This is a genomic window from Solwaraspora sp. WMMD1047 (genome assembly GCF_029626155.1).
Taxonomy (GTDB): Bacteria; Actinomycetota; Actinomycetes; order Mycobacteriales; family Micromonosporaceae; genus WMMD1047.
In genome coordinates this window covers 4743985-4801056 of record NZ_JARUBL010000001.1, presented here as the reverse complement: position 1 = coordinate 4801056, position 57072 = coordinate 4743985, and the positions used below count along the sequence as shown (strand labels likewise).

The window sequence follows — 57072 nt, the reverse complement described above, 5'->3', positions numbered from 1 at the left end:
CGATGCTCACCGGCCCCGACGACGGCACACCCGGTCTCTACCGGCCGGAGCGGATCACCGCGCGCACCCCGGAACTGGAGCAGGTGGCCGTCGCCCGGCGGGCGCTCGCGGCCGTGCCCGGCGGCCCCGACCGGCTGCTCTACGCCCGGGTCGACCTGATCCCCGGGTCGGACGGGCTACCGCTGGTCAGTGAGCTGGAGCTGACCGAGCCGTCCCTCTTCCTGGGGTACGCCCCCGGCGCGCCGCAGCGGTTCGCCGAGGCCATCGCCGCACGCCTGCGGACCCACGCCGGCTGACCACCGGCGCCGTCCCGGGCGCTGCCCCCGGCCGCCGCGCCGCGGACCGGCTGCGTCGCCCGGTCCGTGCCGCCAGTCAGCCGAGGACGGCGACGGGCGGGTGGCCGGCCTGGCCGGTCTCGCCGGCGGGCGCCGGTGCGCTCCCGGCATCGGGAGCGACTCCGGCATCCGGGTCGCGGTGCCGCGGGGTGCGGACCCGGGTGGCGTAGAGGGCGTGCAGGACGGCCAGCAGGACCAGGCAGGAGCCGACCATGTGCGCGCCCACGGCGAGCACCGGCAGCCCGGTCAGGGCCTGGACGAACCCGATCAGCCCCTGCGCCAGCTCGACGACGATCAGCACCCCGGCGGCCCGGACGGCGGCCGGCGGGGCACCCACCGCGCGCAGCGCGTACCAGAGGCCGACCGAGAGCCCCACCAGCAGGAAGACCGAGTCGGCGTGCAGCTGGGAGATGGTCTCCGGATCCAGCCCGTTGCGGGCCGCGCCGTGGTCCCCGGCGTGCGGGCCGCTGCCGGTGACGAAGGTGCCGAGCACCAGCACCACGGCGCTGACCGCCGTGATCAGCCAGGCCAGGGCGCGGGCCGGGCCGGGCACCACCAGCCGGACCGGCCCGTCCGGCTCCCCGGTGCGGCGCCAGAACGCGTACGCCGCCGCGATGACCACCATCGAGGCCAGGAAGTGCAGGCCGACCACCCACGGGTTGAGGTTGGTCAGCACGGTGATCCCGCCGATGATCGCCTGCAGCGGGATGCCGAACAGCACGGCGCCGGCGAGCAGCACCAGCGGCCGTCGGCGCGGCCGCTGCAGCAGCGCGGCGACCAGCCCGGCCAGCGCGATCGCGCCGACCGCGAAGGTGAGCAGCCGGTTGCCGAACTCGATCGCCCCGTAGATGCCCATCTCCGGGGTGTTCCGGTACGACTCCTCGGTGCACCGGGGCCAGGTGGGGCAGCCCAGCCCGGAGCCGGTCAACCGGACCGCCCCGCCGGTGCCGACGATGAGCACGTTCGCCACCACGGAGGCGAGCGCCACCCGGCGTAGGACGGTTTCACTCGAAAATCGGCCGAATCGGCTCACGGCCGTCATGGTACGGGTAGACACGATCACAACGGTCGGTCCGGTCGCTGACCGGTGGTCCGGATCACCAGGGCGGCGGTTTGCGGGCGGCCCGGGAAATACGTAACGTGGGCGTAGTGAAAAACATGGCAGTGCTCTCCGAGCCTGACCCGGTGACCGGTCCGGTCGCCGGTGTCGCCATGTCCGCGCCGGCTCACGACGGGCGGACCCGGGACCGGGTCACCCAACTGCTGCTGGCCCACGGCTCGGCGACCGCCGCCGAGCTCGGCGCGGCGCTGGGCCTGAGCCCGGCCGCGATCCGCCGGCACCTCGACGCGATGCTCGCCGACGGCGACGTGGTCTCCCGGGAGCGCTCGGCCCGCGGGCACCGCGGCCGCGGCCGGCCGGCCCGGGTCTTCCTGCTCACCGACTCGGCCCGCGGCCGGTGCGGTACCCACACCTACGACGGGATGGCCACCGCCGCGCTGCGCTGGATTCACCGGCGGGGCGGCGAGCACGAGGTCGCCGAGTTCGCGGCCGAGCAGGTGGCCGCCCTGGAGGCCCGGTGCCGCGAGGCGATGGAGGGCGCCGGCGACGAGCCGATGGCCCGCGCCGAGGCTCTTGCCGGCGCGCTCACCGCCGAAGGCTACGCTGCCAACGCGTCCACGATCGCCTCCGGCGGGCAGCTCTGCCAGCACCACTGCCCGGTGGCGCACGTGGCCGCCGAGTTTCCCCAGCTGTGCGAGGCCGAGACCGCGGTCATCTCCCGCCTGATCGGCACCCACGTGCAGCGCCTGGCCACCATCGCGCACGGCGACGGGGTGTGCACCACGCACATCCCGGCGCAGGCCGCGCGTTCCGGTAAGACAGTCACCACTGTGAGGACAGATAGATGACCGAGCAGATCGTCCAGCCCGTCACCCAGGAGGAGCACCTCGCCGCCCTGGGGCGCTACGAGTACGGCTGGGCCGACCGCGACGTTGCCGGTGCGGCCGCCCAGCGCGGCCTCAACGAGGCGGTGGTCCGCGACATCTCGGCCAAGAAGAACGAGCCGGCCTGGATGCTCGACCTGCGGCTGAAGGGCCTGCGGCTGTTCGGGCGCAAGCCGATGCCGGCCTGGGGTGCCGACCTCACCGGGATCGACTTCGACAACATCAAGTACTTCGTCCGCTCCACCGAGAAGCAGGCCGCCAGCTGGGAGGACCTGCCCGAGGAGATCAGGAACACCTACGACCGGCTGGGCATCCCGGAGGCCGAGAAGCAGCGCCTGATCGCCGGCGTGGCCGCGCAGTACGAGTCCGAGGTCGTCTACCACAAGATCCGCGAGGATCTTGAGGAGCAGGGCGTGCTCTTCCTGGACACGGACACCGCGCTCAAGGAGCACGAGGAGATCTTCAAGGAGTACTTCGGCACGGTGATCCCGGTCGGCGACAACAAGTTCGCCGCCCTGAACACCTCCGTCTGGTCCGGCGGCTCGTTCATCTACGTGCCGAAGGGCGTGCACGTGGAGATCCCGCTGCAGGCGTACTTCCGGATCAACACCGAGAACATGGGCCAGTTCGAGCGGACGTTGATCATCGTCGACGAGGGCGCCTACGTGCACTACGTCGAGGGCTGCACCGCGCCGATCTACTCCTCCGACTCGCTGCACAGCGCGGTCGTGGAGATCGTCGTCAAGAAGAACGCCCGGTGCCGGTACACCACCATCCAGAACTGGTCGAACAACGTCTACAACCTGGTCACCAAGCGGGCGGTCTGCCACGAGGGCGGGACCATGGAGTGGATCGACGGCAACATCGGCTCCAAGGTGACCATGAAGTACCCGGCGGTCTACATGACCGGCGAGCACGCCAAGGGCGAGGTGCTCTCGGTGGCGATGGCCGGCGAGGGGCAGCACCAGGACGCCGGCGCCAAGATGGTGCACGCCGCGCCGCACACCTCCAGCACGATCGTGTCGAAGTCGATCGCCCGGGGCGGCGGTCGCACCTCGTACCGGGGTCTGATCCAGGTCCTGGAGGGTTCGCACCACAGCCGCTCCACGGTCAAGTGCGACGCGCTGCTGGTCGACACCATCTCCCGGTCGGACACCTACCCGTACGTCGACATCCGCGAGGACGACGTGTCGATGGGGCACGAGGCGACCGTCTCCAAGGTCAGCGACGACCAGCTCTTCTACCTGATGAGCCGGGGCCTGAGCGAGGACGAGGCGATGGCGATGATCGTGCGGGGCTTCATCGAGCCGATCGCCAAGGAACTGCCGATGGAGTACGCCCTGGAGCTGAACCGGCTGATCGAGCTGCAGATGGAGGGCGCGGTCGGCTGACCGCCGACCTGCCCCGGTTGCCGCCCCGCGAGACGAAGACCAAGGAAGAGATGACCACACAGGCTTTCGCGCCGCCCACGACCAAGTCCCAGGCGCTGCGCTCGTACCACGTCGCCGACTTCCCGGCCCTCACCGGCCTGGAGGAGGAGTGGCGGTTCACCCCGCTCAAGCGGTTGCGGGAGCTGACCGCCGACACCCCGGTCGGGGACGGCCCGGGGGTACGGCACGACGTCGACGCGCTGCCCGACGGGGTCAGCCTGACCCGGATCGGCCGCGACGACCCGCGGCTCGGCGGCGTGCTCACGCCGTTCGACCGGATCAGCGCGCTGGCCCACGGGGCGGCGGCCGACGCGACGCTTCTCGCGGTGGCGCCGGAGACCCGCCCGGAGCACCCGGTCTCCGTGCGGGTGGTCGGGCTCGGCGCCGGGGCGCCGTCGTACGGGCACACCTACCTCGAGGTGGGCCGGTTCGCCGAGGTCACCCTGGTGCTGGAGCAGACCGGTCCGGTCACCCTCGCCGACAACGTCGAGGTGGCGGTTGCCGACGGCGCGCGGCTCACCCTGGTCACGGTCGCCGACTGGGCGCCCGACGCGGTCCAGGCCCAGCACCTGAAGATCCGGCTCGGCCGGGACGCGAAGGTCAGCCACGTCCAGGTGACCCTCGGCGGGGACCTGGTCCGGCAGTACACGAGCGTCGAGTACACCGGCCGCGGTGGCGAGGCCGAGCTGTACGGGCTCTACTTCGCCGACGCCGGCCAGCACCTGGAGCACCGCCAGCTGGTGGACCACTCGGTGCCGGACTGCCGCAGCTACGTCGGCTACCGGGGCGCCCTGCAGGGCGACAACGCGCACACCGTCTGGGTCGGCGACGTGGTGATCCGGGCCGAGGCGACCGGCACCGACACCTACGAGATCAATCGGAACCTGCTGCTGACCGACGGCGCGCGGGCCGACTCGGTGCCGAACCTGGAGATCGAGACCGGCGAGGTGGCCGGCGCCGGCCACGCCAGCGCGACCGGTCGCTTCGACGACGAGCAGCTCTTCTACCTGATGGCCCGGGGCATCCCGGAGTCCGAGGCGCGCCGGCTGGTGGTCCGCGGCTTCTTCGCCGAAATGATCAACAAGATCCCGGTCGAGGAGCTGCGCGAGCGGCTCGGCTCGGCGATCGAGGCGCGACTCGCGGCCAGCGAGGCGGGCGCGGCCGGCACCGGGAAGGCGGCGGCCTGATGGTCCGGATCTGCGGCACCGACGACGTGCCGAAGGGCGGCGTGGTGCGGGCCGAGGTCGCCGGCGTCGAGATCGCCGTCGTGCACGCCGACGACGGCGCCTTCTACGCCATCCGCGACGAGTGTTCACACGCCGCGATCGCGCTCTCCGAGGGCGAGGTGGACGGCTGCACCATCGAGTGCTGGCTGCACGGCTCCCGCTTCGACCTGCGGACCGGCGAGCCCACCGGGCTGCCCGCCACCGAGCCCGTACCGGTCTATCCCGTCGAGGTCCGCGACGGCGACATCCATCTTTCCGTTGACACCGACGGCCGCCCGATGCCGAGTAATGGAGTAACCGCACCATGAGCGTTCTGGAGATTCGTGACCTGCAGGTGTCGGTCAGGCTGCCCGAGGGGGAGCTCAAGCCGATCCTGGCCGGGGTCGACCTGACCGTGCGGGCGGGCGAGACGCACGCCATCATGGGGCCGAACGGCTCGGGCAAGTCGACGCTTGCCTACTCGGTCGCCGGCCACCCGAAGTACGAGATCACCGGCGGCTCGGTGACCCTGGACGACCAGGACGTGCTGGCGATGACCGTGGACGAGCGGGCTCGCGCCGGCCTCTTCCTGGCCATGCAGTACCCGGTCGAGGTGCCCGGCGTCTCGGTGGCCAACTTCCTGCGGACCGCCAAGACCGCGGTCGACGGCGCGGCGCCGAAGCTGCGTACCTGGGCCGGTGAGCTGCGCGGGGCGATGGAGCGGCTGCAGATGGACCCGGCGTTCGCGCAGCGCAACGTCAACGAGGGCTTCTCCGGCGGCGAGAAGAAGCGGCACGAGATCGTGCAGCTGGAGCTGCTCAAGCCGAAGGTGGCGATCCTCGACGAGACCGACTCCGGGCTGGACATCGACGCCCTGCGGGTGGTCAGCGAGGGCGTCAACCGGGTCCGCGCCACCGGCGAGACCGGCCTGCTGCTGATCACCCACTACACCCGGATCCTGCGCTACATCAAGCCGGACTTCGTGCACGTCTTCGTCGGCGGCCGGATCGTCGAGGAGGGCGGCCCGGAGCTGGCCGACAAGCTGGAGGCCGAGGGGTACGAGCGGTACGCCGCCGGGGCCCGGGCCTGAGACCGGGAGCACCGATGACGACCATCGCGATCCCGCAGGGCATGCCGCAGTACGACGACGTGCCCCGGTTCGACGTGCAGCGGGTGCGCGCCGACTTCCCGATCCTGGACCGCGAGGTCAACGGTCACCCGATGGTCTACCTGGACAGCGCCGCCACCTCGCAGAAGCCGCGCCAGGTGCTCGACGCGCTGCGCGAACACTACGAGCGGCACAACGGCAACGTGTCCCGCTCGGTGCACACCGTCGGCACCGAGGCGACCGAGGCGTACGAGGGGGCGCGGGCGAAGGTGGCGGCCTTCATCAACGCGCCCAGCCCGGACGGGGTCGTCTTCACGAAGAACTCCACCGAGGCGATAAACCTGGTCGCGTACGGCTTCTCGAACGCCTCGGCGGGCGCGGCGGCCGACCCCCGGTTCCGGCTCGGCCCCGGTGACGAGGTGGTGATCTCCGAGATGGAGCACCACTCGAACATCGTGCCGTGGCAGTTGCTCTGCGAGCGGACCGGCGCCACGCTGCGCTGGTTCGGCCTGACCGAGGCCGGCCGGCTCGACGAGTCCAACCTCGACGAGCTGGTGAACGAGCGGACGAAGCTGGTCTCGCTCGTGCACATGTCCAACATCCTCGGCACCGTGAACGCCACCGCCCGGATCACCGCCCGGGTCCGCGAGGTGGGGGCGCTGCTGCTGCTGGACTGCTCGCAGTCGGTGCCGCACCTGCCGGTCGACGTGGTCGATCTGGACGCGGACTTCGTCGTCTTCACCGGGCACAAGATGTGCGGCCCGACCGGCATCGGCGTGCTCTGGGGACGGACCGAGCTGCTGGCCGGGATGCCGCCGGTGCTCGGCGGCGGTTCGATGATCGAGACGGTCACCATGGCCGGGTCGACGTTCGCCCCGGTGCCGGCCCGGTTCGAGGCGGGCACCCCGCCGATCGCCGAGGCGGTCGGGCTCGGCGCGGCCGTGGACTACCTCACCGGCCTGGACATGCGGGCGGTGCAGTGGCACGAGAAGGAGCTGACCGCGTACGCGTTGGACGCGCTGGCGACCGTGCCGGGGTTGCGGATCTTCGGGCCGACCACCCCGGTCGGCCGGGGCGGCACGATCTCCTTCGCGCTCGGTGACATCCATCCGCACGACGTCGGCCAGGTGCTCGACTCGGTGGGGGTCCAGGTCCGGGTCGGTCACCACTGCGCCCGACCGGTCTGCGTCCGGTACGGCGTACCGGCGACCACCCGCGCCTCGTTCTACCTGTACACCACCACCGGTGAGGTCGACGCGCTGGTGCGCGGCCTGGAACAGGCGCGGAAGGTGTTCAGCTGATGGAGATCGAATCCCTCTACCAGGAGATCATCCTGGATCACTACAAGCATCCACACGGGCGCGGCCTGCGCGAGCCGGCCGGCGCCGGGTGCAAGGTCGCCGAGGCGCACCACGTCAACCCGACCTGCGGGGACGAGGTGACGGTCCGGGTGGCCGTCGACGCCGGCCGGCTGGCCGACGTCTCGTACGACGGGCTGGGCTGCTCGATCAGCCAGGCGTCGGCGAGCGTGCTGCACGAACTGCTGACGGGCCGGCGGGCCGGTGACGCGGCCCGGGTGCACGCCGCGTTCGTCGAGTTGATGTCCGGGCGTGGTCAGGTGACGCCGGACGAGGATCTGCTGGGTGACGGGGTGGCGTTCGCGGGGGTGGCCCGCTACCCGGCCCGGGTCAAGTGTGCGCTGCTGCCGTGGATGGCGTTCAAGGACGCCGCGGCACGCGCCGGGGTGGACGTGAGTCCGGAGGTGAAGGCATGAGTTCCGAGGAGACCGCAACCGCTTCGACCGGTGGCCGGGCCGCGGTGGCCGACATCGAGGAGGCGATGAAGGACGTCGTCGACCCCGAGCTGGGCATCAACGTGGTGGACCTGGGCCTGGTGTACGGCGTGCATGTCGATGACGCCAACGTGGCGACGCTCGACATGACGCTCACCTCGGCGGCCTGTCCGCTGACCGACGTGATCGAGGACCAGGCCCGGCAGGCGCTGACCACCGGACCCGGTGGCGGGCTGGTCGACGACATCCGGATCAACTGGGTCTGGCTGCCGCCGTGGGGCCCGGACAAGATCACCGACGAGGGCCGGGACCAGCTCCGCGCCCTCGGTTTCAACGTCTGACGCCGGCGTCACCACCTGCCCGCCGCTGGCGGGCTCGGCCGGTTCGGCCGGCGTGGCGGCGGTCCCGGTGTACGGCCGGTCCGGCCGGCGCGGGGTCCACCCGCGCCGACCGGTCCGAGGGACGCAGTGTTCAGAGGCTGAGGGTCCAGCTGTTCAGGTATCCGGTGTCCAGGGACGCGGCGTCCTGGACGCGCAGCTTCCAGGTGCCGTTGGCCACCTCGCTGGAGAGGTTGACGGGGTAGGTCTGGTCGATGTTGTCCTGGCTGCTGCCGGTCCGGTTGTGCAGGGTGTAGACGGAGCCGTCCGGTGCCACCAGCGACACCACCAGGTCACCGATCCAGGTGTGCACGATGTGCACCTCCACGGTGCTGGCCGCCCTGGCGTTCCCGGCGCAGCCGGAGATGGTCAGGCTGCTCTCCACCGTGGTCAGGTCGACGATCGGCAGGTCGGTGCCGTTGGTCTGCTGGCAGCCGGGTGGACCGTTGACGGTCAGTGCGTACGAGGTGGTCTGGGTGGTCACCGTGCCGGTTCCGGTGATCGTCAGTGGGTAGCTGCCGGGCGCCGCGGTGGCGGTGCTGGTCAGGGTGAGGGTGGCCGAGCCGCCGGAGGTGACGGTGGCCGGGCTGAAGCTCGCCGAGACGCCCGCCGGTAGGCCGCTCACCGAGAGGGTGACCGGCTGCGCCGCACCGACCGTCGTGCTGGTGCTCACCGTGGCGGTGAGTGTGCCGCCGGGGTCGACGGAGCCGCTGGCCGGGGTGACCGCCATGGCGAAGTCCTGGGTGGGTGGCACGATGTCGCCGGTGTAGAGCAGCCGGTTCGGCGACCCGGTACCGGGGTTGCCGACCGCGTTCGCGGTGGCCTGGTTGACGAGCAGGTCGCGGATCTGCTGCGGGGTGTAGCCCGGGTTGGCGGCCAGTGCCAGGGCGGCCGCGCCGGTGACGTGCGGGGCGGCCATCGAGGTGCCGTTGATGGTGTTGGTGGCGCTGTCCCCGCCGATCCAGGCCGAGGTGATGCCGCTGCCCGGGGCGAAGATGTCCAGGCAGGTGCCGACGTTGGAGTAGCTGGCCCGGGCGTCGGTCGAGGTGGTGGCGCCGACGGTGATCGCCGCCGGCAGGCTGGCCGGGGAGTAGTTGCAGGCGTTGGCGCCGTAGTTGCCGGCGGCGATGCCGTAGGTGATGCCGTCCGCGATGGAGCGGGCGACGGCGTCGTTGACGGCCTGGTCGAAGCCGCCCCCGAGGCTCATGTTCGCCACCGCCAACTCACCCGGATCGTGGTCGGCGGTCACCCAGTCGATCCCGGCGATGACCTGCGCGTACGTGCCGTTGCCGCTGTTGTTGAGGACCCGGACGCCGACCAGGGTGACGTTCTTGGCCACGCCGTACGCGGTGCCGCCGACCGTGCCGGCGACGTGGGTGCCGTGCCCGTTGCCGTCGTCGGCGCTGCCGCCGTCGATGGCGTCGAAGCCGCTCACCGCGCGGCCGCCGAAGTCGTTGTGCGAGAACCGGATGCCGGTGTCGATGATGTACGCCCGCACCCCGGTGGCGGTGTTCGGGTAGTTGAAGGTGTTGTTCAGCGGCAGGGCCCGCTGGTCGATCCGGTCCAGGCCCCAGGAGGGGGTGGGGGTCTGGGTGCCGGCGATCGAGACCGTGTGGTTCTGCTGCACGTACTTGACGGCGGGTTCGGCGGCGAGCCGTTTGGCGGCCTTCTCGGTCAGCCGGGCCTCGAAGCCGCGTAGCGCGTCCCGGTAGGTCCGGGCGACGGTGCCGCCGTGCCTGCTGGCCAGCCTGCGGGCGCTGCCGGCGACCGCGTCGCGGGTCACCTTGGCGTCGGAGAAGACCACGATGTACGAGCCGCTTACCGCTGTCGCGCCGCCGGCGCGCAGGATCTGCCCGGTCGGCGGTTCGGCGTTCGCCGGGGCGGCGAACGCCACGGCGGTGACCGCCGCGGTGGCCACGAGTCCGAAGCGCCAGGGGCGCCGGGTGGGCCGGAGGTGTGTCATCGCTCCAGCCTCCTTTCGGGGGTTTCGGTCGCGTGCTTGTGACACGACGGCCGAGGGTGGGGGAGCTGAATGACACAGATGCTAGGCCCAAATCAGATAGATGTTGAGAGATATGATTATCGCTCACGTTCCCGTATTCTGTTTCTTTTGGGCGGCTCTATGAAATTGTGCCCAGCCCTTTTGTTGCCGGATTGTTTCGCTGCACCCCCGCGGCTGGGCGGCTAAACCGGTGGCGGTCGGCCCGCAGCCGGCGGCACGATGCGCCAATGACCGAGCCGTCCGCCGCCTTCCTCGCCGGCCTGCTCGCCGGTTACGGTGTCGCCATTCCGGTGGGCGCGATCGCCATCCTCATCATGGGCCTGGCGGCCCGTACGTCATTTCGGGTCGGCGCCGCCGCGGCCCTCGGGGTGGCCACCGCGGACGGCCTCTACGCGGTGCTCGCGGTCGCCGGCGGCGCCGCGCTGGCCGGCGTCGTCGAACCGGCGGCCGGCCCACTGCGGCGGATCGCCGCGGTGGTACTGCTCGGGCTGGCCGTCTGGACCGTCGTCGGTGCCTGGCGGCGGCACCGCGACCCGGCCACCCCGGCCCGCTCCGCCGCCGGCCTGGACCGGCCGGGCCGGGCGTTCGCCGGGCTCACCGCGCTCACCCTGCTCAACCCGATGACAATCGTCTACTTCGCGGCCCTCGTCATCGGGCGCCAGTCCGCGGGCCGACCCGGCCCGGCGGGCGCGGCCCTCTTCGCGGCCGGCGCCTTTCTCGCCTCGGCGAGCTGGCAACTGCTGATCGCCGGCGGCGGCCGGCTGGTCGGCCGGCTGCTCGCCGGTCCCCGCGGCCGGCTCGGCACCGCGCTGGCGTCCAGCGCGCTGATCGCGGTCCTCGCGGTACACCTGCTGCTGGGCTGAGCCCCTCAGTGGGCGTACACCCGCAGCTCCCACAACGAGAAGCCGTACGACGTGGCCCGGGTCAGGCCCTGCATCCGCAGGTAGCGGGCCGGGGTGGCCGGGAACGTGACGTTGTCGGTGCCGCCGTCGCCGGCGGTGGTGGACCAGACCGGCCGCCAGCCGACCCCGTCGGTGGAGACCTCCACCCGGTAGGACCGGGCGTACGCCGCCTCCCAGGTCAGCACCGCCCGACCGACCGGCCGGACCGTGCCGAGATCGACGGTGAGTGACTGGTTGTCCGACCAGGAACTCGCCCACCGCGTGCCGAGGTCACCGTCCACCGCCCGGGCGGCGCCGTTGCCGAGCTGGCTGCTGGAGGCGGTGACCGGCCGGCCGGCGGCCAGGTTGGTCAGGTCGTCGCCGCGGGCCGCCGGGAACGAGACCACCTGCTGGTAGGTGGGGCGGTTCTGCCAGGCGATGGTGGCGTGCCGGATACCGCCGAGCGGGGACTGCACGATGGCGTCGGCGCACCACTGGTCGCCGGCCGCGCAGGTGTCGTCGCCCGGATAGACCTGGCTCGCCGGCGTCGCCACCGCCGCGCGCAGCGTGTCGAGCAGAACCTGCCGGCAGCCGGCCAGCTCGCCGCCGCCGCAGAACGTCCGGCCGAGGCCGCCCCGGACCGGGTCGCCGAGCACCGCGCGCAGATCCTTGTCCACGTACCCCCACCAGCCGTACTGGAACGACGATCCCTTGTGCGCCTGCGCCTCGTTCGCCGAACTCGGCAGGTTCGACACGTCGCCGCGCTGGTGCCCGGACGGCGACTCGTTGATCTGCAGGGCGTTCACCAGCGCCTGGTACAGGTCGGCACCGAGCGGCGCCTTGAACATCCCCGCGACCAGCAGCGGCCACCAGGCGTCGAACACCCGGATCGCCTCGGAGTGCTGGTAGACCTTCGAACCCCGGGCGGTCTCCACCCGCAGCGCGCCGGCCTGCCGCCACGCCGTCAGCCGGGCCACCGTGGCGGCCAGCTCGGCGTCGCCGACCGGCTGGCTCGCCAGCACCCGGATCAGCTCGTCGAGCACCTCGACGCCGCGCAGATCGGTCAGGCCGGCCCGCTGCACCAGCGCGGTCAGCGAGGCCCGGTCGAACTTCTGCCCGGCCGCCAGCGCGGTCCGCAGCGGCCGGTCCAGCAGGTCGCCGCGGTGCACCGCGCCGAAGCTGAAGTTGCCGTCGGCCGCCCCGAAGTCCCGGGCCGCCTTGTTGTTCCAGCTCACGTAGTAGTCCTGGTCCACCGACCGGGGGTGGCTGGCCAGCGGGGCGTAACTCGCGGTGTTCGTCGCCGGGTCAAAACCCTGCCACTCGTACGCCGGCTCGGCCCGCATCGGCAGGTTCGGATCCGCGCCCGCGGCCCGGACCGGGTTGAGCCCGGAGTTGAAGTACGCCGACTCGGTCGAGTTGACGTAGAACCAGTTGAACGCGTACTCGACGTTCGCCGCCGAGGCGACGAAGTCCGCCGCCGAGCCCATCGCCGCCGGGTCGTTGAACAGCTGGAAGCCGATCGCCGAGTCGGCCTCGTGCCGGTAGGTGGACCGGAGCTGGGTGAAGGCGTGCGGGCGGCCGGCCACCGTCGCCCGCCAGCCGACCAGACCGAGGTTGGTCCGCCAGGCCACCATCCGGTACGACCCGGCGGCGGTGCCGTCGGCCACCGTCGGCCGCCAGCGGTTGACGTGCGACAGCTCCTCCATCGCCAGGCACTGGCCCCGGTACAGGTACCGGTTGCTGGCCAGCGTCGGGGCGCTGCCGTCGGTGGTGCAGAGCGGCACGGCGTAGGTGTCGGTGATGTCGTGGATGGACGAGGTCGCGCTCCACGCGTAGTCCTGGCCGCGACCGAGCAGCACGTAGAGGTTGAGCCCGGCGAACGCGGCGCCCCGGGCGCTGATCCCCGGCCCCTGCAGCTCCTGGACCATCAGCAGCTGCGGGGAGAAGTACCCGGTCTGCGGTCCGAAGACCGCGATCGGGTGGCCGGTCGCGGAGTGCGCGGCCGAGACGACCGCCGCGTTCGACATGCCCCGGCTGGCCGGGGTGACGGTGAGCCCGGACAACGCCGCGGCCAGCTCCGAGGGTCCACCGGCGGCGCTGGTGGCCGAGCCGGTCTGGTCGGTGACCACCGGTTCCACCCGGGCCGTTCCGGCGTCCGGCAGCACCACGCTCGCCGCGTCCGGCGGGGCCGCGCCGTACGGGAAACTCTGCCCGTCGTGCAGGGTGAGCACCGCCTCCGGGTCGTTCTCGGCGCGGAACCCGGCCCAGACCCGGTCGCCCTCGGCGGTGCCGTACTTCGCCCGGGCGGCGATCCGCACCAGCGCGGACTGCATCTCGGTGCCGCCCCCGCCGCCGAACAGGCCACCGACCACGCCGGCGATGGCGATCAGGTCGGTCAGCTGGAACTCCTCCGGCCCGCCGGCGTTCGTGATCGCGTCCAGGTGACCGGTCAGCACGTACTCGCCGGGGCAGTTCCGGTTCGCCATGCAGGTGCGGATGTAGGCGTTGACGCCGGCGATGTACTCCTGCACGTCGGCGTAGAGCTGCTGGCCGCGCGCCCCCTGGTCGCGCAGCGCCGCCACCTGGGCCTGCAGGTCGGCCTCGGTGTACGGCGAGGTCCGCCAGACGCTCTGCTCCAGCGCCCGGTTGCCGGGCGCTCCGCCGGCGAACGGGGTGAGCGTGCCCCGGCCGACGTGCCGCAGCAGGTCCATCGTGAACAGCCGGTCCTCGGCGCCGGCGTAGCCGGCCCCGTACATGGTGCCGGCCCGGGTGGTGCCGGTGATGTGCGGTGTCCCGGTGGCCCGGTCCCGCACGATCCGCACGTCCGACCGGGGCGAGTAGTCGCGCTCGGCCTGGCCGGGCAACACCCCGAAGGAGGCGTCGTTGAAGAACGTGTCGAGCTGGTCGGGGCGCAGGCCGGCGTAGCCGTAGACGAGGTCGGCGTAGCGGCCGAGCTGGTCGCCGGAGTGCCGGGGCAGGGTGCCGAACGCCTGGTTGGCGAGGACCTCGACCAGGGTGGCGTTGCCGTTCTGGCCGGGCGGCAGGATGTCCGAGCACTCGCCCAGGCAGTAGTCGTTCGCGGCGAAGGCACTCGGGGTGAGGGCGTTCACGGCCGGTGCCGCCGCCGGGCCGGCCGGGGTCGCCGGCTGCGGCGCGGCGGCGGCTGGTCCGGCGACGACGGCGGGGGAGCCGATCAGGAGGGCGGCCACGCAGAGGCCGGCGATGCGGGGGTGGGCCATGGCGATCCTCCGGGGGCGGTGGAGATCGGCGGGCATCCGATTACATGAGGAGTATTCGGATACTGGATGGTAACCGCCGGCCACCGGACATGGAAAGACTCAGCTGTCTCGATCCGCCGGCGGCCCTGCGGCCAACGGATAGCGGCGACCCGGCTCCGGCTGGGCCGGAACCGGGTCGCTGAGCCGCTGCTGGGGTGCTGAGGTGCCGGGGTGCTGCGCTGCCGCCGTCAGAGCGCGGAGCCGAAGGTGTCGCAGGCGGTCGGGTCGCCGCCGTCGTAACCCCGCTTGAACCACTCCTGCCGCTGCTCGGCGCTGCCGTGGGTGAACTTCGATTCGTCGATCTGGCCACCCGAGCGTTCCTGGATGGTGTCGTCGCCGATCGCGGCGGCGGTGTCCAGCCCCTCCCGGATGTCCTGCTCGGTGATGCTGGTGAAGATCTTCTGGCCGGCCTCGTCGGCGGTGCCGGTGGCGTTCTTCGCCCACGCGCCCGCGTAGCAGTCGGCCTGCAGCTCCATCATCACCGACAGCTCGTTGGCGGCGCCCGGGTCGCGCTCCTGCTGCCGGCGGACCTGCGCCTCGGTGCCGAGCAGGGTCTGCACGTGGTGGCCGTACTCGTGGGCCAGCACGTACGGCTGGGCGAATTCCCCGCTGGCGCCGAGCTGGTCAGCCAGCACCTGGTAGAAGGAGAGGTCGATGTAGACCTGCCGGTCGGCCGGGCAGTAGAACGGACCGACGCCGGAGTCGGCCTGCCCGCAGCCGGTGCTGACCGCCTGCTCGAAGAAGACCGTATCGGTCTGCTGGTACTGCTCGCCGAAGTGCTCCGGCAGCGCGGTCCGCCACCAGGCCTGGATGGAGTTGACGTAGAGCGTGTTGCGGCAGTCGAGCTGGCTGAGCGCGTCGTCGGCCGCGCAGCGCTGCTCCAGCGCCGCGTTGTCACCCTGCTCCGACCCGCCGCCGGTCATCGCGTTGAGACCGAACCCACCGCCGACCAGCAGCGCCAGCAGCGTGACGATGATCCCCGCCAGGCCGCCGCCACCGCCCGGGATCGGCAGCCCGCCCAGGCCGCCACCGCCCGAGCCGCGACGGTCGGAAATCTGACTGGTGTCGATGCGCGCGTTCTCGTTGAGCTCCATCACGACCCCGATCGGTCAGCGGGCCGGTTCTCCGGCGGCCAGTTCCTGTCTGGTGACGGCCAGTCGATACCCGATGATCTTGATTGGTAATCCGTGCCGGCCGGTCCCGCCCCGCCCGGTACACTTGTCGGCGTGCTGCGCTGCGAAGGCTGAACCGCCCCGCGCCGACGGGCCCCGAGCCCGCCGGCCGTTCCGTGTGCCCTGAGTCAGCCTTCGACCCCGAGAGCGAGTCCCACGAGATGATCACCGCAACCGGCCTGGAACTGCGCGCCGGCGCCCGGATCCTGCTGTCCGACACCACCCTGCGGGTGCAGCCCGGCGACCGGATCGGGCTGGTCGGTCGCAACGGGGCCGGCAAGACCACCACGCTCAAGGTGCTGGCCGGCGAGGGCCAGCCCTACGCGGGGCAGATCGAGCGCCGCAGCGCCGTGGGCTACCTGCCGCAGGACCCCCGGACCGGAGACCTGGGCACCACCGCCCGGGACCGGGTGCTCTCGGCCCGCGGCCTGGACCGGCTGATGGCGCAGATGAAGGAGATCGAGGAGCGGCTGGCCAGCGAGAGCGGCGACGACCGGCTGGTCCGCCGCTACGGCGCCCTGGAGGACCAGTTCGCCTCGCTGGGCGGCTACGCGGCCGAGGCCGAGGCGGCCCGGATCTGCGCCAACCTCGGGCTGCCGGACCGGGTGCTCACCCAGACCATCGGCACCCTCTCCGGCGGCCAGCGCCGCCGGATCGAGCTGGCCCGGATCCTGTTCCGGGACGCCGCCGAGGGCGGCGGCGGGACGCTGCTGCTGGACGAGCCGACGAACCACCTGGACGCCGACTCGATCACCTGGCTACGCGGGTTCCTCGCCGGGCACAAGGGCGGGCTCATCGTGATCAGCCACGACGCGGCCCTGCTGGAGGCCGTGGTCAACAAGGTCTGGTTCCTGGACGCCACCCGGTCGGTGGTCGACGTCTACAACGTCGGCTGGAAGGCGTACCAGGAGCAGCGGGAGACCGACGAGCGGCGGCGGCGCCGGGAACGGGCCAACGCCGAGAAGAAGGCCGGCGCGCTGCTAACCCAGGCGGACAAGATGCGGGCCAAGGCGACCAAGACGGTCGCGGCGCAGAACATGGCCCGCCGGGCCGAGCGGCTGCTGTCCGGGTTGGACGAGACCCGGGTCGCGGACAAGGTCGCCAAGGTGCGGTTCCCGAGCCCGGCACCGTGCGGCAAGACCCCGCTGACCGCCGACGGGCTCTCCAAGTCGTACGGGTCGCTGGAGATCTTCACCGACGTCAACGTCGCGGTGGATCGCGGCTCCCGAGTGGCGATTCTCGGCCTCAACGGGGCCGGCAAGACCACGTTGCTGCGCATTCTCGGTGGTCTACTACCGCCGGACACCGGCGAGGTCCGTCCGGGCCATGGGCTGCGGCTGGGTTACTACGCGCAGGAGCACGAGACGCTGGATGTGGATCGTAGCGTCCTCGACCACATGCGCAGCGCCGCAATTGAGCAGTCGGATACTGAACTGCGCCGAATTCTGGGCGCCTTTCTGTTCTCCGGTGACGATGTCGACAAGCCGGCCGGGGTGCTCTCCGGTGGCGAGAAGACCCGACTGGCACTTGCCACCCTGGTCTGTTCCGGTGCCAACGTCCTGCTGCTCGACGAGCCGACCAACAACCTGGATCCGGTCAGTCGTGAGCAGGTCCTGGACGCGATCGCCCGGTACCCCGGCGCGATCGTCCTGGTCACCCACGATCCCGGCGCGGTGCTGGCCCTCAAGCCGGATCGCGCCATATTGCTGCCCGACGGCGACGAGGACGCGTGGAGTGATGATCTGCTGGAACTCGTGGAGCTCGCCTGATTCTCCGCAATCACTCGATCGGGAAGTCGACAGCGCTGTGCGTGTCGGTTGGCGATGAGTTGATATCTAGCGCATGATCGTTCGAGGCGGTCTAATAGGTGGGACCGTATCGAACCGCACAGTCTGGGACGTGAGGAATCAACATGGCAGCCACCGGCACAGCCACCAGCACTGAGAAGGGTCGCCGGATCGTCGGAGCCGAGCGCCAGACGCTCGCCAAGGACCTGGTCAAGCGGTACACCTCCGGCGAGAGCATCCGTGCCCTGGCGGCCTCGACCGGCCGTTCGTACGGGTTCATCCACCGGGTGCTCACCGAGTCCGGCGTCCAGTTGCGTCAACGCGGTGGCGCCCGCCGCCGCAAGAAGGCGTGACCCGCTCATCAGGTCGCTCCGCCCTCACCCGCCGCCGGAACCTGTGGTGACCGAACCCGTCGGCGTGCGGTTGGATCGCGACGGGCCGGTCGCGACAGTGACGTTGTGCCGGCCCGACGTGCTCAACGCGCAGACCCCCCAGATGTGGTTGGCGATGCGCGACTTCGCCCGCGACCTCCCCGGCGACGTGCGGGTCGTGGTCGTCCGCGGCGAGGGCCGGGCCTTCTCCGCCGGGCTCGACCGAGCCGTGGCGGCCGGCACCGGCCCGGGCTCGGTCGCCGAGCTGACCCGGTTGCCGCCGGCCGAGTGCGCCGACCGGATCGCCGAGTTCCAGGCGGCCTTCACCTGGCTGCACCGGCCGGACCTGATCTCGGTCGCCGCCGTGCAGGGCCATGCCATCGGCGCCGGGTTCCAGTTGGCGCTCGCCTGTGACCTGCGGGTCCTGGCCGACTCCGCCACCCTGTCGATGGCCGAGGTGACGCTGGGCCTGGTGCCCGACCTGGCCGGCACCGGTCGGCTCGTGGAGCTGGTCGGCTACGCCCGGGCGCTGGAGATCTGCGTCACCGGCCGGCGGCTGGACGCCGCCGAGGCGTACCGGCTCGGGCTGGCCACCGCGGTGGTCGCGCCGGGCGAACTGGACGCCGCCGTGGCCGATCTGGTCGCGGCCGTCCTCGCCGGTAACCGCGACGCGGTGGTGGAGATCAAGGCACTGCTGGCCGGCGCCGCCGGCCGATCGAGTGCCGAGCAGCAGCGGGCCGAGCGGGAGGCGCAGACCCGCCGGCTGCGCGATCTGGCGGGTCTCGGCGAGTAGCCCGGCCGCCCCCGGTAAGGACCGCGGGGAAGATCTGGGCTTTCCCGGTGGTTGTGCCGGGTGTCTTTCCGGTCGTGCCCGCCGAGGGCCTCTCCCGGCGCTCCGCGCCCGTTCGATTCGGCTGCCCAGCGGCTGGTTGTCACAGGCGTCCGGAGAATGAACAGGTGACGGTCCGGCGACGCGATGGAGGTGGCGGGTGACCAACCCGATGGGCGGCGGCGGAATGGCCAGCTGGAGCATGCTGCGCGCCATGCGCAACCAGGACGAGCTCGGCTCGCACCGGGTCCGCAGCGGCACCAGCCGGCGCATCCTGGGTTTCGCCCGCCCGTACCGGCGCGACATCGCGGTCTTCCTGCTCACCGTGGTGCTGGCCGCGGTGATCGGCGTGGCGACGCCGGTCCTCGCCGGCGACGTGATCAACGCGATCACCCGGGGCGGCCCGGGAGCGGGCGGCACGGTGGTCCGGATCGCCTGGTTCATCGCCGCCCTGGCCGTCGCCGACGCGCTGCTCTCCCTGGTCCAGCGCTGGTACTCGGCCCGGATCGGGGAGGGGATCATCCTCGACCTGCGGACCCGGGTCTACGACCACGTGCAGCGGATGCCGGTCCAGTTCTTCACCCGTACCCAGACCGGTGCGCTGGTCAGCCGGTTGAACAACGACGTGCAGGGCGCCCAGCGGGCCTTCACCTCGACCCTGTCCGGGGTGGTCAGCAACGTCATCCAGCTGGTGCTCACCGCGGCGGTGATGTTCACCCTCTCCTGGCAGATCACGGCGCTCTCCCTGGTTCTCCTGCCGATCTTCATCATTCCGGCCCGGCGGGTCGGCAAACGGTTGGCGGAGATCACCCGCGAGTCGTACGACCTGGACGCCAAGATGAACGCCACCATGACCGAGCGGTTCGGGGTGGCCGGCGCGCTGCTGGTCAAGCTCTTCGGCCGGCCCGACGCCGAGGCGCGGCGGTTCGAGCAGCGGGCCGAGCGGGTCCGCGACATCGGCATCCAGTCGGCGATGTACTCCCGGACCTTCTTCGTGGCGATGCTGCTGGTCGCCTCCCTGGCCCAGGCCCTCACCTACGGCCTCGGCGGCTGGCTGGCGGTGACCGGGCAGGTCAGCGCCGGCACCGTGGTCACCCTGGCGCTGCTGCTGACCCGGCTCTACGGACCGCTCACCGCGCTGTCGAACGTGCGGGTCGACGTGATGAGCGCGCTGGTCTCCTTCGACCGGGTCTTCGAGGTGCTCGACCTGCGTCCCTCCATCGAGGAGCCGGCCGCGCCGGTCGCCGTGCCGCGCGGCGCCGGCCGGTTGGAGTTCGACGACGTGCACTTCCGCTACCCGACGGCGGCGGAGGTGTCGCTGGCCTCGCTGGAGGACGTGGCGACCCTGGACCGGACCGCCGCCGAGCCGGTGCTGCGCGGGGTCTCCTTCACCGTCGAGCCGGGGCAGATGGTGGCCCTGGTCGGGCCGTCCGGCGCGGGCAAGACGACCACCTCGATGCTGGTCTCCCGGATCTACGACGTGACCGAGGGCGCGGTCCGGGTCGGCGGCGTCGACGTGCGCGACGCCGACCTGCAGTCACTGCGCGACGAGATCGGTGTGGTCACCCAGGATTCCCACCTGTTCCACGAGAGCATCGCGGAAAACCTGCGGTACGCCCGGCCCGACGCGACCGACGACGATCTCTGGGCCGCGCTGCGCGGCGCCCAGGTGGAGGAGCTGATCCGGTCGCTGCCGGACGGGCTGAACACGGCGGTCGGTGAGCGTGGCTACCGCTTCTCCGGCGGGGAGAAGCAGCGCATCGCCATCGCCCGGCTGCTGCTCAAGGCGCCGTCAATCGTCATCCTGGACGAGGCGACCGCGCACCTGGACTCCGAGTCGGAGGCGGCGGTGCAGCGGGCGTTGGCCAACGCGCTCAGCGGCCGGACCGCGTTGGTGATCGCGCACCGCCTCTCCACCGTCCGCGAGGCGGACCAGATCCTGGTGCTCGACCGGGGTCGGATCGTGGAGCGCGGTCGGCACGAGGAGCTGGTCGCGGTCGGCGGCCTCTACGCCGAGCTCTACCGCACCCAGTTCGCGGTCGCCGACTCGCCGCGCCCGTTCGTGGACGCCGTCGGCCCGGAGCCGGTGGTCACCGTGCCGAGCCGCGACTACCAGCAGCCCTGACGGCGATCCGCAGCGCGGCGAAGGCGGCGGCCAGGGTGTCCGCGGTGTAGTGGGCGTTCAGGCCGCTGGGGTTCGGCAGCACCCAGAGCCCGGCGCCGGCGAGCCCGCCGGTCTGCCGGCCCACCACCGCCTGCCGCCGGCCGAACGCCGTCCGGTACGCGGTCACCCCGACCACCGCGACCCACTCCGGCCGATACCGCCGGACCTTGGCCGTCAGCTCCCGCCCGCCGGCCAGCAGCTCGTCATCGGTCAGTTCGTCGGCCCGGGCGGTGCTCCGGGCGACCAGATTGGTGATGCCCAGCCCATGGGTGAGCAGGTCGGCCTGGTCGGCCGGCCGGACCTGGTGCGGGGTGAACCCGGCCCGGTGCAGCGCCGGCCAGAACCGGTTGCCGGGACGGGCGAAGTGGTGCCCGGTGGCAGCCGAGTAGAGCCCGGGGTTGATGCCGCAGAAGAGCACCCGCAGACCGGGCGCGATGAGGTCCGGAATGGTCCGGCCGGCAGCGGCGGCCACCTGCGCCGGCGTCGGCCGCCCCGTTGTCGGTAGCCCGGCCGCCGGTCGTCGAGTCGTCGGTAGCCCAGCCGTCATAGCCGGATCGGGGCCGGTCACCGGGCTCAGAGTCCCCGGGTGGCGCCGCCGTCGACCGGGATGGTCAGCCCGGTCAGGTAGCCGGCGGCGGGGGAGAGGACGAACGCGGCCACCCGGCCGAACTCCGTCGGATCGCCGATCCGGCGCAGCGGGATCGCCGCCTCCGCCTCGGCCCGGGCCCGGTCCGGGTCACCGCTGGCAGCGAAGAGTTCGAGGTTGCGGTCGGTCAGGATCCGGCCCGGCAGCAGGCCCACGAAACGGACGCCGCGCGGGCCGTACTCGTCGGCCATGTCCTTGGATACGCCGGCGAGCCCCGGACGCAGCCCGTTGGAGATGCCGAGCCCGGCGACCGGGCTGCGGGCCGAGGTGGAGAGCACCAGGGCGATCGCGCCGCCGTCGGGCAGCGCGGCGGCGACCGTCCGGGCGGTCCGCACCGAGCCGAGGAAAACGGTCTCGAACGACGCCCGCCACTGCTCGTCGCCGACCGAGGCTGCGGTGCCGGGCGGCGGCCCGCCGACCGAGATCAACGCGCCGTCCAGCCGGCCGAAGCGGTCGCGTGCGGCGTCGACGAGCCGTTGCGGGGTCTCCGGGTCGGTCAGGTCGGCGGCCAGTCCGGCCGCCCGGTCCGCGCCGAGCTCCTCGACGACGGCGTCCACCCGGTCGGCGTCCCGGGCCGAGATGATCACCCGGGCGCCGTCGGCCACCAGGCACCGGGCGGTCGCCAGGCCCAGCCCTTTCGAGGCGCCGGTGAGCAGGTACACCCGGTCGGTCAGTCCGAGATCCATGCCGTCGATCCTGCCGCACCGCCCGAACCGGCGCCACGCGGGCGGGTCCGCCGGACCCACGGTCGCCGGGCGCACGACCTGGCGGATCACGGGCGGCGGACCGCCTCCTCGACCAGGTCCAGCACCGGGCCGAGGTCACCGGCGGGCCGGCCCATCGCCAGGTGCAGCACCAGGCCGTCGTAGGCCAGCTCCAGGAACTGGGCGAGGACGTCGATCGGGACGTCGTCGCGCAACACTCCGGCGGCCCGCTGGCGGGCGAGCCGGTCCCGGGTCGCCTCCGCGATCGCCGCCGACCGCTGCGCCCACCGCTCGGCGAAGGCCGGATCGGTCCGCAGCCGGCGGGAGACCTCCAACTGGCTGCCGAGCCAGCCGGTGGTGTCCGGCGAGACCGCCCGGGCGAGCAGGTCGCGCATCACCTGGACCAGGCCGTTGCGGGCGACGGTGGAGACCATCGTGGCGGCGTCGTCCTCGGCGACGGCGAGGAAGAGCGAGTCCTTGTCCCGGAAGTGGTGGAAGATGGCGCCTCGGGACAGCCCGGTCGCCTCCTCCAGCCGGCGGACCGTGGCGCCCTCGTAGCCGTGCCGGGCGAAGCAGGCCCGCGCCGCGCTGAGGATCTCCTGCCGACGGGCGTCGAGCTGATCCTGACTTACTCTGGGCACGGATCGATCGTGACAGGCCCCGGGCGGCGATGCAATCCGTACGTACGTCTTGGATGCTGCCCGCGGGGATCGTTGTTTACATGTTGGGACTGTTGTTCGACCGGTCACTTCCCGTAGGGTTCGCGAGTGCCGCTGCTCCTCCTCGATCTGGACAACACCCTGCTCGATCGGGCCGGGCCGTTCCGTGTCTGGGCAGAGGGGTTCCTGGCCGAGATCGGGGCTCCGCCGAGCGACATCGACTGGCTGGTCTCGGTCGACGCGGACGGATTGACCAACCGGTGGGACGTGGCCGATGCGATCCGGGACCGCTACCAGCTCCGGATCCCCTCCATCGACCTGGTCGACGCGCTGCACGACGGGGTGGTCGAGCACACCCGGCTGGACCCGCTGGTCGCCTGCGCGTTGCAGATCGCCGACGACGCGGGCTGGGTCCCCGTCGTGGTGAGCAACGGCACCATGCGGCAGCAGGACACCATGATCCGGCGAACCGGCCTGGACCGCTACATCGCCGACTGGGTGATCTCCGAGGAGGCCGGCGTCAGCAAGCCGAACCCGCGGATCTTCGCGCTCGCCGCCGAGCGGGCCCGGATGAGGTTGCGCGGCGCCTGGGTGGTCGGTGACAGCCCCGAGGCCGACATCGGCGGGGCGGCCGCGGTCGGGCTGCCCAGCGTCTGGCTGCGCCGGGGGCGCACCTGGATGGACACCCGGTTCGCGCCGACCCGCACGGTCGACGGACTGCTGCCCGCGCTGGCCACCATTCTCGGCGCCTGACCGAGCCCGCACCGCACCGCGCCGGCCGGCGCATCCCGGCTGCGGGGAATCCGGCCGGGATAATCGGTTGCCCACCCGCCGACGCTGCGCCCATACTGGCCCGCGTCACGTCGGATCCGGGTCCGCCCGGTCGAGCAGAAGGAGGTCAAGAGATGCCTGCGTTCCGCCGCGTCCCGGCCTGCCTTCTTCCGCCTCGATCAAGGGGATCCGACAGTGTACGACCACAACCACGAGCACGACTTCGACCCACCGGCGCGACCGCGCCGTAACCGCTCGCCCCGCCAGTTCGACGATGACGAACCGCGCCAGGAGAAGCGGCTCCGGCGCAGCGGGCCGACCACCATCGACACCAACGCCGACACCGATCTGCCCGAGACCGGCGACCGCTGGTCGAGCTGGGACGTCGCCGAACGCGGTCCCGAGCCGTATCCGGACTGGCTGGTCACCGAGCTGGCCGCGGTCGACACCGACCTGGGCGTGCTGAAGACCGGCAAGGAGGCCGACGTCCACCTGGTCCGCCGGGAGGTGCCGGAGACCGACCGGAGCTGCCTGCTGGCGGCAAAGCGGTACCGCGATCCCGAGCACCGGCTCTTCCACCGCGACGCCGGCTACCTGGAGGGGCGTCGGGTCCGGCGCTCGCGGGAGAACCGGGCGATGGCCGGCCGGACCACCTTCGGCCGGCAGATGATCGCCGGGCAATGGGCCCGGGCCGAGTTCGCCGCGTTGACCCGGCTCTGGCAACTCGGCCGGGAGCTGGGCACGATCGCGGTGCCGTACCCGGTCCAGCTGATCGGCACCGAACTGCTGCTCGAATTCATCGGCGATCCGGACGGCGACACCGCGGCACCCCGGCTGGCCCAGCTGCGGCCGGCCGGCCGGCAGCTGCACGGGTTGTGGGATCAGCTGCTGGACGCGCTCGTGGTGCTGGCCCGTGCCGGCCTGGCACACGGCGACCTGTCCCCGTACAACCTGCTGGTGGACGGGGAGCGGTTGGTGCTCATCGACCTGCCCCAGGTGGTGGACGTGGTCGCCAACCCGCAGGGCCGGGAGTTCCTGGCCCGGGACGTGCAGGTGGTGAGCCAGTGGTTCGTCGCGCGGGGCCTGCCGGCCGACCGGGCCGATCCGGCCGCGCTCACCGCCCGACTGCTGGCCGAGGCCGGGATGCGCTGACGACCCGGGCGACCGCGGCCGGTTCGCCGCGGTCGCCCGGGGACTCACTGCAGGTAGCGTTCCACCTCTTCGCGGGGGCGGACGCCAGCGGCCTCCGGGTCGGTGCCGGCCTGGCGTGCGGCCCGGCGGCGGCGCAGCAGGTCCCAGCACTGGTCGAGGGATTCCTCCAGGTCCCGCAGCCGGGCCCGTTCCTCCTCGCTGGTGCCCTCCACCGCCTGGGCCTGCGCCCGGAGCCGGTGCTCCTCGTCGACCAGTTCGTTGATGCGGCTCAGAATCGTGCTGTCGTCCATCCCCAGAGCCTGTCACAGGGCAACCCGGTACGCCCGTGATCCCGGGCAGCGCCGCCGGCGGGTGGCCACCCTGGTCCCGCGACGGTCCCGGTGAGCTGGTCCCGGCCGGCCTATTCCGGCACCGTTCCGGGAACCATTTCAAACCGTGGTGACAAGCGGCCGCTGATCAGCCATTCCGGTGGGCTGGGGGAACTGACATCGGACGGCCCGGACGGATTGTCGATGAAACCGGGGGTAGCCTGCCGGTCACCGTGACAATACTATGGACCGTGGTTCGGGCGGGTCGCCCGGAACCGCTCTGAAGTCCTGTCCGAGTTCCTCCACGACTCCACCCGAGTTGGCCGGCATATGCCGGCCCTGGCCCGCGTGCCCTGATATTAACTACGGGACCCACGCGTTCCGTCCGCATGCCCGGACGGGCCCGGGTTCCCCAGGATTCCACGATTCGGACCAGGAACGAGAAGAGACCTCATGATGGACCAGAACGGGTTCCCCAAACCGTTGCAGGACGCCGTCACCGTGACCACGGCCGGCGCTACCGGGGTCGCCCGCCTTGTTATTCAGGGTCTATTGGAGATAGTCGATGACCGGGCGGAGCTGCGCCGGGCCACGGACTTTCTCCGCGAAAAGCTGACCGGTTACGCCCCGATCTGGCACCTCACCCGGGCGGCGCACGGCGACGAGCCGGCATCGGCCCTGCGCCGCATCCGCGACGAGCTGGAACAGGCGGTCGACAACAGCGTCAAGGCAGCCGTCGACTGGGTCGGACGCCATGGTGGCGGGCCGGTGGCGGTGGCACCGAGCAGTTCCATCATCGACCGGGTCCTCGCCGAGCTCGGCCCGGCGCCGGCGGGCGAGCCGGCGATCGCGCTGGCCGGAGCGGACGCGATCGGCCCGGACCGGGTGCTGAACATCAAGGGCACCCTCGAACTGGCCCGGCGGCTGCCCACCCTGGTGGTCACCACCGGACTGAAGCTGGTGCCCGGCCCGGTCTTCGAGCAGCTCGGCGCGCCGGTCTTCGAGCCGATCCCGCTGCGTCAGTTCGCCGCGGTCGTGATCGATGGAGAGGTGTTCAGCCCGGCCGCCGCCGGGAGGAGAGCAGCCACACTTCGGGAGTGAACCGCGATGACCACCCCTGCCGCCCTGGAAATTCCCGCCTACCTCTCGACGCTGCCGCGCAAGCGGCTGCTGTACGCCGTGGACACCTATTTCCGGGAAGGCTTCGAGGACCTGACCCAGGTCGCCGACAGCGCCGAGCGGTTCTGTCACGACCACGCCCTGCTGCTGCTGAAGCCGGACGCGGTGGTGGGTCGGCGGCTCGGGGCGGCACTGCGGTGGGTCATCGCCAACGGGTTCACGATCGTCTGGGCGGATGCCGTGACCATCGACCGGCACGGCATCCGCGCCCTGTGGCAGTACGGGCTGAACGCCGCCAGCCGGGACCGCCGCGACGCCGCCGACCTCTACGTGACAGCCAGCGAGTGCCTGCTGGTCATCCTGGCCATGCCCGGCCGGTCCCGGGCCGCCACCCTGCTGCTCAGTGAGGCGAAGGGGCCGGCCGACCCGGTCGGCTGCCGCCCCGGCCAGCTCCGCTACGACGTCGGCAGCGTCAACTACCAGCTCAACCTGGTGCACACCGCCGACGAGCCGGCGGACCTGCTCCGCGAGTTGGCGGTGCTCTGCGACCACGAGACCCGACTCGCGCTCTACCGCCGCGCGCTGGCCGCCGCCGACCGGTCCGCGGAGGCGTTCGACCTGGTGCGGCGGCTGGAGGCGGCGACCCCGGCGGTGCGGCTCGACATCGAGCCCACCCTCGACGAGCTGGCCGCCGCCGCCCGGGCCGCCGCCGATGCGCCCGATCCGCTGCCGCACCTGCTCGCGCTGATCGCCCGGATCCGGGCCGGACAGTCGCGGGACTGGCGCCGGCTGCTGCGACTGGCCCGGGAGTGCGGCGTTCCGGTCAGCCGCTGGCAGCGCATCGTCCTCGCCACCCACCTGCTCGACCCGTACCTGCCCGGGATCGACAGCCTGCTGCCGGACGTCTCGTCGACCGCGGCCTGACGGCGCCCGTCGGGCACCGCCAGGCCGGGTACGACCTCAGGCGGTGAGCATCTTGCGGAGCACGTACTGCAGGATGCCGCCGTGCCGGTAGTAGTCGGCCTCGCCCGGGGTGTCGATCCGCAACACCGCGTCGAACTCGACCCCGGTGTCGGTGCTGACCTTCACCGTGGCCGGGATCTCGCCGTCGCCCAGCGCGGTCACCCCGCTGATCGAGAACGTCTCGGTGCCGGTCAGCCCCAGCGACTCGGCCGTCACGTCGACCGGGTACTGCAGCGGCAGCACCCCCATGCCGATCAGGTTGGAGCGGTGGATCCGCTCGTACGACTCGGCGATCACCGCCCGCACGCCGAGCAGCATGGTCCCCTTGGCCGCCCAGTCCCGCGACGACCCGGAGCCGTACTCGGCGCCGGCCAGGATGACCAGCGGGACGCCGGCGGACTGGTAGGCCACCGAGGCGTCGTAGATGCTGGTCTGCTCGCCGGTGAGGTGGTTGATCGTGAAGCCGCCCTCGACCCCGGGGACGAGCTGGTTGCGCAGCCGGATGTTGGCGAAGGTGCCGCGGATCATCACCTCGTGGTTGCCGCGCCGGGAGCCGTACGAGTTGAACTCGTGCCGGGCCACGCCCCGCTCGGCGAGGTAGTTGCCGGCGGGGGAGTCGGCCTTGATCGAGCCGGCCGGCGAGATGTGGTCGGTGGTCACCGAGTCGCCCAGCTTGGCCAGCACCCGGGCGCCGGCGATGTCGGTGACCGGCGCCGGCTCCCGGTCCATCCCCTCGAAGTACGGCGGACGCCGCACGTAGGTGGAGTCGTCCTCCCAGGTGAAGGTGTCGCCGGTCGGGGTGGGCAGCGACTGCCAGCGCTCGTCGCCGGCGAAGACGTCCGAGTACGCCTGGCCGAAGCCCTGGGCGCCGATCGCCGCGGCGATCACCTCGTCGATCTCCTTGGAGCTGGGCCAGATGTCGCGCAGGAACACCGGCTGACCGTCGGCGCCGAAGCCGATCGGCTCGTTGGCCAGGTCGATGTCCATCGTGCCGGCCAGCGCGTACGCCACCACCAGCGGCGGCGACGCGAGGTAGTTCATCTTCACGTCCGGGTTGATCCGGCCCTCGAAGTTGCGGTTGCCGGACAGCACCGAGACCACGGCCAGGTCGTTGTCGTTGACGGCGGCGGAGACCACCTCCGGCAGCGGGCCGGAGTTGCCGATGCAGGTGGTGCAGCCGTAGCCGACCAGGTGGAAACCGAGCTTCTCCAGGTACGGGGTGAGACCGGCGCGCTCGTAGTAGTCCATCACCACCTTGGAGCCGGGCGCCAGGGTGGTCTTCACCCACGGCTTGCGGGCAAGGCCCCGGTCGACGGCGTTGCGGGCCAGCAGCGCCGCGCCGATCATCACCTGCGGGTTGGAGGTGTTGGTGCAGGAGGTGATGGCCGCGATCACCACCGCGCCGTGGTCGAGCTCGTACTCCGTACCGTCGTCGGCGGTGACCCGGACCGGGTTGGCGGCCCGCCCGCCCGCGCCGGCCGCGGCGCTGATCAGGTCGCGGGGCCGGTCGGCCGGGTCGTCGGCGCCGTCGGCGGCCGGTGGGTCGCTGGCCGGGAAGGATTCGGCGCTGGCCTCGTCGGCGTGCCCGTTCACCCCGTACGGCGGATTGGTCTTGAGGCCGCCCCGGGCGGTGTCGGCGTCCGACCCGGTCTGGTCGTTGGAGACGTAGTCGGCCAGCGCGGAGCGGAACAGGGTCTTGGCGTTGCCCAGCGGCACCCGGTCCTGCGGGCGCTTCGGGCCGGCCAGCGACGGCTCGATCGTCGACAGGTCGAGTTCGAGCCGCTCGGAGTAGTTCGGCTCGCGGTCCGGGTCGTGCCAGAGCCCCTGCTCCTTGGCGTACGCCTCGACCAGCGCGACCTGCTGCTCGTCGCGGCCGGTGAGCGTCAGGTAGCGGATGGTCTCGGCGTCGATCGGGAAGATCGCGACGGTGGAGCCGTACTCGGGGGACATGTTGCCGATGGTGGCCCGGTTGGCCAGCGGCACGGCGGCCACGCCGGGGCCGTAGAACTCGACGAACTTGCCGACCACGCCGTGCCGGCGCAGCATCTCGGTGATGGTCAGCACCAGGTCGGTGGCGGTGGTGCCGGCCGGCATCTCACCGTGCAGCTTGAAGCCGACGACCCGGGGGATGAGCATGCTGACCGGCTGGCCGAGCATGGCGGCCTCCGCCTCGATGCCGCCGACGCCCCAGCCGAGCACGCCGAGGCCGTTGACCATCGTGGTGTGCGAGTCGGTGCCGACGACGGTGTCCGGGTACGCCTGACCGTTGCGCTCCATGATCGTCCGGGCCAGGTACTCGATGTTGACCTGGTGCACGATGCCGGTGCCGGGCGGGACGACCTTGAACTCGTTGAACGCCGACTGCCCCCAGCGCAGGAACTGGTAGCGCTCCTTGTTGCGCTCGTACTCCAGCTCGACGTTGCGGGCGAAGGCGTCCTGCCGGCCGAACAGGTCGGCGATCACCGAGTGGTCGATGACCAGTTCGGCGGGGGCGAGCGGGTTCACCTTGGCCGGGTCGCCGCCGAGGTCGCGGACCGCCTCCCGCATGGTGGCCAGGTCGACCACGCAGGGCACCCCGGTGAAGTCCTGCATCAGCACCCGGGCCGGGGTGAACTGGATCTCCACGCTGGGGGTGGCGTCGGGGTCCCAGCCGCCGAGCTGGTTGATGTGGTCGGCGGTGATGTTCGCGCCGTCCTCGGTGCGCAGCAGGTTCTCCAGCAGCACCTTGAGGCTGTAGGGCAGGCGGTCGTGCCCGGCCACCTTACTGATCTTGAAAATCTCGTAGCTGGCGTCACCGACGCGCAGCTGGGTCTTCGCACCGAAGGTGTCGAGGCTCGCCACGTCGTACTCCCTCACGCTGTTTTCGTCATCGGCCGAAATGTCGCCGCCGGTCGGGGGCGCTACCCGTGCCGGGGTGGTGGTTCGCGTCTTCCTCAGCAGTCTTTCGTACCTGTTACCGCACCGCCGGGCTGAGGTAACACTTACCGCCGACCCGGTCCAACAAAACCGTACGTCCGTCTTGCTAACCGCGCAACCCCGCGCGGTCGTGGATCTTGGTACGAAACGGCCCTTATGGGGGGCCATCGGCTACCAAGATCGGGTCTTTCCTGTGGGTCGCGCGTTGGTAGGCTGCGTCGCAGTTTCGGGGCGGGGTGGGAGTGCGATGCCGGTGCGCGGGTGGCGGGTGGGCGGGGCCGTGGGATTGGCTGTCGCGTTGCTGGTCGGCGGATGCGGGGCGTCGGGCGGCGCCGACCGCGGTGGGGTGCCGCTCGGCGGCGAGAGCGAACTGGTCTCGGCGGAGAGCGGTCAGGCCGACGGAGCGCCGGGCGATCCGGCCGCGGTGGCAGGGCCCACACCCGCAACGACCGGGACGGCCGGGACGGCCGCGGAGCGCGCCGGGCAGGCGGCGACCCCGGCCGTCGGGCAGCCGCCCCGCCGGCCGAAGGTGGTACGCGACCAGGGCGCGCCGATCCGCAAGGACCTCCCACCGCCGATGCCGCAGCCGTCGCCGACCGACTGCCGGCCGACCTACGTCGGGCCGCAGGCCACCCGTGCCGAGGTGAAGGCGGTCCTGACCGACGCCGCCGGGCGTGTCTACCTGCCGGTCTCGGCGCCGCACCTGCGGGTGCCGCTGGACCTGATCAAGGCGGTGGCCTGGCAGGAGAGCGGTTGGCAGTCCAACATCGTCGCCTGCGACGGCGGAGTCGGGCTGATGCAGGTGATGCCGGCGACCGCCGACTGGATGAACGAGATCTTCGACGAGTCCTACGATCTGCACGACTACCGAGACAACGCGCCGCTCGGCGCCAACTACCTCGCCTGGCTGATCAGGTTCTTCGCCGACTCCTACTTCGGCGGCGCCTACGCGCTGACCGCCGCCGACTGCGCCGGCAGCACCGACCACTGCCTGCTGAACCTGGTGATCGCCGCCTACAACTACGGCCCGTACGCGGTCGACACCGACCAGGGCCTGGTCATCCCGAACCCGCAGTACGTGCGAAACGTGCGGGCGCTGATGACCGAGTGCGTCTGCCTCAGCTTCTGACCGGTCCGGTTCCGACCGGTCCGGCCTGCTCCGGCACCGGGCCGGCCACGGCGCGCGCCCGGGTGATGAGGTCGAGCGCCTCGTCGCCGCCGACCGGCCGGGGCGGCTCGGGCCGCAGCGCGGCCAGCCGGTCCAGGTACCCGCGCAGGCCGCTGATCGGCCGTAGCTCCTCGTCGCGCAGCGCGACCGCCGTCACGTCGCGGTGCGGGTCGGCCAGCACCGCCCGCCCGATCGTCACCTCGGCCAACGCGAGATGCTCCCCGCCGAGGGTGGCGTAGAGGCAGGCCGCGTTGTAGAGGGTGCGCATGCTCGCGGCCGGCGACACCCCGGCCGCCGCGAGTTCCGCGGTCACCGTCTTCGCGGCGGCCGACCCGCCGGCCAGCAACAGACACTTGAGGCGCCGCACCCGCAGCCGTTCCCGGTCGTCGGCCAACTCCGCCGGCACGCCGTTGTCGCTCCCGGCCGGAGAGTGGTCGGCCCCGGTCAGGTCACGGGCGGCCGGATTACGGAGGGCGGGCACGGCGACCACCCGACCCGGGTTGGCGGCCAGCGCGTTCTCCGCCTGCCGCCACTCCCGTACCGCGCGACCGAACTGGCGGCGGGCCTCCTCCGGGCGACCCTCCCGCTGGTGGACCCGGGCGAGTTGTTCGCGGACCCCCGCCAGGATCTCCCACGGTCGGTGGTACCCGTTGAGCCCCTCGGCCGCCAGCGTGAGCTCGGCGACGGCGTCCTCGCCGAACGCGATCGCGTACGGCGGGAAGTCCTCCATCGCGGTCCGGCCCAGCCCGCCCGCGAACAGCCGGCGCAGGCCCAGCCGGACGGTCGTCGGGGTACGCCACGGCCAGCGGCGCGTCGGCCGGATGACCAGCCGCAGGGTCAGCAGATGCAGGGCGATCCACCGGGCGGCCGGCTCGATCAGCGCCACCATCCGCTCCTGGACCTGCTCTTCCTGCTCCTCCTGCCCCTGCTGGACCTGCTCCGGCTCGGCGGATCGGGTAGCCGGTTGCTCGGCGGTCGGCGGCGCGCTGGGTGGGGTGACCGGCGGACCGGCGGGTGGTTCCCAGAAGGTGGTGGTGGCGATGGCGGGACCGTCCAGGTGGGACAGTTCCAGGGCCAGGCCGAGACGGGGTCGCCGGTCCGCGCCCCGGGTCAACGGGGACACCCGGACCCGGTAGCCGCGCCGCCGGGGCAGCGCGGCCGACATCGCGCCCAGCAGCCCCTCCGCCTGCTGGGGTGCGATCACCCGCAGGCCCTGCGCCATCGTCGCGAGGGCGTCCTCGGCGGCCCCGCTGATCGCCGCCTCGGCGTGGTTCATGGTCAGATCGACCGGTACCCGGCCGAGGGCGACGTCCCGGCCGAGGACACCGTCGACGATGTGCCGGGCGTCGTGCCGCTGGGCGAACAGCGCCGCCCGGACCCGCTGCCGCAGCCAGGGGGAGAGGCTGGCGGTCGGCGCCTGGCGGTCGGTGCCGGCGACGGTGAGCGGCTCGATGTCGGCGATCACCACCTGCTCGTGCCGGCGGGACCGGACGGCGTTCGCCACCCCGATCAGCACCACCAGGGCGGCCATCAGGGTCAGTACGCCGATCGCGACCTGGGTGACGGCGTCGGCGAGCTCAGCGACCCGGGTCGCGACGTCGGCCACGTCAGGACCAGGTGTCGTCGAGCGGTTCCACGTCGTCGAGGGCCTTCGAGTCCACTCCGGGCGGCCGGATGCGTTGCTGGTCGGGGGGCGACGTCGACGGAGTCGGCCCGCCGCCCCAGCCGCCGGTCGCGCGGTCGGTCCACGGTGCGTACCCGGGGTCGTCGGCGACGGTGTCGTCGATCACCAGCTCCGCCGGTCGGTCCGACGGGACGCGGGTGCCCAGGCGGCGTACCTCCTCGGCGAGCATGATCGGGTCCGCGCCGCCGCCGGACTGGAGGTCGCGCAGCCGGGCGCCGTCCTCTTCGGTCAGTTCGTAGTGGGCGTCACCGACGATTCGTACGATCACCTGTCGCTCCGAGCGGGTTCGCAGTTGGCGGTCGGTAGCGGACCGCGTTGCCTCCGATACGGTACCGAGAGGCCCGCCACAGCTCACCCCGCCCTGTCGCGTGCGATCACTCGGCGTACGGGTCGGTGATCTCCCGCAGCGCGGTCAGCGCGCGGCGGAGCTGGGCCATCCCACGCTCCCCGAGGTGGTCGGCCCACTCGCGCTCGACCTGGTCGGCGGCGGCCCGCGCGACCGGGAGGACAGCCTGACCACGGCCGACGATCCGGACCAGCCGGGCGCGGGCGTCGGTGGGGTCCGGCACCCGTTCGACATAGCCGGTGCGTTCCAGCTGGTCCACCAGAAACCCGGCGGTCTGCTTGGTCACCTGGGCCTGCTCGGCGAGCTCGGTCAGCCGGGTGCCGGCCGGTCCGATCCGGGACATGAGCCGGCCCTGGGCCCGGGTGAAGTCGGTGAAGCCGGCGTCCGCCAGCGCCGAGAAGACCCGGTTCTCCATCGCCCGGTGGGCGATGAACATCAGCACCCCGACGTTCAGGTCGTCGTCGACCATGGACACTCCCTTGAGTTGATCAGAGAGGCTGACTAGTATCGTCAGATAATCTTACCAATAAGGGGTGGCCGGATGGATCGGGAACAGCAGTGGCAGGCGATCGCCGCCGAACGGACCAGCCTCGCTGACCTGCTCGAAGATCGACCGCCGGCCGACTGGGACCGGCCGTCGCTCTGCGCCGACTGGCGGGTCCGGGACGTCGTCGCGCACCTGATCGTCGCGGCCGATCTGCGGCCGCTGCCCGCCACGATCGAGCTCATCCGGGCCGGCGGCAGCTTCAACCGGATGGTCCGCGACAGCGCCCGGCGTCGGGCCGACCGCCAGCCCGGGACCCTGCTGGCCGAGCTGCGGGCGGTCTCGGACGCCCGCCGGGTGCCGCCCGGCACCGGCCCCGAGAACCTGCTGATGGATGTCCTCGTGCACGGCCAGGACATCGCCATCCCGCTGGGACTGGACCGGCCGATGCCGGTGGCGGCGGCCCGAGCGGCCGCCGACCGGCTCTGGGCGATCGGCTTCCCGTTCCACGCCCGCCGCCGGTTCGGCGGCTACCGGCTGGCCGCGACCGACACCGACTGGACCCGGGGCGACGGCCCGGCGGTCGAAGGGCCGATCGACGCCCTGCTCCTGCTGCTGGCCGGCCGGACGGCCAGCCTTCCCCGGCTCGCGGGTGACGGCGCGACCGAACTCTCCACCCGCCTCTCCGCCCGCGGGCCGACCACCTGACCGCGGACCACCTGACCACCGACCACCGACGATCCGGACCGTCCGCCTACCGCCGACCACCGACGATTCGGACGGCACCGTCGGTGACCGACCTGTGGCCGGTGACGGCGAGTGGTCGACCGGCTGCCGACCGGGAGGTTGGCCGGCCCGATCGACGGTGCCAGGTGCGCGGACTACCATGCACCGGTGCCCGGTCAACGGATCCGAATCCCGCTCGTCGCACTCCTCGCCGGCCTGCTTATCGCACCCACGGTGACGGCCTGCACCTCCGACGGTGACGACTCGGACGGCGGCCCGGAGCTGACGGTCACCCAGCTCGACCGGGCGCTGTGGCGGGCGGACGAACTGGGCGAGGCGTGGACGGACCGGGTCACCGACGACGGGACGCCGGCGCCGCCGGTGCTCACCGACTGGTGTGACGGGGTGCAGCAGCGCGACGTGCCCGGCGACGCCAAGGTCAGCCAGGTCCGGCTGCTGGCCAAGGGGACCACCGGCACCGACTGGCTGGACCAGACGGCGCTCGTCTACCCGGACGCGGAGGCGGCCGAGGCGGCGCTGGCGCAGATGCGCGAGCAGGCGACGGCCTGTCCGGCCAGCACCGCCGTGCCCCGCCAGACGCTCGGCCCGGACAGTTCCATCGACGCGCACACCCGAACCGTCGCGGTCAGCGACGTGACGGTACGCGACTGGCACGGCTTCGTCTCGGCGATCGCCTCGGAGTACACCCAGGCCGACGCGGCCCGGGGGGACAACCGGGTGTTCGCGCTGAACCGTGGCAACGCCGTGCTGGTCATCCTGCTGGGCACCCTGCGGGCCGGCAGCGAGACCCGGATGAACTGGACGTCGGTCACCGGGTCGCTCGTCGAACCGATCCTGGCCCGGGCCGACGGCGAGGACCCGGCGCCACCGTCCCCCACCGCCACCGGCTGAGCCCGCCCACGCCCCGCTCGCCACGCCGGCCAGCCGCTGCCGGGCCGGGCTTCGGCCGGAGCCTGCCGCCCGCGTCGGGCCTACGGCTGGTAACGGGTGGCGTCACGGCTGCGGCTGGCCGCCAGCGGCGTCTACGGCTGCGGCTGGCCGCCAGCGGCGTCTACGGCTGCGGCTGGCCGCCAGCGGCGTCTACGGCTGCGGCTGGTCGCCGGCGGCGTCTACGGCTGCGGCTGGTCGCCGGCGGCGTCTACGGCTGCGGCTGGTCGCCGGCGGCCGGCGAGGCGGCCTCCGCGTGCCGGTCGCGCAGCCGTGACCTGATCTCCTCCGGCGTGTACGCCCGCCGCCGCCGTTCGGCCCGGGCGATGACCACCCCGGTCGCCGCCACACCGACCACGCTCGCCAGGCCGAGCACCTTCCACCACCGCATCGGCCCAGCCTAGTGGAGCGACGCTCAGCCGGCCGGGTGCCGGGTGGACGGCTAGGGTGGTCGGGTGCCCGGCGACAGCATCAGCCTCGATGAGGCGCTCGACCTGACCCGTACCGGAGACGTCTGGGTGTTCCGGGGGCGTACGGTCCCGGACCGGGCCATCCAGTTGACCACCAACAGCCCGGTCAACCACGTCGGCATGTCCGTGGTGATCGACGACCTGCCGCCGCTGATGTGGCACGCCGAACTGGGCCGGTCGCTGCCGGACCTGTGGGCCGGCGGGCACCACCGGGGCGTCCAGCTGCACGACCTGCGCGACGCGGTCTGCGTCTGGGCCAACCGGTACGGCCAGCGGGCCTGGCTGCGGCAGCTGGAACCGCCGGTGGACCGGACGATGGAGGACGCCGTGCTGCGTACCATCGCCCGGCTGGACGGCACCCCGTTCCCGTCCACCGCGCAGCTCGCCCTCCGCTGGCTGCGCGGCCGGGTCCCGGCACCGGGCGAACTACCGGGCATCAGCAGGCTGTCGGGAGTCCGGAAGCTGCCGGAGCTGCGCCGGCTCCCGGACGTGCGGCGGATTCCGGGGCTGCGCAAACTGCCGCGACCGCAGCACGGCGGACCGGCCGAGGCCGGCGACCGCGAGCCGGGCGGCGAGCGTCGGTCGGGCGGTGACCGTCAGCCGAGCGGCGAGCGTCAGCCGAGCGGCGAGCGCCAGCCGAGCGGCGAGCGCCAGTCGGGCGGCGACCTGGAGACCGCGTACTGCGCGGAGGTCGTCGCCGTCACCTACGAGGCGATGGGATTGCTGCCGCCGGGGCGCCGGCCCAACTGGTACGACCCCGGCCGGTTCTGGAGCGGCGACGACCTGGACCTGACCGGGGGCGCCAGGCTGGGCAGCGAGATCACGGTACGCACGCCGCCGCGCTGATCAGGCGCTACGCTCTCCGGGCGGGCGGCGTGAGGGAGGCTCATGTACGACGGATCGGGAGCCCGGCCCGAAGCATCCGGGTTCAGGATCGTCGCGGCCGTGCCGTGGATGGTCGTCGGCGCCGGGGTGGGCGCGATGATTTTCCTGCTGGTCGTGGCGGTCGGTTGGGTGCCGCTGTCGGCCAGCCCGACCGCCGCGCCGCCGGCCCAACCCGCTCCACAGTGGCCATTCGCGCCCGGCTCGACCGACGCGTTCCCGTCCGCACCGCCGCTCGCACCCGGCGCACCCGCGCCGTCGCCGACCGGGTCCGCGTCACCGCCGGTCGAAGGCTCGTCGGGCGGTGCGGCGACTGATCTGCCGGCCACCCACCCGACCGCCACCGCGACCCGCACGAAGCCGGCCCCGCCCGCCGCGCCACCGACGGTGACCGGCCACTACCAGTTGATGGCCAGCTACGACGACTCGTTCATCGGCGAGGTGGTGCTCCGGAACGTGTCGGGGGTCGACCGGCAGTGGACCGTCGAGCTGCGGTTCCCGGCCGGGGTCGGTGAGTTGCGGACGTTCTGGGTCGAGTCCGCGCCGCAGGCGACCCTGCGCCGGTCCGGCGGGCTGTTCATCTTCACCAGCACGGTCGCGCTGCCGGCCGGGTCGAGCGTGCCGCTGCGGTTCCACATCGACCGCACCGGCGCGGCGAACGCGCCGTCCGACTGCCGGGTGAACGGGACCGCCTGCTGAGCCAGGTCCCGAAGCCCCCATCCACGGTCTAGCGGTGCTGGTAGGCGGGGTAGGTCAGGTAGCCGGTGTCGCCGCCCGCGTACCAGGTCTGCTGGTCGGTCTCCGCGATGGGCAGGTCCTGACGGAGCCGTTCGACGAGGTCCGGGTTGGCGATGAAGGCGCGGCCGAAGCTGATCAGGTCGGCCCCGAGGCCCAGCCAGCGGACGGCGGCTGCCTTGTCGGTCTGCACCGGTCCCATCGGGAACGCGGGGTTGACCACAAGCGTGCCGGGCCAGGCGGCGCGGAGCCCCAGCAGTATCTCCTCGTCGGTGGTGGCCTCAAGATGGACGTAGGCCAGTCCGAGCGGGGCGAGTTCGGCGAGCAGCGCGCCGTACAGCTCGGGGATTCCGGTCTCCTGGACGCCCCAGATGCCGGCACCGGGCGAGAGTCGGATGCCGGTCCGGCCGGCGCCCACGGCGTCCACCGTCGCGGTCACCGCCTCCACCGCGAACCGGATCCGGTTCGGCACCGATCCGCCGTAGGCGTCCGTGCGCAGATTCGCGTTGCTGGACAGGAACTGGGAGATGAGGTAGCCGTTCGCGCCGTGCAACTCCACCCCGTCGAAGCCGGCGTCGAGGGCCCGCCGTGCCGCCTCGGCGTACGACCGGGCCTGCTCGGGCACCTCGGCCGTCGCCAACGCCCGCGGCACCGGTGCCGGTTTCGGGCCGGTCGGGGTGAAGACCTCGCCGACCGCGGGTACGGCCGACGGGGCCACCGGTTGCCGACCGGTGGTGTCCGGGTGCGATACCCGGCCGCCGTGCATGAGCTGGGCGAAGATCCGCCCACCGTTGGTGTGCACCGCGTCGGTGACCGGCCGCCACGCCTTGACCTGCTGCTCGGTGTGCAGCCCCGGGGTGCCGGGGTTGGACTGTCCCACCAGACTCGGCTGCACCCCCTCGGTGACGATCAACCCGGCGCTGGCGCGCTGGGCGTAGTAGCTGGCCATCGATCCGGTGGCCAGCCCGTCCGCGGTCGCGCGGACGCGGGTCATCGGCGCCATCACCACCCGGTTGGGCAGGGTCAGGTCGCCAAGCTGGTAACGGTCGAAGAGGGTCGTCATCGGTGCTGCCTCCGCACGTCTCGGTCAGTTCCCGTCCGTCGATCGGACGTGTCGCTACGCTAGGACCTGACATTCACGTCAGATGCAAGCGATGCGGCGTGGATCACCATGGAGGAGGCGCGATGCGGATCGGGGAGGTGGCGGCGCGGACCGGGGTGAGTGTCCGGTCCCTGCGCTATTACGAGGAGCAGGGCCTGCTGGGCAGCACGCGTACGCCGAGCGGTCAGCGCCACTACACCGGGGACGTGGTGGATCGGGTTCGGCTGATCCAGACCCTCTACTCCGCCGGGCTGTCCAGCCGCACCATCGCTCAACTCCTCCCGTGCGTCGACGCGCCCGGTGAGCGGACCTCCGACGACGCCTGGGAGCGGATGCTGCGCGAACGGGACCGCATCACCGGGCACATCGAGCAACTCACCCGGACCCGGGCGATGCTCGACCAGCTCATCGCGGTCAATCGCGACAACCGGGCGGAGTTCGCCCGCCGCTGATGGGCCGGTGGTCAACGGGCTGATTCGACTTGCGCAAGATGATGCATCCTGTGCAACCCTCTTGCAAGGTCTTGTAGAGATTTTTCATAGCGGCTAACGTGCGGGCGGATCAGCGACCCGATGAAAGGCCGTCGATGAAGCCCTCCCCCGTCCCGCGCAAGGCCCTGCTCGCCCTCGGCTGCCTGCTGGCTCTCACCCTGGTCGGCACCCCCGTCGTCATCGACCGGCTGGCCGCCGACCCGGCCGGCACCGACCGGACGGTCAGCGTCACCGGTGCCGCCCAGTGGGCCGGCGAACCAGCCGAGCGGGTGCTCGCCGAGGCCGGGGCGGCGAACCGGCCCCGAGCCGAGCAGTTCTACTTCGTCCTGCCCGACCGGTTCGCCAACGGCGACCCTGGCAACGACCGGGGCGGCCTGACCGGCGACCGGCTGAACACCGGATTCGACCCCACCGACAAGGGCTTCTACCAGGGCGGCGACCTCAAGGGACTCATCAACCGGCTGGACTACATCCAGGGCCTGGGCAGCACCGCGATCTGGCTCGCCCCGGTCTTCAGGAACCGTCCGGTGCAGGGTGAAGGCGATGACGTGTCGGCCGGCTACCACGGCTACTGGATCACTGACTTCACCGAGCTCGACCCGCACTTCGGCAGCAAGGCCGACCTGCGGCGGCTGGTCCGCCTGGCGCACCAGCGCGGCATCAAGATCTACCTCGACGTGATCGTCAACCACACCGCCGACATCATCCGGTACGCCGAGGACGAGTACTCCTACCGCGACAAGACCACCGAGCCGTACCGGGACGCCGCCGGCCGGCCGTTCGAGGACCGCAACCACGCCGACGGCGACCGCGACTTTCCCGCGGTGAACGGCGACTCCTTCCCGTACACCCCGACCTTCGAGACGCCGGGCGACGCGAAGGTCAAGGTTCCCGCGTGGCTCAACGACCCGACCATGTACCACAACCGCGGGGACTCGACCTTCGCCGGTGAGAACAGCGAGTACGGCGACTTCTTCGGCCTCGACGACCTGTGGACCGAACGCCCCGAGGTGGTCCGGGGGATGACGAAGATCTACGCAGACTGGGTCACCGCCACCGGCGTGGACGGCTTCCGGCTGGACACCGTCAAGCACGTCAACCTGGACTTCTGGCCGCAGTTCAGCCAGGGGGTCGAGGCCGCCGCGCGCCGGGCCGGCAAGCCCGACTTCTTCATGTTCGGCGAGGTCTACAGCGCCGACGCGGAGGTCACCTCGACCTACGTACGGCGGGGCGGGCTGCCGGCCACCCTCGACTTCGGCTTCCAGGAGGCCGCCCGCGGCTTCGTCGCCGCCGACGCCCCGGCCCGCACCCTGGCCGACCTGTACGCCCGGGACGACCTCTACCGCGCCCGCGACACCGACGCCGGCCGGCTGCCCACCTTCCTCGGCAACCACGACATGGGCCGGATCGGGTCGTTCATCGCCGCCGGCGGCACCGACCCGGCCAGCCACCTGCGCCGCGACCAGCTCGCCCACGAGCTGATGTTCCTCTCCCGCGGGCAGCCGGTGATCTACTCCGGCGACGAGCAGGGCTTCACCGGGCCGGGCGGCGACAAGGACGCCCGGCAACCGATGTTCGCCTCCCGGACCGCCGACTACCTCGACGACGACCTGCTCGGCACCGACCGCACCCACGCCGTCGACCAGTTCGACCGCGGGCACCCGCTCTACCGGACCATCGCCGAGCTGGGCGCCCTGCGCCGGGCACACCCGGCGCTGCGCGACGGCGTGCAGCTCACCCGGTACGCCGCCGACGGCCCCGGCGTCTTCGCGTTCTCCCGGATCGACCCGACCGACCGCACCGAGTACCTGGTCGCGGTCAACAACGCCGACACCGCCCAACAAATCACCGTCGACACCTGGACCCCCGGCGCCACCTTCACCGCCGTCTACGGCCCCGGCTCAACGGTCGCCGGCCCCGGGTCGCCGGCCGCTGGCGCGGGCTCGTCGGTCGCGGCCGGGGCGGACGGGCGGGTCACCCTGACCGTGCCGCCGCTGGCCGCGGTCGCCTACCGGGCCGGCGCCGCCATCCCGGCGCCAACCGGCCGGCCGGCGGTCACCATCGCCGAGCCGGACGCCGGGGGAGTGGCCGTCGGCCGGGCCGCCGTCACCGCCGAGGTGATCGGCGACCCGCTGGCCACCGTCACCGTCGCCGCCCGGGTGGCCGGCGGCCGGTGGACGCTGCTCGGTAGCGCCGACCACGCGCCGTACCGGGTGCACCACGACCTGACCGGGCTGCCCGCCGGCACCCGGATCGAGTACAAGGCGGTGGCCCGCGACGGCCGGGGCCGCACCGCCACCGCCCGCTCGACGGCCACCGTGGGCACCCCCGCCCAGGGCGCCGTCCGGGACTGGCTGGTGGTGCACTACCAGCGCACCGACGGCTCCTACGACGACTGGAACCTCTACCCGTGGGGCGACATCGACCCGGCCTGGCAGACCACCTGGCCGACCGGGCAGCCGTTCGCCGGCGAGGACTCCTACGGCCGGTTCGCCTGGGTGAAACTCAAGCCCGACGCCCGCACCGCCGGCTTCCTGGTCGTCGACGGCGCCGGCAACAAGGACGTGGACACCGACCGGACCGTCGACGTCCGCCAGACCGGCGAGATCTGGCTCAAACAGGGGGATCCGACGATCTATCCGAGCCGCCAGGCGGCCACCGGGGAGCCAGACCCGCCGGCCGACGAGAGCACTGCCGTACTGCACTACCGCCGCCCGGCCGGCGACTGCCCCGCCGACCCCTGCCCGGCCGACCCCTATGCTGGCTGGGGGCTACACGTCTGGGACGGCGCGGCCACCCCGACCGACTGGGCCGACCCGCTGCCCCCGGCCGAGCGGGACGCCTTCGGCATCACCTTCCGGGTGCCGCTGGCCGCCGACGCCACCGGCCTGAGCTACATCATCCACCACGGCGACACCAAGGATCTCCCCGATGACCAGCGGCTCGACTTCGCCACCGCCGGCCGCGAGGCGTGGCTGCTGGCCGGCACCCCCGGCCGGCTGCTGCCGATGACCGCCACCGCCGGGCGCGACCTGGACCTCACCCGCCAGCGCGCACACTGGATCGACCGGTCCACCGTCGCCTGGCCGCCGCCGACCGCCGCCGACACCCTGGAACCGACGAAACACCTGGACGGCAAACGGTACGACCTGGTCGTCGCCCCGGCCGGTGGCATACGCGTGGTCGACGGCGAGCTGGTCGGCGCGTACACGTCGATTCGGCTGTCGGCGGCGCGCAACGGGCTCACGGAGGCCCAGCGGACGCGGTTTCCGCACCTGTGGCGGCACAGCGCCCTCACCCTCGACCGGCGGGACCTGGCCCGGGTGCCGGCGGCGCTGCGCGGGCAGCTCATTGTCACCGAGCGCGACCACACCGGCGCGCTGCTCGCCGCCACCGGCGTGCAGCTGCCCGGCGTGCTCGACGACCTCTACGCCGAGGCGGCCGCGCACGCCCGGCTCGGCCCCACCTTCGACCGGGGCCGACCCACCGTCGCGGTCTGGGCACCGACCGCCCGGGAGGTGGCGCTGGAACTCTTCGACGCCCCGACCGGCACCCCGAGCCGGACCGTCGCGATGCGCCGCGACGACCGCACCGGCGTCTGGTCGGTGCGCGGCGACAAGGACTGGCGGGGCAGCTACTACCGGTACCGGGTGCGGACCTGGCAGCCGGCCACCCAGGAGCTGGCCACCGCCTCGGTGACCGACCCGTACTCGCTGGCGCTGGCGGCCGACTCCACCCACAGCCAGCTCGTCGATCTGGTCGACCCGGCGCTGGCCCCGGCCGGCTGGGCGAAGCTGCGCAAACCGGCGCCCGTGCCGGCCGCCCGTACCCAGATCCAGGAGGTGTCGGTCCGCGACTTCTCGATCGCCGACCCGAGCGTGCCGGCCGACCGGCGCGGCACCTACCTCGCCTTCACCGACCCGGCCAGCACCGGCATGAGCCACCTGCGGTTGCTCGGCGAGGCCGGGGTCACCCACCTGCACCTGCTGCCCACCTTCGACTTCGCGACCATCCCCGAACGCCGCGCCGACCAGGCCCAGCCGGACTGCGACCTGGCCGCGCTGCCGCCGGACTCGGACCGGCAGCAGGCCTGCGTGGCGGCCGTCGCCGACACCGACGGCTACAACTGGGGCTACGACCCGCTGCACTACACCGTCCCGGAGGGCGGCTACGCCACCGAGCCGCAGGGCGCCGCCCGGACCGCCGAGTTCCGGCGGATGGTCGCCGGGATCAACGGCGCCGGTCTGCGGGTGGTGTTGGATGTGGTCTACAACCACACCTCGGCGGCCGGGGCCGACCCGAAGTCGGTGCTGGACCGGATCGTCCCCGGCTACTATCACCGGTTGCTCGACGACGGCACGGTGGCCGACTCCACCTGCTGCGCCAACACCGCCCCCGAGCACGCCATGATGGGCAAGCTGGTGGTCGACTCGATCGTCACCTGGGCCACCGGGTACAAGGTGGACGGGTTCCGGTTCGACCTGATGGGGCACCACCCGAAGGCGAACATCCTCGCCGTACGCGCGGCGCTGGACCGGCTGACGGTCGCCCGGGACGGGGTCGACGGCTCAGCGATCCTGCTTTACGGCGAGGGTTGGGACTTCGGCGAGGTGGCCGGCGACGCCCGGTTCGTCCAGGCCACCCAGGCGAACCTGGCCGGCACCGGGATCGGCACCTTCAACGACCGGCTCCGCGACGCGGTCCGCGGCGGCGGCCCGTTCGACGCCAACCCGCGCCAGCAGGGCTTCGCCTCGGGCCTGTTCACCGACCCGAACGGCGACCCGGTGAACGGCACCGCCGAGCAGCAGCGCGCCGCCCTGCTGCACCAGCAGGACCAGATCAAGGTCGGGCTGGCCGGCAACCTGGCCGGCTACCGGTTCCGGGCCAGCGACGGCCGGGTCGTGACCGGCGCGCAGATCGACTACAACGGCTCGCCCACCGGCTACACCGCCGCCCCGGGCGAGGCGGTCAGCTACGTCGACGCGCACGACAACGAGATCCTGTACGACGCGCTGGCGTACAAGCTGCCGGCCGGCACCCCGATGGCCGACCGGGTCAGGATGCAGGTGCTGGCCCTGTCGCCGGTGCTGCTCGGTCAGGGCGCCGGCTTCGTCACCGCCGGCACCGAACGGCTGCGCTCCAAGTCGCTGGACCGCAACTCGTACAACTCGGGGGACTGGTTCAACCAGATCCGCTGGGACTGCGTCACCGGCAACGGGTTCGGCGCCGGTCTGCCGCCGGCCGCCGACAACGACGACAAATGGCCGTACGCCCGGCCGCTGCTGGCCGATCCCGCCCTGGTGCCCGACTGCGCGGCGATCGACGGCACCGCCGCCCGCTACGCCGAACTGCTGCGGGTACGCAATTCGTCACCGGTGTTCGGGCTGCCGACGGCGGCCGAGGTGCAGCGGCGGGTCAGCTTCCCGCTCTCCGGCCCGGCCGAGACCCCGGGCGTGATCACCATGCGGCTGGACGGGGAGCGACTGGACCCGACGTGGCGTTCGGTCACCGTGGTCTTCAACGCGACGCCGGAGCAGGTCAGCCAGACCGTACCCGGCCTGCGCGGGGCGGACGTCGCGCTGCACCCGGTGCTGCGCGGGTCGGCCGACCCGGTGGTCCGGACCGCGTCGGCGGACCGGCGGACCGGCACCCTCACCGTGCCGGCCCGCACCGTCGCCGTCTTCGTCGAGGCCCGCTGAACCGAACTTCGTCGATCAGGATCCCCCGTTGTCGAGGCGTTCCCGTTCGGCGGCCGCGATCCGCAGCAGACCGGCCTGGGCCTGCCGGCCGTAGAAGCACAGCCCGGTCTCCTCGCCGAGCAGATTGCCGCACCTGCACCGACCGTTGATGCCCGGGGTGTGCTGAGCGAGCAGCATCCGGTAGGCGTCCACCTGGACTCCCGCCGGGATCGCCGCCGGCCCGGCCGTATCCGCGTCGGTGGAGTCCGGACGGCCACCCGAGAGGGTGCCGGTCTCCAACGGCGGCGCGGTGAACCGGCGGGCCTCCCGCTCGACGGCTCCCGTAGCTTCCGATTCAGATCGTCGTCCCTGCTGTTTCCCATTTGCGCTACCTCCTCGATCGGAGATGGTTGTCACTGGGAGCCCTGGTCCCACCCCGGAACGGACGGGATGGGACCAGGTGGCCACCGCCGCGCGTGACGATTTCCCTTCGCCCGGGGCTCTCGCTCCTTGCCGGCCGTGGTTGGAATCCACCCTGGACTACGAGATGCAGGACGGGAAGAATTGGGCGGGGGTACTTGCCGACCACAAGTCGAGAGGGGCGCTCATTTGGCCGACATGAATGAGTTTCGGCAGGCACTCCGTCGAGAGCGGATGGCCAAGGGTTTGTCTCAGGACGCCCTGGGTGCCGAGGTGCACGTGTCTGGGTCGCAGATCGGCAATTACGAGTCAGGCAAATCCATCCCGCCGGACGAGGTTGCCGCGGGATTCGACGCGTTCTTCAGCACCGGAGACCAGTTCCGTCGACTCGTCCGACAGGCGCGAGGCGAAGCGGTCGCCCCGTGGCTACGGCCGTGGAAGGAGAACGAGGAACGCGCGACGATCCTGCGGACCTACCAACCGCTCGTCGTCCCTGGCCTTCTCCAGACGGCCGCTTACGCCAGGGCAGTTGTCGCGGCCGGAGCGCACAGCAGCGTTCAGATCGAAGAGATGACCAGGGAACGGCTGGAACGGCAGGCCGCGACGCTTGATCGACCTGATCCGGTGACGCTCGCCGCGATCATCGGTGAAGCGGTGTTGCGGGATGGCGACCCGGCGACCATCAAGGAACAGCTTGAACACCTGGTGGATATCGGCCACCGGCCGAACGTCCACATCAGGGTGGTGCCCTTCGGGTCTGGGATACACGCGGGACATGGCGGGCCATTCGCGCTGGCGACCCTCCCGGACGGGTCGTCTGTCGCCTACGTGGATGATCCACTGGAGGGGAAAGTGATCGCCGCCGCCCGGGATCTCCGCCGGTTGGCAAGCGCATGGGAGTCCATCAACGCCCGGGCGCTACCCTGTGACCTGAGCCGTTTCCTGATCCTGAGAGTGATCGACGAGCATGAAGAACGAGCCAAGATGGCGTAAAAGTACCCGAAGTGGTCCTAACGGTGGTGACTGCGTCGAGGTCGCGAGCAATCTTCCTGGCCGGGTGCTGGTCCGGGACAGCAAGGATCTGGCCGGTCCGGTGCTGACGTTCGGGCCGGCTGCGTGGAGGTCGTTCGTCGCAGGCGTCCGTTAGCCCGGTGACGCAGGAGCCCCGGTCCCACTGTCCGTGGGGTCCGGGGCTCCGTCCGTCCGATGGACCTGCGCTCTGGCCGGGGTGAGGTGGCCCGTTGCGTTGATCGTGGCGCATCCTGCCGTGATGAATCGCCGTTCTCGACGGATCCGTGCGCCATGATCAAGGGCTTGGGCGGTTACGGGGTCCAGAGGGCCAGGTCGAGGGTCTTGGTCAGGGTGGCGCGGTCGTCGTCGCCGTCCAGGGACCAGACCATCGCGCCGCCGAGGCGCTGGCTGCGGATGTAGAGCGCCTTCTGCACCAGCACCGCCGGGTCGTCGTAGGTCCAGAAGGTGGTGCCGTCGTAGAGCCAGGCGGTGCCGGCCCGCAGGTCGCGGTAGACCCGGAAACCGTCCCGGCCGGCCTTGGCGGCGAGCACCTTGTAATCCTCGTAACCGGCCTCCCAGGTGGCCGGCGCCGGGCCGGTCGAGGCGCCGAACAGGCCGTTGCGGCCGCCGGTCACTCCGGTCCAGCCACGGCCGTAGTAGGGGATGCCGAGCACCAGTTTGCCGCGCGGGGCGCCCCGGTCCAGCCAGGCGTCGATGGTGCGCGCCACCGAGAACTCCGGCTCGGTCGCGCCGGCCGGCACCCGCAGCGCCGACTGCTGGTTGGCCACCGACTCCCAGCCGCCGTGGAAGTCGTAGCCCTGCACGGTGGCGAAGTCGAGGTTCCGGAACACCTTGCGGACCTCGTAGCCGGCGTCGATGGCGGCCGGGTTGGCCGGCACGAACGCGGTCAGCTCGTAGTGCCGCCGCTGGGTGCGCCCGAACGCGTCGAGCTGGCGGCGGAACTCGGCCACCAGGGCGGTGAAGTTCTGCTTGTCCTCCGGCCGGAACACGGTGTCCACATCACCGGCCGAGCCGGGCCACTCCCAGTCCAGGTCGATCCCGTCGAAGACCCCGGCGAGCGCGCCCGGTCCACCGGCGCTGCCGTCCGGGTTGGGCAGGTTGCCCCGCAGGTAGAGGTCGATGCAGGAGGCCACGAACGCCCGCCGGGACTCGGCGGTACGGGCCGCGTCGGAGAAGTGCGTCGACCAGCTCCAGCCGCCCAGCGAGATCAGCACCCGCAGGTCGGGGTGCAGCGCCTTGAGCTTCTGCAGCTGGCCGAAGTTGCCGTTGAGCGGCTCGCCCCAGGCGTCGGCGACGCCGTCGACGCTCTCCGCCGCCGGCACCGGCCGCTGGTAGTCGGCCCACGGGTCGCCCTCGCCGGGTCCGCCGTCGACGTAGCAGCGCCCGTCCGGGCTGACGTTGCCGAAGGCGTAGTTCAGGTGGGTGAGCCGGGCAGCGGCGCCGGAGTCGTGCAGCTTCTTGATGGTGTACGCCCGGCCGTAGATTCCCCACTGGGTGAAGTAGCCGACCTTGAGGTAGCCGTCCCGGTCACCCATGGCGGTCGGCCTGACCGCGTCGGTGGGCCTGGCGGCGGCGGGTGGGGCGGCCGCGAGGGTGGCGCCGAGCGCGGTGACGGTGGCGAGGACGGTGAGACGGCGGGCAAGGCGACCGCGCATGTGCACTCCCGAGAGGACCGGTGCAACGGTAAGGAAACTTTTCTGTAGTCGAACCTAGGGTCAGCCGCACACCGGGTCAAGTGGACGGTCCCGGCCGGGTCGGATCTGGTGATCGCCCCCGGCCGGGACCGGTCGTACCTCTGTCGGGTCCGGCTGTCAGGTCAGCCGAAGCAGTTCGGCACCTCCACCGGGCTGCCCAGGCAGTTGGTCGGCCGGTTGGCGATGATGGTGGAGCCGTTGTCGACCTCGATGTCGCCGGGGACCTCGATCCGGATGCCGCCCGGGGCGGTGGTGGCCACGTTGTCGGTGACCTTGACGTTGACCAGACTGACGACGCTGGTCCCGGTCGACTGGATGCCGCCGGCGGTCGACCCGACGCCGAGCGCCAGGTTTCCGGCCACCTTGCTGTCGCGCAGGGTGAGGGTGCTGGCCACCACGTTGATGCCGGCCGCGTCGCCGTTGGCGATGTTGTCCACGATGGCGCTCTTCTCGATCACCGCCTCGGTGCCACCGGTGAGGGCGATGCCGCCGCCGTTCGCCTCGGCGCGGTTGCGGCTGACCGTGACGTGCCGCAGGTTCACCGTCGATCCGGTGGCGAACAGCCCGCCGCCGTCGTCGGCACTGTTGCCCGAGATCAGTGAATGGGTGACGGTGGTGTTGGCACCGTTGGTGTCTATGCCCCCGCCGTTGTCGAGTGCCCGGTTGTCGAGAATCTTGGTCTTGTTGATCAGCGACGTGCCGGCGTCGGCGATGCCGCCGCCGTCGTCGGCCGCGCTGTTCCAGGAGACCTCGGACTCGTTCATCTTGAGCAGCCCGCCGCCGCCATTGGTGACGCCGCCGCCGCTGCCGAGGGCGCTGTTGTCGCTGATGGTGCTGTGATGCGCGACCGTGATGCCGGAGTTGAAGAGTCCGCCGCCACCGCCCGCGCTGATGTTGCCGGTGACGGTGGTCTCGTTGAGCGCGGCGGTGCCGCCCGGCAGCACCAGGATGCCGCCGCCGTTCGAGGGCACGACGCCGGTGGTCTGGCCGCCGGCCACGGTCGTCTTGTGCAGGGTCAGATGCCCGCCGTTGCCGACGTTGAAGATGCGGAACGGGTCGGCGGTGGGCTCGCGGACGATCGTCGAGTGTTCGCCCTTGATGGTGATGGACTGGACGATCTGCGGCAGGCCGTTGCCGTCGCCGTCGTCGGCCGTGAGCGTGTACACGCAGCCGTGGGCGAGCTTCAGGTGGCCGCCACCGTTGGCGTTGGCGACGGTGATCGCCGCGATCAGGCTGTTGGCGGCGCAGGGGACGTCCTCGACCTCCCGGGCCTTGCCGTCGCTGCCCTTGCCGTCCCAGTCGCCGCCGTGCCAGGGCTCGGCATCGCCCGAGTTGCCGTCCCAGCCCAGGCCGTCGTCCGCGCCGCGGTCCCAGCCCTTGCCGGTCGGTCCGTCCGGACTCTGGCCGCCGGGTCCGGCGTCCGTCTTGCCGCCGGGTGCCGGCGACGGGCCGCCGGGCTCCGGCCCGTTCGTCCCCTGTCCCGGCGCCGCCGCCAGCCGGTACCCGGCATCCCCGATGGCCTGGCGACCGACGACGCCGACCACCGCGATGAGGCTGAACACGCCGGTCACGGCAGCCACCCGGGTGACGATCCAGACAGGTCGTCGCCGCCGTCGGTGGCTCCGCGGCGCCGGGCTGCCGGACTGGCTGGGTAGCTTGGTGATCACACTTCCCCCGTTTCCGAGAAACCTACAGAATCGCCATCAACGATGCTTAAAAGCATCAAAACAGGCCGTAATGCTCGGAAGGTGACCCTAGAGCGCAGGGAAGAGTTATGTATCTGTTATGGAAATTTTCGCCCGAGAGGTTGCGCTCAGTCGGGCGAACGGTCTGGTGAGAAGCCGGCCGCTAGGGATGGAACGGCGATCCGGGGGCGCGGTCGAGAGCCGGCCGGCGGGCGGCGCCCGCCGGCCAGAGCACGGTCACCGGCAGCCCGCGAGCCTGGGCGGAGCGCACCACGTCGGCGGTGTCGCCCAGCACGGCCGACGGACTGCCGTCCCAGACCGCCAGCAGCAGCTCGCTGCGGTCCAGCAGCTCCATGCTGGCCGCCATGTAGGCCTCCCGACCCGAATGTGGATAGTCCATCCGGTGCACCGACCGGGCCAGTCCGAGCAGTTCGTCGAAGCTTGCCAGGTTGCCCGGCTCGACCGAGGCGGCCCGGTAGTCCGCGGCCGGCAGAATCACCTCGAAGGTGCCGTCCAGCGCCAGCACCGCCCGCGCGAAGAGCTGGTCGGCGCCGTCAGCGAGACAGGTCACGCCGTGCAGGTCCGGACCCGCGTACGACTTGAGCTCCTCGGTCAGGCAGTCATAGACCAGTTGGGCGGTGCCCGTCGCCAGCGTCACGTGCCCGGTGACCCCGATCCTCGGCATGGTCCACCGTCCGTTTCTAGTCACCCGCGGGTCCTGAGAAAACCCGCGTCCCCCGTTACCCGCGTTCCGCAGTTCACGTCCCGGTCACGGCATCCGCCGGACCCGGACGATACGGAAGCCCGCGTCCGCCAACTGCACCGGTAGCTCCCGGATCGCGTCATGATTGCGTACCCGCATGTCCTCGCGCAGACTCTCCCATCGACTGAGCGCGGGGTGCAGGAGGTGGACGTCGTCGCGGTCGTCGGCGTACCGCCAGCCGCTGGCGACCTTCTCGGCCCGCCACCGCTCGTGCTCCAACTCCGCCAGCTTCTCGATCTCCTCCTCGGCCAGGGCGTGCTCGTCACCCGGGCCGACCCGCGGCGACAGGGCACAGCCCAGCTCCCGCAGCTTGCGACCGATGTCGCGGGCCTGCGCGCGGTTCGCCCGCCGCTGCGGCTCGGGCAGCTCCTCCCACGGCACCAGCGCCGGGTTGTCGATCGCCTGCTCGCCGCGCCGCCGCCGGGACATCACGTAACTCTCGTGGATCACCCGGGCCAACCGCTCCACCAGGTCGTCACCGATCAGGTCCGGGTCGCAGGCGGCATGCACCACCCCGTAGAGCCGCAGCGCCCCGGACAGGTCGTCGAGCACCCCGTTGCCCGGGTCGCTGCCGAACGCCTCCCGCAGGTTCGCCAACCGGTCCAGCCGGACCAGGACCGACCCGTAGCCGCCGTGCCAGAGCTGCTCGGTGGTCAACGCCGTCTTGAGCGCCTGCTCCTCGTCGTCATAGCAGATGAACACCCGGTCCGGCGGCAGCGGGAAGCCGCTGCCGGAGAGCAGCTCGGGCAGGCCGCCATCGAACGGGTCGATCCGGCACACCTGGCCGAGGAACGGATACCGGTGGCTGAGCTCGGCCGCCGCCTCGGTGGCCTGCTCGTCGATCAGCGCGATCCGGACCTTCGCCGGCTGCTCGGAGTCGATCACCCGCCACCGGCGGGCCAACTCCACCAGCACCGACCGGCCGAACGCGGTGGCGCCGAGGATCACCACCACCGGCGGGTTGCCGCGGACCGGAAGCAACGGCTCCTGGCTGAACAGCTTCCGGGCGGCCAGGTCGTCGATGTTGAAGAAGTCGAGCCGGGCACCGTCCGGTCTGGCCAGCCCGAGATGCCGGGCCTGCAGCGCCAGGCAGAGCTCGGGATCGGCCACCTGGGCGTACGCGGCCAGCGGCGACCGCCCCCGACGGGCCGCCGTCAGCGCGATGGCGGTGTTGGCGGCGCTGTCGTCGGTGCACGCGTAGACCGCGCTGGCCCGCGCGATCCCGGCATCCCGCAGCAGGTCCGGATCGCGGGCGGTACCGGTGATCCGCGGCGACCGGGGCTCGGTGGCCACCGCGTCGGCCGGCACCGCGACCACCCGCCGACCGGTGGCGCGCAGCCGGCGGGCCAGGGTGGCGGCCACCAGGCCGTCGCCGCAGACGATCACGTGCCCGCGGGCGTTGCGGTTGCGGATCCGGCGCAGCTCGTTGGCGAAGAGCAGCCGCCCCGCCTCGGCCAGCGCGTACGCGGTGACGGTGGGGGCGGTGAACCGGGCGAGGTCGAGCAGCACCGGCATGTCCTTGCCGCCCTCGTCCAGCGGCGGCGAACCGAGGACGAACAGCTGCAGGGTGTAGTAGATCAGGTCGAGCGGCCGGTCACTGAACTCCGGATGGGCGTTCAGGAAATCGGCCAGCCCGAGATAGCCGCAGACGAACGAGAAGACGCCGGTGAGCACGAAGAAGAGCCGCAGCACGCTCCACGTCGGTGGGCGGGGCGGCTCGCCGAGAGTGTTCCCAGGCACAACGCCTCCCCTGCGGCTCGGGGGTGATGACGCAGCGCCATCGTACCGTCGCTTACGGACAACGGGAATCGCCGGCGCGGATGCCCAGGTCAGCCGGGCAGTCGGAAACCGGCCTCCCGCTGGGCGGCCAGCCACGTCTGGACCTCGTCGGCGCGCCGGGGCAGCCCGGCCGAGAGGTTCTCCGCACCGGCCGAGGTGACCAGCACGTCGTCCTCGATCCGGATGCCGATCCCGCGCAGTTCCGCCGGGACCAGCTCGTCCTCCGGCTGGAAGTACAGGCCCGGCTCCACCGTCAACACGTAACCCTCGTCCAGGGTGCCGTCCCGGTAGGTCTCCTTGCGGGCGTTCGAACAGTCGTGCACGTCGATGCCGAGCATGTGCCCGAACCCGTGCAGCGTCCACCGCCGGTAGACCGTCGACGACTCGTCCATCGCCTCGTCCACGCTGACCGGCAGCAGACCCAGCTCGGCCAGCCCCTCGGCCAGCACCCGCATGCAGGTCAGATGGACATCCTTGAACGCCACCCCGGGCTTGATCACGTCGATGCCGGCCTGCTGGGCGGCGTACACGATGTCGTAGACCTGGCGTTGCAGCGGGCTGAAGGTGCCGGAGACCGGCAGCACCCGGGTGACGTCGGCGGTGTAGAGCTGGTGGCCCTCCACGCCCATGTCCATCAGCAGCAGCTCACCCGGCCGGGTGGCGCCGGTGTTGCGGATCCAGTGCAGGATCGTCGCGTGCTCGCCGGCGCCGACGATCGAGCTGTAACCGACGCCGCCGCCCTCGTACCGGGCGCGCAGCCCGAACACCCCCTCCAGCAGCGCCTCGGGGACCGGCCGGTCCGCCGGCAGCACCCGGGCCACGTCCTCGAAGCCGCGTACCGTGGCGTCGATCGCCGCCCGCAACTGGGCGATCTCCCACTCGTCCTTGACCAGCTTCAGCTCGCCGATCGTCGCGGCCAGCTCCCGGTCGCGGCCGAGCCGGGCCGGGGCGTCCGCGGCGGCGGCCGGGGCCGGCGGGTCGTAGGGCGCGACCGCCGCGTCCACCGCCGGGTCCAGACCCCGCAACACCCGGGTACGCCCCGGCGCGCAGTCGGCCAACGCCGCCGCCAGCTCCGACAGCGGCCGGGTGGCCAGCCCCAGCTCGGTCGACTTCTCCGCCAGCGTGTGCCGGCGGCCGACCCACAGCTCACCGTGCCGGCTGCGGAAGAACTCGTCGTTGTCGCGGGCCGAGCGGGGCCGGGTGTAGAGCACCGCCTCGTGACCGCCGCCGGTCGGCCGCAGCAGCAGCACGCTGTCCGGGTCGTGGTCGCCGGTCAGGTAGGCGAAGTCGCTGCCCGGCCGGAACGGGTACGCGGTGTCGTTGGCCCGTACCTTCTCCGGGCCGGTCGGGATGACGAGCGTCTCGCCGGGGAAGGCGGACCCGACCGCGTCCCGCCGGCGGGCGTAGTTCGGCACCTCGGGCCGGGGGCCGACCGGCAGCGCGCTGTCTCGCCAGCCGGAGCGCATGAAGGTCAGGAACTGCTCCGGGAAGTCCGGGTCGTGTGACTCGGTGACGACCCGTTCCGTCGTACCCTCGGTCTGCTCTCCGGCCATGATCGGCGCCTCCCGTCGTCGGATCCCGTGCTGCCCTGGACGGTACCGGGTTCCGGTCGGGGACCGTACCGCGCGCGGGCCGCCGGCTGTCGTGCCGGTGCCGGCACGCCCCGGGTGGCTGCGTGGAAAGATGACCGCCATGTGCGGACTTCTGGCCTTCTTCAGCGCCCGCGGCGACGCCGGCGCCTACCGTGACGCGGTCGCTCAGGCACTGGAGTGCCTGCACCACCGGGGGCCGGACGAGACCGGCGTCGAGGTGATCGGCGACCCCACCACCGGGTACGCCGACGCGGTCTTCGCCCACAAGCGGCTCGCGATCATCGACGTGGCGTTCAGCCACGAGCCGCTGCCCTACGCCGACGGCCGCTACCTGCTGACCTTCAACGGTGAGATCTACAACTACATCGAGCTGCGCGAGGAGCTGACCCGGCAGTTCGGCGCCCGGTTCGCCACCCAGGGCGACGGCGAGGTGATCGTCGCCGGCTACCACTACTGGGGCGAGCAGGTGCTCACCCGGCTGCGCGGGATGTTCTCGTTCGTGATCTGGGACCGCCAGCAGCGGCGGGCGTTCGGCGCCCGGGACAACTTCGGGATCAAGCCGCTGCACTACCTGGAGACCCCCGACGGGGTCTACCTCGCCTCCGAGAAGAAGGCGCTGCTGCCGTTCGCGCCGGCCGCCCACGCCGGCGACGCGGGGGTGGACACCGCGAACCTGTCGCACTACCTGACCCTGCAGTACGTGCCCGAGCCGGGCACGCTGCACCAGGGAATCCGGCGGATCGGCTCGGGGGAGTACCTGACCTGGCAGCCCGGCGGCCGGATCGAGGTCCGCCGGTGGTACCAGCCGGTGTTCCGGCCGACGCCGGTCGACGACCCGCAGCGGCTCTACGACCGGATCCGGGAGACCCTGCGGGAGAGCGTCCGGATGCACATGCGCTCCGACGTGCCGGTCGGTTCGTTCCTCTCCAGCGGGATCGACTCGACCGCGGTGGTGGCGCTGGCCCGGGAGTTCAACCCGAACATCCTCACCTTCACGGTCGGCTACGACGTGCCCGGCTACTCCGAGATCGAGGTGGCCCAGGACTCGGCCCGGCACCTGGAGGTCACCACCATCCCGACCAAGATCGGGCCGCAGGACATGATGGAGGCGCTGCCCAAGATCATCTGGCATCTCGACGACCCGGTCGCCGACCCGGCCCTGGTGCCGCTCTACTTCGTGGCGAAGAAGGCCGCCGAGCACGTCACGGTGGTGCTCTCCGGCGAGGGCGCCGACGAGTTCTTCGGCGGCTACACCATCTACCGCGAGCCGCTCTCGCTGGGCGCGGTCAACGGGCTGCCCGACACCATGCAGAAGGGGCTGCGGGCGGTCTCCAAGGCCATCCCGCAGGGGGTCAAGGGCAAGAGCTTCCTGGAGCGCGGCACCACCCCGATCGAACAGCGTTACTACGGCAACGCCCGGATGTTCACCGAGGAGGAGAAGCGGCACCTGCTGCGCCGCTACGACCCCTCGGTGCGCTACACCGACGTCACCGCGCCGATCTACGCCGAGTGCACCGAACTCGACGACGTGACCAAGATGCAGTACGTCGACCTCTACACCTGGCTGCGCGGCGACATCCTGGTCAAGGCCGACCGGATCTCGATGGCCCACTCGCTGGAGGTGCGGGTGCCGTTCCTGGACCGGGAGGTCTTCGACGTGGCCGCCACCGTGCCGGTCGACCTGAAGCTGCCGCCCCGCTCGGACGCCACCAAGTACGCCATGCGCCAGGCCCTGCAGGGCGTGGTGCCGCCGGCCATCGTCAACCGCCGCAAGCTCGGCTTCCCGACCCCGACCCGGGTCTGGCTGCGCACCGAGATGTACGAGTGGGCCCGGCACATCTTCGCCACCTCCGGCGCCGGTGACCTGCTCGACCTGTCGTACGCGATGCGGCTGCTCGACGAGCACAAGCGGGAGGAGGCCGACCACTCCCGCAAGGTCTGGACGGTGCTGATCTTCTGCATCTGGCACGCCATCTTCGTCGAGCGCTCCCTCGACCCCGGCATCCAGCGCAACCAGTCGGCCCTGCTGACCAAGCCCGTGGTCGGCTCGATGGTCGCCTGAGACCCATCGCCTGGTACGCGAGAACGGGCCCGGTGCCGATCGGCACCGGGCCCGTTCTCCGAGCCGTTCCTACCTGCTAGGACCTCGGTCCAGCCGGTGTCACGCGGGGCTGCAGGTCACCGACGGGGCGTTGTTGGCGCCCGTGGAGCTGCCGGTGAAGCCGAACGTCGCGGAGGCGTTCGGCGCGAGGTTGCCGTTCCAGGCCACGTTGCGGACCGTCACGTCAGCACCGCTCTGGGTGTGCGTGCCGCTCCACAGGCTGCCGATGGTCTGCCCGCTCGGGAAGGCCCAACGGGCGGTCCAGCCGCTCATCGCGGCCGTACCGGTGTTGCGGATCGTGACCTCGGCCTGGAAGCCGCCCGACCAGCTGCTGACCGTGTTGTAGGTCGCGGTGCAGCCGGCGTTGCCCGGCGGCGGGGTGGTCGGGTTCGGCGGCGGGGTGGTGGGGTTCGGCGGGGGCGTGGTCGGGTTCGGCGGCGGGGTGGTGGGGTTCGGCGGCGGCGTGGTCTGGCCGTTGCCGATCCCGGTCACCTCACCGTTGCCACCGTCGAAGGTCACGTCCGAGCAGCCGAAGAAGTTCTCCTGGCTGTCCGACCGCACCCAGCGGGAGTAGATGATGTGCCGGCCGCTCTTGCCGGTCGGCAGCCGCCCGCTGAAGTAGTAGTGACCGTCGTTGGTGCCGACCGCGCCCCGCTGCGGCGGGTTCGTCACCGTCAGGAACGGCGTCGCCTCCAGGTCGCTCCAGGCCAGCGCCCGGGTCGGGCTCCAGCTGTCCCTGGTCACGTAGAAGTAGAACGTGCCCGGGTGGTGCGCCCAGTTGCTGTACCGGAACTCCATGTTGGCGCCCGCGGTCAGGTGGGTCAGCGGCCAGTCGTTGCGGGCCAGGTTGAAGCCGCTGAAGCTGGTGTTGCCACCGCTGCAGAGCTGCCCGTCCGGCACGAAACCGGTGGTCCGGCCGCCCGCGTCGGAGCGCAGGACACTGAACCAGTTGTAGAGCGAGTTGGCCCCGCTCTGCGCGACCGCGGCCGAACAGGCCGGGTTCTGCGGGATGATCTGCCCGGTCGGGCTGAGACCGTCCCGCCAGCAGAGGAAGGTGCGGCTGCCGGGCGTCATGGCCGCGCCATGGGCCAGCGCCGGCTGTGGGTTCACCACGGCGAGCGCGCCGGCGGCCAGAGCGGCCGTGGCGGCGAACACCGCGAGCCTACGAAGAGGTTTCACCGATTCTCCTTACCTGGGACCTGAGTGCCGCGAACCGGGCGCGTGGCGCGGTCGCGGACAACGGCGGGGTCCCGCGGATTTGCGGACACCCACGCCCGATACCTGTGCGCGGTGCTCCAGCGGCCTGAATGCCGGCGATGATGGGCTGTCATCCGGGGGACAGGCATGCGAAGGCAGGACGCACAGTCCGATCACGGATG

Annotated in this window: 49 protein-coding genes (1 of these 49 only partly in view); 28 read left to right on the top strand and 21 right to left on the bottom strand. The window is 72.1% G+C overall.

Going from position 1 to position 57072, the window contains the following annotated elements; genetic code table 11:
• Positions 1–296, top strand: the 3' end of a protein-coding gene (locus O7627_RS21775) for a hypothetical protein (protein ID WP_278095347.1). 625 nt of this gene lie to the left of the window's left edge; 296 of the gene's 921 nt are visible here — the last part of the coding sequence; its start codon lies off the left edge, out of view; it ends in the stop codon at positions 294–296.
• 76 nt (positions 297–372) lie between these two features.
• Here the strand turns inward: O7627_RS21775 and O7627_RS21770 are convergent, their stop codons facing one another.
• Positions 373–1377, bottom strand: coding sequence for a COX15/CtaA family protein (locus O7627_RS21770; RefSeq protein WP_278098371.1), 1005 nt, complete (start codon positions 1375–1377; stop codon positions 373–375).
• 170 nt (positions 1378–1547) lie between these two features.
• Here O7627_RS21770 and O7627_RS21765 point away from each other — a divergent pair, with 170 nt between their 5' ends.
• The 8 genes from O7627_RS21765 to O7627_RS21730 are packed head-to-tail and all read left to right on the top strand — an operon-like array spanning position 1548 to position 8155.
• The gene (locus tag O7627_RS21765; protein ID WP_278098370.1) at positions 1548–2243 is read left to right on the top strand and encodes an HTH domain-containing protein; all 696 of its coding nucleotides are present in this window, start codon (positions 1548–1550) and stop codon (positions 2241–2243) included.
• Positions 2240–3670 (top strand): Fe-S cluster assembly protein SufB, encoded by a 1431-nt coding sequence (gene sufB, locus O7627_RS21760; RefSeq protein WP_278095346.1) that lies wholly within the window; start codon positions 2240–2242, stop codon positions 3668–3670. The genes O7627_RS21765 and sufB overlap by 4 nt, the downstream gene beginning before the upstream one ends.
• 50 nt (positions 3671–3720) lie before the next feature.
• The gene (gene sufD / locus O7627_RS21755; protein WP_278095345.1) at positions 3721–4896 is read left to right on the top strand and encodes a Fe-S cluster assembly protein SufD; all 1176 of its coding nucleotides are present in this window, start codon (positions 3721–3723) and stop codon (positions 4894–4896) included.
• The gene (locus O7627_RS21750; RefSeq protein WP_278095344.1) at positions 4896–5243 is read left to right on the top strand and encodes a non-heme iron oxygenase ferredoxin subunit; all 348 of its coding nucleotides are present in this window, start codon (positions 4896–4898) and stop codon (positions 5241–5243) included. The genes sufD and O7627_RS21750 overlap by 1 nt, the downstream gene beginning before the upstream one ends.
• A complete protein-coding gene (gene sufC, locus O7627_RS21745) occupies positions 5240–6004 on the top strand; it encodes a Fe-S cluster assembly ATPase SufC (protein ID WP_278095343.1) in 765 nt (254 codons plus the stop codon). The genes O7627_RS21750 and sufC overlap by 4 nt, the downstream gene beginning before the upstream one ends.
• 14 nt (positions 6005–6018) lie before the next feature.
• Entirely contained in the window at positions 6019–7323 is a 1305-nt protein-coding gene (locus O7627_RS21740) for a cysteine desulfurase (protein WP_278095342.1), read from the top strand.
• Positions 7323–7796, top strand: a complete 474-nt coding sequence (sufU, locus tag O7627_RS21735; RefSeq protein ID WP_278095341.1) for a Fe-S cluster assembly sulfur transfer protein SufU — start codon at positions 7323–7325, stop codon at positions 7794–7796. Before O7627_RS21740 ends, sufU begins: the two co-directional genes overlap by 1 nt.
• Positions 7793–8155: a metal-sulfur cluster assembly factor gene (locus O7627_RS21730; protein ID WP_278095340.1), complete on the top strand. Its 363-nt coding sequence runs from the start codon at positions 7793–7795 to the stop codon at positions 8153–8155. The genes sufU and O7627_RS21730 overlap by 4 nt, the downstream gene beginning before the upstream one ends.
• 130 nt (positions 8156–8285) lie before the next feature.
• Here the strand turns inward: O7627_RS21730 and O7627_RS21725 are convergent, their stop codons facing one another.
• The gene (locus O7627_RS21725) at positions 8286–10154 is read right to left on the bottom strand and encodes a S8 family peptidase (RefSeq protein ID WP_278095339.1); all 1869 of its coding nucleotides are present in this window, start codon (positions 10152–10154) and stop codon (positions 8286–8288) included.
• A 266-nt stretch (positions 10155–10420) separates the two neighbouring features.
• On the opposite strand from O7627_RS21725, the gene O7627_RS21720 reads away from it, so the two are divergent.
• Positions 10421–11056 carry a LysE family transporter gene (locus O7627_RS21720; RefSeq protein ID WP_278095338.1) on the top strand — a complete coding sequence of 212 codons (636 nt, stop codon included), beginning with the start codon at positions 10421–10423 and terminating at the stop codon, positions 11054–11056.
• 5 nt (positions 11057–11061) lie between these two features.
• Here the strand turns inward: O7627_RS21720 and O7627_RS21715 are convergent, their stop codons facing one another.
• Positions 11062–14313, bottom strand: coding sequence for a penicillin acylase family protein (locus tag O7627_RS21715; RefSeq protein WP_278095337.1), 3252 nt, complete (start codon positions 14311–14313; stop codon positions 11062–11064).
• A 227-nt stretch (positions 14314–14540) separates the two neighbouring features.
• Positions 14541–15446, bottom strand: coding sequence for a neutral zinc metallopeptidase (locus tag O7627_RS21710; protein WP_278095336.1), 906 nt, complete (start codon positions 15444–15446; stop codon positions 14541–14543).
• A gap of 239 nt (positions 15447–15685) precedes the next feature.
• Here O7627_RS21710 and O7627_RS21705 point away from each other — a divergent pair, with 239 nt between their 5' ends.
• From O7627_RS21705 to O7627_RS21690, 4 genes are all read left to right on the top strand, one after another.
• Positions 15686–17293 carry an ABC-F family ATP-binding cassette domain-containing protein gene (locus O7627_RS21705; RefSeq protein ID WP_278095335.1) on the top strand — a complete coding sequence of 536 codons (1608 nt, stop codon included), beginning with the start codon at positions 15686–15688 and terminating at the stop codon, positions 17291–17293.
• A 143-nt stretch (positions 17294–17436) separates the two neighbouring features.
• The gene (locus tag O7627_RS21700; protein WP_007462679.1) at positions 17437–17664 is read left to right on the top strand and encodes a helix-turn-helix domain-containing protein; all 228 of its coding nucleotides are present in this window, start codon (positions 17437–17439) and stop codon (positions 17662–17664) included.
• Positions 17665–17707: 43 nt separating this feature from the next.
• Positions 17708–18475 carry an enoyl-CoA hydratase/isomerase family protein gene (locus O7627_RS21695; RefSeq protein WP_278095334.1) on the top strand — a complete coding sequence of 256 codons (768 nt, stop codon included), beginning with the start codon at positions 17708–17710 and terminating at the stop codon, positions 18473–18475.
• A gap of 208 nt (positions 18476–18683) precedes the next feature.
• The gene (locus O7627_RS21690; RefSeq protein WP_278098369.1) at positions 18684–20636 is read left to right on the top strand and encodes an ABC transporter ATP-binding protein; all 1953 of its coding nucleotides are present in this window, start codon (positions 18684–18686) and stop codon (positions 20634–20636) included.
• Here the strand turns inward: O7627_RS21690 and mug are convergent.
• The 3 genes from mug to O7627_RS21675 form a co-directional block, all read right to left on the bottom strand.
• Positions 20602–21222 (bottom strand): G/U mismatch-specific DNA glycosylase, encoded by a 621-nt coding sequence (gene mug / locus O7627_RS21685; RefSeq protein WP_278095333.1) that lies wholly within the window; start codon positions 21220–21222, stop codon positions 20602–20604. The genes O7627_RS21690 and mug overlap by 35 nt on opposite strands.
• A gap of 26 nt (positions 21223–21248) precedes the next feature.
• Entirely contained in the window at positions 21249–22007 is a 759-nt protein-coding gene (locus O7627_RS21680; RefSeq protein WP_278095332.1) for an SDR family oxidoreductase, read from the bottom strand.
• A gap of 86 nt (positions 22008–22093) precedes the next feature.
• Complete coding sequence (locus O7627_RS21675; RefSeq protein ID WP_278095331.1) at positions 22094–22666, bottom strand: TetR/AcrR family transcriptional regulator; 573 nt, start codon at positions 22664–22666, stop codon at positions 22094–22096.
• Between the two features lie 126 nt (positions 22667–22792).
• On the opposite strand from O7627_RS21675, the gene O7627_RS21670 reads away from it, so the two are divergent.
• Both O7627_RS21670 and O7627_RS21665 read left to right on the top strand, forming a co-directional pair.
• Positions 22793–23437 carry an HAD-IA family hydrolase gene (locus tag O7627_RS21670; RefSeq protein ID WP_278095330.1) on the top strand — a complete coding sequence of 215 codons (645 nt, stop codon included), beginning with the start codon at positions 22793–22795 and terminating at the stop codon, positions 23435–23437.
• 213 nt (positions 23438–23650) lie between these two features.
• On the top strand, positions 23651–24607 hold the full coding sequence (locus O7627_RS21665; RefSeq protein ID WP_278095329.1) for an RIO1 family regulatory kinase/ATPase: 957 nt from the start codon (positions 23651–23653) through the stop codon (positions 24605–24607).
• A gap of 44 nt (positions 24608–24651) precedes the next feature.
• Here O7627_RS21665 and O7627_RS21660 read toward each other — a convergent pair whose 3' ends face one another.
• Complete coding sequence (locus tag O7627_RS21660) at positions 24652–24897, bottom strand: DUF2630 family protein (RefSeq protein WP_278095328.1); 246 nt, start codon at positions 24895–24897, stop codon at positions 24652–24654.
• Between the two features lie 471 nt (positions 24898–25368).
• On the opposite strand from O7627_RS21660, the gene O7627_RS21655 reads away from it, so the two are divergent.
• Positions 25369–26016 carry a hypothetical protein gene (locus O7627_RS21655; protein ID WP_278095327.1) on the top strand — a complete coding sequence of 216 codons (648 nt, stop codon included), beginning with the start codon at positions 25369–25371 and terminating at the stop codon, positions 26014–26016.
• Between the two features lie 6 nt (positions 26017–26022).
• Positions 26023–26958: a nucleoside-diphosphate kinase gene (locus O7627_RS21650; RefSeq protein ID WP_278095326.1), complete on the top strand. Its 936-nt coding sequence runs from the start codon at positions 26023–26025 to the stop codon at positions 26956–26958.
• Positions 26959–26994: 36 nt separating this feature from the next.
• On the opposite strand, the gene O7627_RS21645 is transcribed toward O7627_RS21650, so the two are convergent.
• Complete coding sequence (locus O7627_RS21645) at positions 26995–29853, bottom strand: aconitate hydratase (protein ID WP_278095325.1); 2859 nt, start codon at positions 29851–29853, stop codon at positions 26995–26997.
• Positions 29854–30193: 340 nt separating this feature from the next.
• On the opposite strand from O7627_RS21645, the gene O7627_RS21640 reads away from it, so the two are divergent.
• Positions 30194–31042 carry a lytic transglycosylase domain-containing protein gene (locus tag O7627_RS21640; RefSeq protein ID WP_278095324.1) on the top strand — a complete coding sequence of 283 codons (849 nt, stop codon included), beginning with the start codon at positions 30194–30196 and terminating at the stop codon, positions 31040–31042.
• Here O7627_RS21640 and O7627_RS21635 read toward each other — a convergent pair.
• The 3 genes from O7627_RS21635 to O7627_RS21625 form a co-directional block, all read right to left on the bottom strand.
• The gene (locus O7627_RS21635; protein WP_278095323.1) at positions 31032–32687 is read right to left on the bottom strand and encodes a hypothetical protein; all 1656 of its coding nucleotides are present in this window, start codon (positions 32685–32687) and stop codon (positions 31032–31034) included. The two genes, O7627_RS21640 and O7627_RS21635, sit on opposite strands and share 11 nt — an antisense overlap.
• Position 32688: 1 nt before the next feature.
• Positions 32689–33033: a hypothetical protein gene (locus O7627_RS21630; RefSeq protein WP_278095322.1), complete on the bottom strand. Its 345-nt coding sequence runs from the start codon at positions 33031–33033 to the stop codon at positions 32689–32691.
• 106 nt (positions 33034–33139) lie between these two features.
• Positions 33140–33580, bottom strand: coding sequence for a MarR family transcriptional regulator (locus O7627_RS21625; RefSeq protein WP_278095321.1), 441 nt, complete (start codon positions 33578–33580; stop codon positions 33140–33142).
• 72 nt (positions 33581–33652) lie between these two features.
• Here O7627_RS21625 and O7627_RS21620 point away from each other — a divergent pair, with 72 nt between their 5' ends.
• Positions 33653–34303: a maleylpyruvate isomerase family mycothiol-dependent enzyme gene (locus O7627_RS21620; protein ID WP_278095320.1), complete on the top strand. Its 651-nt coding sequence runs from the start codon at positions 33653–33655 to the stop codon at positions 34301–34303.
• Between the two features lie 186 nt (positions 34304–34489).
• A complete protein-coding gene (locus tag O7627_RS21615; protein WP_278095319.1) occupies positions 34490–35233 on the top strand; it encodes a hypothetical protein in 744 nt (247 codons plus the stop codon).
• 247 nt (positions 35234–35480) lie between these two features.
• Here O7627_RS21615 and O7627_RS21610 read toward each other — a convergent pair whose 3' ends face one another.
• A complete protein-coding gene (locus tag O7627_RS21610; RefSeq protein ID WP_278095318.1) occupies positions 35481–35660 on the bottom strand; it encodes a hypothetical protein in 180 nt (59 codons plus the stop codon).
• A gap of 64 nt (positions 35661–35724) precedes the next feature.
• On the opposite strand from O7627_RS21610, the gene O7627_RS21605 reads away from it, so the two are divergent.
• Positions 35725–36585 carry a hypothetical protein gene (locus O7627_RS21605; protein WP_278095317.1) on the top strand — a complete coding sequence of 287 codons (861 nt, stop codon included), beginning with the start codon at positions 35725–35727 and terminating at the stop codon, positions 36583–36585.
• A 108-nt stretch (positions 36586–36693) separates the two neighbouring features.
• Positions 36694–37320 carry a cellulose binding domain-containing protein gene (locus tag O7627_RS21600; protein WP_278098368.1) on the top strand — a complete coding sequence of 209 codons (627 nt, stop codon included), beginning with the start codon at positions 36694–36696 and terminating at the stop codon, positions 37318–37320.
• A 28-nt stretch (positions 37321–37348) separates the two neighbouring features.
• Here the strand turns inward: O7627_RS21600 and O7627_RS21595 are convergent, their stop codons facing one another.
• Positions 37349–38419 carry an alkene reductase gene (locus O7627_RS21595; protein ID WP_278095316.1) on the bottom strand — a complete coding sequence of 357 codons (1071 nt, stop codon included), beginning with the start codon at positions 38417–38419 and terminating at the stop codon, positions 37349–37351.
• 122 nt (positions 38420–38541) lie between these two features.
• Here O7627_RS21595 and O7627_RS21590 point away from each other — a divergent pair, with 122 nt between their 5' ends.
• Together O7627_RS21590 and pulA are read left to right on the top strand one after the other, a co-directional pair.
• Positions 38542–38910 carry a MerR family transcriptional regulator gene (locus tag O7627_RS21590; protein WP_278095315.1) on the top strand — a complete coding sequence of 123 codons (369 nt, stop codon included), beginning with the start codon at positions 38542–38544 and terminating at the stop codon, positions 38908–38910.
• Positions 38911–39044: 134 nt separating this feature from the next.
• On the top strand, positions 39045–44648 hold the full coding sequence (gene pulA / locus O7627_RS21585) for a pullulanase-type alpha-1,6-glucosidase (RefSeq protein WP_278095314.1): 5604 nt from the start codon (positions 39045–39047) through the stop codon (positions 44646–44648).
• 15 nt (positions 44649–44663) lie between these two features.
• Here pulA and O7627_RS21580 read toward each other — a convergent pair whose 3' ends face one another.
• The gene (locus O7627_RS21580) at positions 44664–44927 is read right to left on the bottom strand and encodes a hypothetical protein (protein WP_278095313.1); all 264 of its coding nucleotides are present in this window, start codon (positions 44925–44927) and stop codon (positions 44664–44666) included.
• A 318-nt stretch (positions 44928–45245) separates the two neighbouring features.
• Here O7627_RS21580 and O7627_RS21575 point away from each other — a divergent pair, with 318 nt between their 5' ends.
• On the top strand, positions 45246–46040 hold the full coding sequence (locus O7627_RS21575) for a helix-turn-helix transcriptional regulator (RefSeq protein ID WP_278095312.1): 795 nt from the start codon (positions 45246–45248) through the stop codon (positions 46038–46040).
• Complete coding sequence (locus tag O7627_RS21570) at positions 46015–46194, top strand: DUF397 domain-containing protein (RefSeq protein ID WP_278095311.1); 180 nt, start codon at positions 46015–46017, stop codon at positions 46192–46194. Before O7627_RS21575 ends, O7627_RS21570 begins: the two co-directional genes overlap by 26 nt.
• 175 nt (positions 46195–46369) lie before the next feature.
• On the opposite strand, the gene O7627_RS21565 is transcribed toward O7627_RS21570, so the two are convergent.
• From O7627_RS21565 to O7627_RS21545, 5 genes are all read right to left on the bottom strand, one after another.
• Positions 46370–47734 (bottom strand): glycoside hydrolase family 18 protein, encoded by a 1365-nt coding sequence (locus O7627_RS21565; RefSeq protein ID WP_278095310.1) that lies wholly within the window; start codon positions 47732–47734, stop codon positions 46370–46372.
• Between the two features lie 161 nt (positions 47735–47895).
• Positions 47896–49353 (bottom strand): right-handed parallel beta-helix repeat-containing protein, encoded by a 1458-nt coding sequence (locus O7627_RS21560; protein ID WP_278095309.1) that lies wholly within the window; start codon positions 49351–49353, stop codon positions 47896–47898.
• Positions 49354–49621: 268 nt separating this feature from the next.
• Positions 49622–50167, bottom strand: coding sequence for a hypothetical protein (locus tag O7627_RS21555; protein ID WP_278095308.1), 546 nt, complete (start codon positions 50165–50167; stop codon positions 49622–49624).
• A 60-nt stretch (positions 50168–50227) separates the two neighbouring features.
• A complete protein-coding gene (locus O7627_RS21550; protein WP_278095307.1) occupies positions 50228–51961 on the bottom strand; it encodes a RyR domain-containing protein in 1734 nt (577 codons plus the stop codon).
• An 89-nt stretch (positions 51962–52050) separates the two neighbouring features.
• On the bottom strand, positions 52051–53553 hold the full coding sequence (locus O7627_RS21545) for an aminopeptidase P family protein (protein WP_278095306.1): 1503 nt from the start codon (positions 53551–53553) through the stop codon (positions 52051–52053).
• 139 nt (positions 53554–53692) lie between these two features.
• Here O7627_RS21545 and asnB point away from each other — a divergent pair, with 139 nt between their 5' ends.
• Positions 53693–55654, top strand: a complete 1962-nt coding sequence (gene asnB / locus O7627_RS21540) for an asparagine synthase (glutamine-hydrolyzing) (RefSeq protein WP_278095305.1) — start codon at positions 53693–53695, stop codon at positions 55652–55654.
• A gap of 99 nt (positions 55655–55753) precedes the next feature.
• On the opposite strand, the gene O7627_RS21535 is transcribed toward asnB, so the two are convergent.
• Positions 55754–56848 (bottom strand): lytic polysaccharide monooxygenase, encoded by a 1095-nt coding sequence (locus O7627_RS21535; protein WP_278098367.1) that lies wholly within the window; start codon positions 56846–56848, stop codon positions 55754–55756.
• Positions 56849–57072 lie beyond the last annotated feature (224 nt).

What these genes read in the sequence shown, in the direction of transcription:
- O7627_RS21720 (WP_278095338.1), top strand. Translation starts at nt 10,421, where the DNA reads ATGACCGAGCCGTCCGCCGCCTTCCTCGCCGGCCTGCTCGCCGGTTAC.
- O7627_RS21565 (WP_278095310.1), bottom strand. Translation starts at nt 47,734, where the DNA reads ATGCGCGGTCGCCTTGCCCGCCGTCTCACCGTCCTCGCCACCGTCACC.
- O7627_RS21715 (WP_278095337.1), bottom strand. Translation starts at nt 14,313, where the DNA reads ATGGCCCACCCCCGCATCGCCGGCCTCTGCGTGGCCGCCCTCCTGATC.
- pulA (WP_278095314.1), top strand. Translation starts at nt 39,045, where the DNA reads ATGAAGCCCTCCCCCGTCCCGCGCAAGGCCCTGCTCGCCCTCGGCTGC.
- asnB (WP_278095305.1), top strand. Translation starts at nt 53,693, where the DNA reads ATGTGCGGACTTCTGGCCTTCTTCAGCGCCCGCGGCGACGCCGGCGCC.
- O7627_RS21625 (WP_278095321.1), bottom strand. Translation starts at nt 33,580, where the DNA reads ATGGTCGACGACGACCTGAACGTCGGGGTGCTGATGTTCATCGCCCAC.
- O7627_RS21590 (WP_278095315.1), top strand. Translation starts at nt 38,542, where the DNA reads ATGCGGATCGGGGAGGTGGCGGCGCGGACCGGGGTGAGTGTCCGGTCC.
- O7627_RS21660 (WP_278095328.1), bottom strand. Translation starts at nt 24,897, where the DNA reads ATGGACGACAGCACGATTCTGAGCCGCATCAACGAACTGGTCGACGAG.
- sufD (WP_278095345.1), top strand. Translation starts at nt 3,721, where the DNA reads ATGACCACACAGGCTTTCGCGCCGCCCACGACCAAGTCCCAGGCGCTG.
- sufB (WP_278095346.1), top strand. Translation starts at nt 2,240, where the DNA reads ATGACCGAGCAGATCGTCCAGCCCGTCACCCAGGAGGAGCACCTCGCC.
- O7627_RS21655 (WP_278095327.1), top strand. Translation starts at nt 25,369, where the DNA reads ATGATGGACCAGAACGGGTTCCCCAAACCGTTGCAGGACGCCGTCACC.
- O7627_RS21725 (WP_278095339.1), bottom strand. Translation starts at nt 10,154, where the DNA reads ATGACACACCTCCGGCCCACCCGGCGCCCCTGGCGCTTCGGACTCGTG.
- O7627_RS21545 (WP_278095306.1), bottom strand. Translation starts at nt 53,553, where the DNA reads ATGGCCGGAGAGCAGACCGAGGGTACGACGGAACGGGTCGTCACCGAG.
- O7627_RS21750 (WP_278095344.1), top strand. Translation starts at nt 4,896, where the DNA reads ATGGTCCGGATCTGCGGCACCGACGACGTGCCGAAGGGCGGCGTGGTG.
- sufU (WP_278095341.1), top strand. Translation starts at nt 7,323, where the DNA reads ATGGAGATCGAATCCCTCTACCAGGAGATCATCCTGGATCACTACAAG.
- O7627_RS21680 (WP_278095332.1), bottom strand. Translation starts at nt 22,007, where the DNA reads ATGGATCTCGGACTGACCGACCGGGTGTACCTGCTCACCGGCGCCTCG.
- O7627_RS21610 (WP_278095318.1), bottom strand. Translation starts at nt 35,660, where the DNA reads ATGCGGTGGTGGAAGGTGCTCGGCCTGGCGAGCGTGGTCGGTGTGGCG.
- O7627_RS21690 (WP_278098369.1), top strand. Translation starts at nt 18,684, where the DNA reads ATGGGCGGCGGCGGAATGGCCAGCTGGAGCATGCTGCGCGCCATGCGC.
- O7627_RS21620 (WP_278095320.1), top strand. Translation starts at nt 33,653, where the DNA reads ATGGATCGGGAACAGCAGTGGCAGGCGATCGCCGCCGAACGGACCAGC.
- sufC (WP_278095343.1), top strand. Translation starts at nt 5,240, where the DNA reads ATGAGCGTTCTGGAGATTCGTGACCTGCAGGTGTCGGTCAGGCTGCCC.
- O7627_RS21650 (WP_278095326.1), top strand. Translation starts at nt 26,023, where the DNA reads ATGACCACCCCTGCCGCCCTGGAAATTCCCGCCTACCTCTCGACGCTG.
- O7627_RS21740 (WP_278095342.1), top strand. Translation starts at nt 6,019, where the DNA reads ATGACGACCATCGCGATCCCGCAGGGCATGCCGCAGTACGACGACGTG.
- O7627_RS21765 (WP_278098370.1), top strand. Translation starts at nt 1,548, where the DNA reads ATGTCCGCGCCGGCTCACGACGGGCGGACCCGGGACCGGGTCACCCAA.
- O7627_RS21730 (WP_278095340.1), top strand. Translation starts at nt 7,793, where the DNA reads ATGAGTTCCGAGGAGACCGCAACCGCTTCGACCGGTGGCCGGGCCGCG.
- O7627_RS21770 (WP_278098371.1), bottom strand. Translation starts at nt 1,377, where the DNA reads ATGACGGCCGTGAGCCGATTCGGCCGATTTTCGAGTGAAACCGTCCTA.
- O7627_RS21705 (WP_278095335.1), top strand. Translation starts at nt 15,686, where the DNA reads ATGATCACCGCAACCGGCCTGGAACTGCGCGCCGGCGCCCGGATCCTG.
- O7627_RS21570 (WP_278095311.1), top strand. Translation starts at nt 46,015, where the DNA reads ATGAAGAACGAGCCAAGATGGCGTAAAAGTACCCGAAGTGGTCCTAAC.
- O7627_RS21595 (WP_278095316.1), bottom strand. Translation starts at nt 38,419, where the DNA reads ATGACGACCCTCTTCGACCGTTACCAGCTTGGCGACCTGACCCTGCCC.
- O7627_RS21600 (WP_278098368.1), top strand. Translation starts at nt 36,694, where the DNA reads ATGGTCGTCGGCGCCGGGGTGGGCGCGATGATTTTCCTGCTGGTCGTG.
- O7627_RS21710 (WP_278095336.1), bottom strand. Translation starts at nt 15,446, where the DNA reads ATGGAGCTCAACGAGAACGCGCGCATCGACACCAGTCAGATTTCCGAC.
- O7627_RS21700 (WP_007462679.1), top strand. Translation starts at nt 17,437, where the DNA reads ATGGCAGCCACCGGCACAGCCACCAGCACTGAGAAGGGTCGCCGGATC.
- O7627_RS21575 (WP_278095312.1), top strand. Translation starts at nt 45,246, where the DNA reads ATGAATGAGTTTCGGCAGGCACTCCGTCGAGAGCGGATGGCCAAGGGT.
- mug (WP_278095333.1), bottom strand. Translation starts at nt 21,222, where the DNA reads ATGACGGCTGGGCTACCGACGACTCGACGACCGGCGGCCGGGCTACCG.